This is a genomic window from Cryobacterium sandaracinum (assembly GCF_004403415.1).
GTDB classification, from domain to species: domain Bacteria; phylum Actinomycetota; class Actinomycetes; order Actinomycetales; family Microbacteriaceae; genus Cryobacterium; species Cryobacterium sandaracinum.
This window is the reverse complement of the sequence record NZ_SOGO01000021.1, coordinates 1-54576: the sequence shown is the minus strand read 5'-3', so window position 1 is coordinate 54576 and position 54576 is coordinate 1. Positions and strand designations below refer to the sequence as shown.

The following is a 54576-nucleotide window of genomic DNA, read 5'->3' as shown; positions in this document are numbered from 1 at the left end:
TGCCCTACCTGGGACCAATCGACCTGTGGCGGCTCTCCAACTACGGCGGCGGGCTCTTTCTGCCTGTGCGCGACGGTCTGGCCGGCAAGCCCGGCGGAACCTACGGCGGCGGTCGCTACCTGCTCGACACGGTCAAGGGCGCCGACCTGGGCGCCGGGGCTGACGACGACAGCATCATCCTCGACTTCAACTTCGCCTACAACCCGTCCTGCGCGTACGACCCGATGTGGGCCTGTCCGCTGCCCCAGGCCGGCAATACCGTGGCCGCGGAGGTGCCCGTCGGCGAGCTGACCCCCGGTGCGGAGCGCCACCCCACGGCTCCCGTCGGGCGGGCGTTCGACCCTAGGGCTTGACAGCATCCGCTACGATAGAAGCTTGCGGGTGCGTAGTTGCGCCCACTGCGTCGTAGAACGCCTCTTCTTATTGCGGCAGCCCACCAGGGCCGGCCCGATTTTTCGAATTAAACCTTCTTACGGCGAACGGATGTGCCCATCGGCACCTTCGCCATGTGAAACCTCTGAGGCTCCGAGTTGCCGCCCGTGCGGAACGGATGCCCGAGGAATCTGATGCCCGAAAGGCACCATTTTGTCTGAAACTTCCTTTTGCGCGCTCGGCGTGCCGGCCCCTCTCGTTGCCATCCTGACCGAGCAGGGCATCGACAGCCCGTTCCCGATCCAGGTGGACACGCTGCCCGACACCCTCAACGGCCGCGACGTGCTCGGCCGCGGCAAGACCGGCTCCGGCAAGACCCTCGCGTTCGCACTGCCCATGGTGTCGCGCCTCGGCGGCAAGCTCGCCGGCGGCCGCCGTCGTCCGGGCCGCCCGCTCGGTCTCATCCTCGCCCCGACCCGCGAGCTGGCCACGCAGATCACCAACGCGCTCACGCCGCTGGCCGAGGCGTACGGCCTCAACACAACCACGATCTTCGGTGGCGTCTCGCAGGGCCGCCAGGTCTCCGCACTCAAGGCCGGCGTCGACATCGTCGTGGCCTGCCCGGGTCGCCTCGAGGACCTCATGAAGCAGGGCTTCATCAGCCTGGACGCCGTCGAGATCACCGTACTCGACGAGGCCGACCACATGGCGGACCTGGGCTTCCTGCCCGTCGTCACGCGCATCATGGACAAGACGCCCAGCAGCGGCCAGCGCCTGCTGTTCTCGGCCACGCTCGACAACGGGGTGGACAAGATCGTGCGCCGTTTCCTGCACAACGAGGTCATGCACTCGGTCGACGAGGCCAACAGCCACGTCTCCGCGATGACGCACCACGTCTTCGAGATCGACGGCGTCGAATCGAAGAAGGCGCTCGTCGAGAAGCTCGCGAGCGGTTCCGGCCGCCGCATCCTCTTCATGCGCACCAAGCACCAGGCCAAGAAGCTCGCCAAGTCGCTCACCGATGCCGGGATCCCCTCCGTCGACCTGCACGGCAACCTTTCACAGGTGGCCCGTGACCGCAACCTCGCCGCGTTCAGCGCCGGCGACGTGAAGGTTCTCGTCGCCACGGATGTCGCCGCCCGCGGCGTGCACGTCGACGACATCGAACTCGTCATCCACGTCGACCCGCCGGCCGAGCACAAGGCGTACCTGCACCGCTCGGGCCGGACCGCCCGCGCCGGCAGCGCCGGCGACGTCGTGACTCTGGTTCTCCCCGAACAGCGCCGCGACACCGACGCGCTGCTGCGCAAGGCCGCCATCAAGGTGACCCCGCAGCGCGTGACCGCGTCCTCCCCCGCCGTGGACGCCCTCGTCGGCGACGTCGCAGCGTACGTCAAGCCGCTCCCCCGCGTGGAGCAGCCGCACGGCCAGTCCCAGGGCGGCCGCTCGCAGGGCGCCAACGCCCAGCGCAAGCGCGTCAACCGCGATGAGCGCGACTCCGGCTCCCGTGACTCCGGCGCCCGCGCCGGTGGAGCACGTGGCAACCGCGGACACCGCGGCAGCGACGCAGTGGCACCCGCCGGCGGAGCGCGCCAGGAGCGCTCGGGCCGCCCCGCGGCATCCGGTCGCAGCCAGGGATCGGGCAACGCCCAGAGCCGTCCGGCCCAGGGTGGTCGCTCCGGCGGCCTCCAGGTCGGAGGCCTCGTGCGCGGCGCCGGCGCCACCGGCGGCGCTCGTCGCTCGGCCCCGCGCCGCGCGCAGGGCTAGTCGCTCGGCAGCATCTGCACGTTAGTTCCACTGTGAACGGGCCGGCCTCTCCCGAGGCCGGCCCGTTCTGCTTTGTGGCCAACTCAGGAGAAACATGCCCGTGACGGATGCTCGGCCCCGGAATCACGTGGCGCCGCACCATGGCGCCACCGTATCTCAGGAGTTAGCCACTTGTTATCCGACTCATCGGCGGGGTCTGGAGCCGCCGTAGACCGGGAAGTCGCGGGTCGGACGGGAGCCGTCGGCGCAGTGACCACGGGCAGAACCCGGCAGCGTCAATCGGGTGCCTGCGGCTGAGCTAGTCTCGGGTCATGGCCACCACAGCAGTACTTCGTCCCGTCGCAGAAGCAGATGCCGACAGCCTCGGCCGCGTGCATGCCACCTGCTGGCACGAAACCTACGACCAGTTGCTCAGCGAGGCCGCCCTTGAGCAGCTGCAGCCCGCACGCCTGGCCGCCATGTGGCGCCGGTTCAGCGCCCAGGGACCGAACCACCGCCAGGTTGCGGCCCTCGTCGACGGCGAGATCGTCGGATTCGCCGGCAGCGGGCCGTCCCGCGACGCCGACAAACCGGCCCCGATGGAGCTCTACTTCATCTACCTGCTCGACGCCTACCACGGCACCGGCATCGGCCAGCAGCTCTTCGACGCCGTCGTCGACGAGGGCCCGTCCTACCTGTGGGTCGCCGAAAACAACCCCCGCGCGCACTCGTTCTACAAGCGCAACGGCTACGCCCCCGACGGCCACGAGCAGGATCAGGAAGTGCTCGGCGAACAGCTCCACGAAGTGCGCCTGGTGCGACCGCGCTCGCTCGCGCGTCGTCTGTCACTCGTAACGACCGAGTAGCTCGCAGCGGCGGCCCGCAGGATCGGGCCGCCATCAGGCGGCTTAGCGCAGCTCGCCGACCGAGGCGAGCGCCATGCGCAGCAGCGCCCCGCGCCCGCCCTCCATCTCGGCTGCCACCGCGTCGGAGGCAGCCTCCTTGGGGGTCATCCAGGTCAGTTCGAGGGCGTCCTGGCGCGGGTCGCAGGTGCCGGTGACGGGAACGACGTAGGCCATCGAAACGGCGTGCTGGCGGTCATCCGTGAACGCGGTGATGCCCGGCATCGGGAAGTATTCGGCCACCGTGAACGGCACCGGGCTCATCGGCAGCTGCGGGAAGGCCATCGGGCCGAGATCCTTCTCGAGATGCCGGAAGAGGGCGTCGCGCAGGGTCTCGCCGTAGAGCACGCGGCCGGACACGAGCATCCGGGTCATCTCGCCGGTCGACCGGGCGCGCAGGAGCACGCCGACCTCCACGACCTGGCCGAGGCCGTCGACTCGCACGGGCACCGCCTCGATGTAAAGGATCGGAAGTCGGCGCCGCACTTCGGCCAGCTCGACGTCGCTCAGCCAGCCCGGGTTGGTGTGGGGCGGCCCCGCGCCCTCGGGCCCAGGCGTCCAGTCCGGATCGGGGTCAGGTGTGCGCACGCTCATGAGGCTATTCTGTCTTACCCTGCGCCCGGATACGCCATGGGCACCCCGCCGCGGGTCGGACGGAACGGGCGCGGTCCGGCGCGCGTGCGGCGACGGTTTGCGCATGGTGAGGCAGAGAACTGCGGCGGCGCGCCACGACCGCGCGCTCGGCGCCTTCACCGGCTGGCCCTCGGCGATGCACTCGGGATGCCGACGCAGGACCTGTCCCGGGCTTAGATCGAGGCCGACTACGGCGCCAGTGAGGGGTTTCGGGACCCCGGACAGCACCAGCCGATCGCCGTCGGGATGCCCGCCGGGTCGATCACGGATGACACGGAGCAGGCCAGTCTGCTGGCCCGCTCCTGATCGATTGTCACGGCCAGGGCGACCCCGGCGTCTTCGCGAAGCAGCTTCTCGACTAAGTGAAACGGGCGCGGGCGCGCGGCTCCCTCGATCTGCTCGGACCCTCGACGACGACGCTTGAGCGCCTGCGATCCGGCGTGTCATCCCTCGAGTCCGGGCGCTTCGGCACGACCAACGGCGCGGCCATGCGCATCACCCAGTGGGGATCTCCTTCGGCCTCGCTCCCCTCGCCGCGTTCATCGACCGAGTGGCCCGGGCCGGCGCAGTCACCCACAACACCGGACTGGGGTTCGCCGGCCGTCTCTGGTGGGCGACGGGCCACCTCGCGGGCCTCACTCCGGCGGCGCGGCGCGAGGCGGCGGACCAGCTGATCGGGACATCCGTCGCCGGTCGAGCAGGTGGCAACGGATGCCCGGGCCGGCCAGGGCAGGCCAGGCGGGGCGAGTGAGGTGAGGCTGACTCAGGAGAAACGGGTGGCTGGCGCGGCCGCCCAGCGAAACGACGAGGTAACATGCGGAACTCTGCGGGGGCGCGCCCGCCGCTGCCGGAATCTCCTGAGTTGGCCACGGGGTGCCCGCGGTTGCCGCCGCCACGTGGGGAAGTGCCGGCCAGTGGTGCATGACCCCTGAAATTCGGCGGAGCGGTGGCACGGTTCCCGCAAATACGGGCATCTTTCCGGCTTCTCGCAGCGGATCGCCGGAGTTCTGCACGGGGACGACGGATGCCGACCGATTTTGCCGCGTCCCCGGGAGTGGAAAGATTGACCCGTCGGCGTTTCTCGGTGTCGACCTCGAACAGGAGGACCACCATGGGCCCGAACGACACCAATCCCGGCGGCGACGCCTCCACCGGGAGCGACGACACCACCGAGAGCAGCACCACCGGCGCCGCCGCGGCGTGCGCCGAGCCCATCGACCCGGATGGCGTGCTGTGGAGCGCGTCTGGCGCCGACCGCGCCGGGCGACCGCTTCTGCTGATTCTGCACGGCTACGGTTCGCACGAGGGGGATCTCTTCTCGCTGGCGCCGCACCTGCCGCTGCATCCGGTGATCGCCGCGCTGCGCGCCCCGCTCCCGGCCGGTCCGGGCTGGGCCTGGTTCCCGATCGGGGCCGCTGGCGCCAAGGTCAACCCGGGCTCGCCGAGCGCTGACGCACTGGATGCTGCCGCTGCCGGGGTGCTCGAATGGCTGGACGGCCTTCCCGAGCAGCCTGCGTCCGTCGGACTACTCGGCTTCTCGCAGGGCGGGGCTATGGCGCTGCAGCTGCTGCGTCAGGCACCCGACCGGTTCGCGTTCGCGGTGCAGCTGTCCGGTTTCGTGGGGCGCAGCAAGCACACCGGTGACGAGCGCCTGCGTGAGCGGCGCCTGCCGGTTTTCTGGGGTCGCGGCACGGCCGACCCGGTCATCCCGCAGGATGCCGTCGACCGCACCCGGGCTTGGCTTCCCGAACACTCCACACTTACCGAGCGCATCTACGAGGGCATGGGCCATTCCATTTCGCAAGCCGAACTGGGCGAGATCGTCACGTTCCTGCGCGCGCAGTACGACGCCTAGGAGGCCCGGCACCCCGACCCCTGATACACCCGATACACCCGATACCCTGACACCCGGCACCCCGCACCCGACACCCGACACCCGACACAGCAGCGTCTCCCGCCCCGAACGAATTCGACGGAGATTTTGGCCCGAGTTGGCCAAAAAGGCCGGAATCGACGTCCTACGGGCAAAATCTCCGTCGAATTGGTGAGACGACGCGGAGGGAGCGGCGTGCGCGCGGGACTGCGGCGCTAGCGGCCGCGACCGGCCTTCTCGTTCTGGGCTGCCTGGCGGGCGACGTGGGCGATCTTGCGGGCGCGCTCGGCGTCGCGGTCCTTGACCCGGATCTGCTCCTCGCGCACCTCATACTGGGTGGCACGCTCGGTCACGAGCCAGGCTGGCGGCTGCTGCAGCAGAGCCTGGATCTCGGCGGAGGTGAGCGGCTCCGTCACGGCGCCGCGCACGAGACCGGAGATCGAGACGCCAAGCTTGGCGGCGACGACCTGCTTGGGATGCGGGCCGTTCGCTCGCAGGTCGACCAGCCAGGCAGGCGGTTTCGCTTCGAGCGCGGCCAGCTCGGTGCGCGACACGGGCGCACTCTGGAATTCTTCCGGGGCTGCTTCGAGCAGAATCCCGAGCTTCTGGGCCGCCGTGGCGGGCTTCATGGTCTGGGTCTTCTTCTCGCTCATCAGTCAAGCGTATAGCCTGAGAGCACCCGCATAGCCTGAGAGACAGCCGCTCCCCACGGATCTACGATTAGTGCCATCACGAGAAAGGATGCCGGTGACCTTTTCCCTTGCCTTCGTCGCCGGTGTGACCCCCACCAAGTGGACCCGCACCTGGGCCGATCGACGCCCCGACCAGCCACTCGAGGTCTTCCGCACCGACCCGTCCGAACAGGACGCGGTGCTGCGTGACGGCCGCGCCCAGGTCAGCCTGGTGCGCCTGCCCGTCGATGAGACCGATCTCAGCCTGATCGCCCTCTACCGGGAGATCCCGGTGGTCGTCGCGGCCAAAGACCACTTCATCGCCGACGCCGACAGCGTGCTGGTGGCCGACCTGGCCGAAGAACACCTGCTGCAGGACCCCGACGACGTGCCCGAATGGCGCCTCGTGGCCACCGAGGTCAAGGACGGCACCCGCCGCCCGCTCCCGGCCATGCGCGACCTCGACGACGCGATGGCGCAGGTCGCAGCTGGGGTCGGAATTCTGATCGTCCCCCATTCGATCGCCCGACTGTACGGCCGAAAGGATGTCGTCTCGCGCCCGGTCGAGGATGTCGCCGAAAGCCAGGTGTCCCTGGCCTGGCTCTCCCGTGAGACCACGGTAGACGTCGAGGAGTTCATCGGCATCGTGCGCGGCCGCACGAAAGACAGCTCGCGGGTCGACTCACTGCCCGCCGGCACTGAAAAGGTCAAAAAAGAGAAGAAGACCGACAAGGCCAAAGCGGCGGCGAAGGCCGTACGGGTCGCGGCGGCGAAATCCAAGCCGGCCGTGGCGAAGAAGGCGACGAGCGCCCCGGGCCGCACCCGCAACACCCCCAGCCCCCGGGCGGGCAAGCGCCGCGGCGGCCGGTAGCCCTCCGTGCCGCAACTCCTGCGGTGGGTGCTGGTACCCCTGATGCGAGCCTGGTCGGCCGCCGTGACGCGCGACTACGACGACATCCCGCGGCCCCGGGACACTCCTCAGGCGCATTCCCCGGGAACCGACAGCGACCGCGTGCTCCTCTTCGGCAGCGGACCGGCCGTCGGCTGGGGTGTGCTCAGCCACAACGTGGCCCTGCCCGGATCTCTGGCGCGGGCGTTGTCGTCTCGCACCGGGCGTGGCACGGATGTCGACGTCATCCCGAACCCGCTGGTCACCATCCGCACATCGCAGGCCGAACTCGACGGGCTGGGACTCTGGCGCTATGACGCGGTCGTCGTGAGCCTCGGCACGACCGACGCCGTCACACTCCTGTCAGCCCTGGTCTGGCAGCGCGAGTTGTCCGCCCTGCTCGACCGGATCCGGCACGAGTCCTCGCTCAGCACCAGGATCTTCGTGCTCGGCATGCAGCCGATCCGGTCCATCGCGGCCTTCGACTCCGGGCTGGGCTCCGTGGCCGAGAAGCACGCCCGCAGCCTGAACGAGGCCAGCGCGGCGATCTGCGCGGGGCAGGAGCGGAGCTGCTTTGTGCCCATGGCCGCAACCCTCGCCTCAACGCCGGGGCGGGTGCGCACGGCCGCGCAGTACGTGCATTGGGCCAATCTCCTCGCCGACAAGATGGCGCCACCGCTCGATGCCGAGTACCTGGCTGCTGCCCGAGGAACTTCCCGAGGAACGGCCGAGGGCCGCGCGGAAACGTGGGGTGCCGAGCCGCTCTCGCCTGGCCCCCGCCGGGCGGTCGCCAGGCTGGGCATCCTCGCCGCCGACACCGAGGTGCGCTGCGACCACATCGTCGCCTTGGCCAGAAGCGCCTACGGCACCCGGTCGGCCGCCCTGACGCTCATCGACGGCGACCGGCTCTGGGACCTGGTGAGCGTGGGCTTCACTCCACGCGTCTACTCGTTGGCCGGGTCGATCACGGCCCTCGCTGTGAGCGGGGCCGGAGCGTTCGTGATTTCTGACATGCTCCTGGACGACCGGTTCACCGCCCGCCCGCCCCGTCTGGGCCAGGAGCAGACCCGCTTCTACGCGGGTTTCCCCATCGAGGCCGACTCCGGCGAGCGGATCGGCGTTCTGTGCGTGTTCGACTCGGAACCCCGGGGCGCCGCCGAGGTCGACCCCGTGCTGCTGCGGGAGTTCGCCCTCCTGATCCAGGCCGACCTCGGCCGGCGTCAGGAGTAGGCGCCGCCCGGCCGGCGCGGGTCAGACCGGCGCGACCGGCTGTCTCAGCACCGTCTTCAGCTTCGCGGGCGCGGCGCGGCGCGGGTCGCCGAGGTAGATCTCATGGTGCCGGCCGTTCACCCTCAGCCCGTAGCTTGCCAGGAACTCCCCGTGCAGACGGCCGAGGGCGGGTGCCTCGGCGGCGTAGGGCCCGACATGCAGCAGCTGCGCCGACAGCCCCTCGTCGAGCCTTTCCACCCGCACCCGGGCGAGCGCGGACAGCTTCTTCTTCGCGAGCACGCCGGTGATGGCCCCGGCGATGAAGGCATCCGTCACCCAGTCCGGCTGGCTCATCAGCAGCGTCCATTTCCACTCCGCCTTCGCGCCGGCGGTGAAGACGGAGGCATCGCCGGCGTACCAGAGGCCTTCGAGCGGTGCGATGACCATCTCGCGGCCGAGCGCACGCTTGGCCGCAAACTTGACCGCGAAGGCGATGGCGTAGAGGGCCTCGACGGCCTCGATGTAGGCCGGCGCCGTGTCCGGGTCGCCGACCCCGTCGAGGGCGACGAACCGCTGGGCCGGAACCTCGATCAGCTCCCAGTCCACGTTGGCAGGCCCGTAGAGCGACGGATGAACGCGCTTCACGTCCCAGGGGCCGGCCCCGCCGGGCGCGGTGTTGCGGGGCGCGCGCAACGCTCCGGTGCGCCGGTCAGTGCGGAATGGCACCGGGTCACTCATGGGCACTCTCCAGGGGATTCACTGACTCCTGCTAGCGGGAACTGATGGACGCGAACTTGCGCACGCAGAGCGGAACGAACACGACCAGCATGACCGTGGTGCCGATCAGCACCGTGGCAATCGGGTTCTGCATGGTCCAGATATCGGGCACCGGAGCTGTGCCCTCATTGCCGAACAGCTCCCGTGCCGCCTGCACCAGAGACGAAACCGGGTTCCACTCGGCGAAGACGCGCAGCGGGGTCGGCAAGGTGTCGCTGGGCACGAAGGCGTTCGAGATGAAGGTCAGCGGGAAGAGGATCAGGAAGGACGCGTTGTTGATGACCTCGGGAGTCTTCACGCTCATGCCGAGCAGCGCCATCACCCAGCTGAAAGAGTAGCTGAACAGCAGCAGCAGTCCCACGCCGGCGAGGAATTCCGGCACCGAAGAGTTCACCCGCCAGCCCACGAGCAGCCCGGTCAGCATCATGATCACCATGGAGATCGTGTTCAACGCCAGGTCACTATTGGTGCGTCCGATCAGCACGGCGGAGGAGGTCATGGGCAGGCTGCGGAAGCGGTCGATGATCCCTTCCTTGAGGTCCTGCGCCATCGCCGCGCCCGAGAAGGTCGACCCGAACACGACGGTTTGAGCGAAGATCCCCGCCATGAGGAACTGGACGTAGTCGGTGCCTTCCACGGAGATCGACCCGGCGTAAACCTGGCTGAACAGCAGCACGAACATGATCGGCTGGATCACCGCGAACACGAGCATGTCGGGCGAGCGCTTGATCTTGATCAGGTTGCGCTTGGTGACGGTCCAGCCGTCGGAGTACCAGAGCGAAAGCGGGTTCCAGGTGGGGAGGGTGGCAGCGGAGCTCATTTCGACTTCTCCAATTCCACGTCGTCCGCCTGGTCGGCGGTCTTGTCCGCCTTGTGGCCGGTGAGTTTCAGGAACACGTCGTCGAGCGTGGGCCGGCGCATGCCGGCGTCGTGCAGACGGATGTCCGCGTCACCCAGCGCCGCCAGCACCTGCTGCAGCGCCCGCGGCCCGTCGACCACCGCGACCTCGAGGCCGCGGCCGTCGCTGGTGATCGCCGGTTCTCCCGCGCCGTAACGGGCGAGGATATCCCGTGCCGCCACGCCGTCGCCGGCCTCTACCAGGGCCACCTCGAGGCGGTGGCCGCCGATCTGCGCCTTGAGGTGGTCGGACGTGCCCTCTGCAATCACCCGGCCGTCGTCGATGACGACGATGTCGTCCGCGAGCTGGTCGGCCTCCTCGAGGTACTGGGTGGTGAGGAGCACGGTGGTGCCGTCGGCGACCAGGCGCTTGATGACGGCCCAGAGCGCGATCCGGCTGCGCGGGTCCAGCCCTGTGGTGGGCTCGTCGAGGAACAGCACCTTCGGGTTGATCACCAGCGCGCCGGCCAGGTCGATCCGGCGGCGCATCCCGCCGGAGAAGCCCTTGACCGGGCGGTTGCCGGCCGCGGTCAGCTCGAAGAGGTCGATCAGCTCCTGGGCCCGGCGCCGGGACTCGGCGCCGCCCAGGTGGTACAGCCGACCGACCATCTCGAGGTTTTCGAACCCGGTCAGGTTCTCGTCGACGGCCGCGTACTGTCCCGAAACGCCGATAATGCGCCGTACGCCCTTGGGGTCGGCGACGACGTCGATGCCGTCGACGAACGCGGTGCCGGAGTCCGGCCGGATCAGGGTGGTCAGCATCTTGACGACGGTTGTCTTACCGGCGCCGTTCGGGCCGAGCAGCGCCTTGACGGTCCCGCGCGGCACGGACAGGTCCAGCCCGGCGAGCGCATGCACCGGCCCGGATTTGGAGTGGTACACCTTGGTCAGACCTCTGGCCTCAATGATGGTCATGGGACATCCCTGCCTGGTCGGGGGAAAAACGAGGGAAACGAGCGGGAACGAGCGGAGCCACGAAATCAACATTTTATGGACCTTGACCGGCTCGGACAAGCGCCACACCTGAACGCACGGATGCGCCCGGCCGACCAGGTCAGCGTGGAACTCCATGTCGACCGGTCCGGACTCGACCTCGGCCAGATGCAGAAGGGTGCCGTGCTCGTCGGTGCTATACCACACCGGCACTGCGGCGGCGCCCGGCACGACGGCTGTCTGTCCCAAAAAACCGGTCGGTTCGATCGCAGCCGAACGGCCGGCTAGCCGGCGGCGAGGATGTCGACGACGAAGACGATCGTGTCGGTACCCGAGATGCCGGCGTCGGGCTGGCCCTCGGCGCCGTAGCCGAGTTCCGGCGGAATCGCGATCATCACCTGGGAGCCGACGGTCTGGCCGACGAGACCCTGGGCGAAGCCGGGAACGACGGCGGCCAGGGAGATCGGGGTCGGACCGCTCTTGCCCCAGGTCTGGTCGAACACCTCACCGGTGGACCAGACGACGCCCGAGTAGTGCATGACCACGGTGTCCGCTTCGGCGACTGTGGCACCGTCACCCTTCTTGAGAACCGAGGTCTTCAACTCGGTCGGAGCGTCGGTTGCCGGGATCGTCACGGTCGGAGCGCCGTCCTCGGCCAGCTTGACAGTCGGGAAGCCGTCCTCCGGCTTCTGGTCCTCGCCGTTCGCGCGAGGGGGGATTTCACTTTTGACGTCGATGACGAAGATGATGTTGTCTTCGGCCCCGACCTTGAGCTCCTCGTTGCCGGTCTCGCCGAACGCGTCAGCCGGCGGGGCCACGACCGCGACGCGCGATCCGTAGTTCGCGCACGCGACACCCTTCATCAGCGCCGGGAATACACTCGAGTCCTTGGCCAGGGTGATGGGAGCGCCGAGGTCGTCACCGAAGCCGCCGGCGTTCATCTTCTCGCCAGTGTTCGCGTTGTAGACGGAGAACCCCAGTTCGACGATGTCGTCGGTCTTGACGGCGTCACCCTTGCCCTCGGTCACGACGGAGACCTCGGTGGCCTTCGTGGTCAGCGGCGACTCGAACTTCACTTTGGGCTCGGCGCCGGCCTTGCCGGAGACTTTAACGGCCTCCGACGCCGTGCCGGAATCGACGCAGGCGATTCCCGCCGCTCCGGTGTTGTCGGAGGGAGACCCGCTGCACCCGGCGAGGGCGAGCACGGCAACCGTGGCAATGGAGATGAGGGCAGGAAGTTTACGCACGCTGATCTTTCTCTTCGACAGTGATCTGTTCACAATGATCTTTTCGACCACTGATCTGTTCGGCAGGATTCGATGCACACACTGATTTGCGAGGCATCTGAGTCGATGGGCATCCGTTCGGGCCTTCGCCAGTATGCCCGACCGAGATCAGTGCCGCCTGAATCCCGGCTGGCACACTGTCAGCCGGGCAGGCTCAACACCGGGACGCCGCCGGGTCAGAGACCTTCGGCGATCGCGGCCGTGGCAACGAGCCACGCTTTACGGGTGCGCGGCGCGAGCGCGTCATAGTTCAGCGATCCCCCGGCCACGAGGGCGGAGTCATACGGCACGTCCACGACGGTGCGGGTCAGCTTGCTGAAGTGGTCGTGTAGCCGCACGGAGAGCTGACGATCGGCCGTCTTGGCCGGTGACGCCAGGATTGTGACCGCCTGCGCGACTTTGTCGGCGTGGCCCTTCTGACGCAGGCCGTCGAGCAGCGAGGCCGCGCCATACGCGGTGTCCTCTCGGATGGTGGAGACGACGACGAGTTGGTCGGCCGCGTCGACGGCCGCCTCCCAGTTGGACGCCCGCATATTGTTGCCGGTGTCGATGATCAGCACTCGGTAGAACCGGCTGAGCGCGGCATGCAGTTTGCCGAAGGCCACGTCGTCGATACTGGCTGCCCCGGCAGGGTCGAGGTCGGAGGCAAGCGCGTCGAACCGGGCGTCACCCTGGTTGCGCACGTAGTTGTCGAGGTCGCCGACCCGGGCGGAGCTTGAATAGGCGAAGTTGTCGAGGTCGCGGAGCAGGTCAACTGCGGTGTTGGTGTGGGCGGCGGTCTGCGCCCGCACGCCGAGGGTGCCCATGGTCTCGTTGTTGTCCCAGGCGAGGGTGTACCCGCCGCGATGGATGCCGAAGGTCGCGGCGATGAGCAAGGTCGCGGTGGTCTTGTGCGCGCCGCCCTTCGGGTTGAGCACGACGATCGTGCGCGGGCCGACCAGGCTGCGCTGCACGGACGCGACCGCCGCGCGGTGCGACATCTCGCCGGTTCCGGGGGCCGGGGAGACGAGTCCGCCGGTGATGCGCCGCACCGTGCCCTGCCAGCCCAGAAGGGCAGGCCCCGCCACGAGCGGCGGACGGGAATTCATGAAGTCCGCGAGGTTCGGACCACCACCGGCGAGCGCCGAGGGGGCGATCGAGGGGTCGTCGGCGGGCACCTCGGCGAACGTGCCGCCCTGCACCGGTGCCGGGCCGACGAGGTTCGTGGCTGCCCGGGGAGCGGAGAAGGGCGAGGCCGCGAGGTCCTGCTCCTGATCGTCCTCATCGTCGGTGTCGGCGTCGAGATCGAGCACGAGGCCATCGAACGCGGTAAGGGGTGGGACATGGGCCCGTGCCGACGGGGCCGGTTCGATCTGCTGGATGACCTCGGCATCGGCATCGCGCATGTCGGCATCGCGCTTGGCTTCCTTCAGCGTTGCCGTGTCAAGCGCAGCCGTGCCGAGCCCAGCGTCATCGAGCCCGGCGGCCTGGAGTTCGGTGGTGTCGAGACCCGATTTCTGCTGTTCCGCGGGCACGACCAGCGCGATCAGTTCGACGTCCTCGGTTTCGGAGACAGCGGCGGAGACAGCGGCGGAGACGGGAGCAGGCGCGGTCGACACCGGCTCCGATGCCGGTCCCGGTTCCAAGGAGGTCGGGATGAAGGCCCCATCGTCTTCTACGTCCCCGTTCGGGTGAACGATCAACGGCGACTTGCCCTGCTCGTCTTCCGCGGTCAGGCGCACCGCGCGATCGATCGCGCGCGCGGCATCCGTGACCCGGTTGATGATTTCCTCGCGCACGCCGGCCTCGTCGGCGGCGGTGATGCGCGAGCTGACACCGTCGATGACGAGCTCTCCCGTTCCGTCGCTTCGGATCATCGCGCGGATGCGGGGAAGTTCGGAAATGTTCTGCGTCATATTCGGCCTTTTTTCGTCGAGCTCAGCTCATCAAGCGTGAGCACGTCGAATTTCGGTCAAGCGTGCCCCGTTCAGCCTACGGGGTAGCGGCGTCCACCCCTCGTTTGGCCGGGCGACGCACTCAAAGGAGTGCGAGGATCGGGCACTCACCCCCTTCGCGGGCACCCTGCAGCAGCCTCCGGACGGGGAGGCTGTTCATCACAGGTTGAGCAGCGTCTCCGGCGGTGAATCAATTCGACGGAGATTCTGCTCTGAAACGACCTTTTCGGAGTTTCTGGCATTGATTCGGGAATAATCTCCGTCGAATTCGTTCGGGGCACGGGCGTGTGACAGGGCGGGCCGGGGTCAGGCGTGCTCGGCTAGGCCGCGTGTGGCTCCGGCACTGCCCAGCGGATGGCGCGCAGGCCGGACCTGGTGGCGTGCGTGTCGTCATGGCCGCTCTGCCGTCGGCATTCCACGAGGTCGTTCGTCGGGGTGATGTGCGGGTCGCGGCACGAGCTGGCGTAGCTGGTGTAATCCGTTTCGAGCAACAGCTGATCGTCGGTGAGGTGTTTGTCGGTCATCGATCTGCGTTCCTGGTTCAGGCGCACAGGCCGAGTTTCCCACGACGGTTGCGCGCAGTGCTGCCCGTGTTCTCTGGCACGTTCTGGTGCGGCCGGGCTGAGTGATTGCGTCATAGCGTACGTTGGCAGACGCCGAATGTCTCCACAATGTCGAGTTTTGGTCATTTCATCCACCTGACCGAAACCCGCCCGACCCGCGAGCGGCGACATCCGTCGACCACAGGTCGACCGAGTCCTGAGCCGAGCAATCGGGTCAGCGGAAGGCGCTGATCCCGGTGAGGTCCCGCCCGATCAGGAGCGACTGCACGCTTTCGGTGCCCTCGTAGGTGTGCAGCGACTCGATGTCGGCGAGGTGCTGGATGACGTGGTTTTCGAGCAGGATGCCGTTGCCACCGAGCATGTCACGGGCCATCGACGCAATCTCCCGCGCCGCCCTGGTGTTGTGATACTTCGCCAGCGACGCCTGGATCGGGCGCAGCGTTCCGGTGCCGTCGAGCTCAGCCAGACGCAAGCAGTGCAGCTGCATCGACGTGAGCCGGGACAGCATCATGGTCAGGCGCTCCTGCACGAGCTGGAAACCGGCGAGCGGCTTACCGAACTGGATGCGCTGGGTCGAGTAGTTCAGAGCCGCCTCGAACACCGCCGTGGCGTGGCCGAGGGCCGACCAGGCCACTCCGAGCCGGGTCGCGAAGAGCACCGTGGAGGCGTCCTTGAACGTGTGGGTGCCCGGCAGCACGGCGTCCAGCGGGATCCGCACATCCGTGAGGGTGATCCGAGCCTGGTGGATGGCGCGCAGGGACCCCTTCCCGGTGATCGTCTCTCCGTGATACCCGGGGGTGTCCTGTTCCACCAGGAAGCCGCGCACATTGCCGTCGTCGTCGCGAGCCCAGACCACCGTCACGTCGCCGACCGAGCCGTTTCCGATCCACTTCTTCTCGCCGTTGAGCACCCATTCGTCGCCGTCGCGCTGTGCGGTGGTCTCCAGACCGACCGAGTCGGAGCCGTGGTCCGGTTCGGTCAGGGCGAAGGCGCCGAGTTTCTCGGCGCGGGCCAGCGGCACCAGCCAGCGTTCCTGCTGCTCCGGGCTGCCGAACAAGGCGATACTGCGCAGGGCCAGCCCGCCCTGCACGGCGACCACGGTACCCATCGAGCCATCGCCGCGGGAGATCTCCATGTTGACGAGCCCGGCCGCGAGCGGCGACATGGGACTCAGTCCGGGGCCGACGACACCGTCGGTGAGAAGGTCGAGCTCGCCGAGTCTACGGGCAAGGTGCAGCGGGTACTCGGCTTTGTCCCACGCAGTCGTCAACTCGTCCAGCGACTCGGTGGCAAAACTGCGGGCGCGGTCCCAGAAGGCCCGGTCAGTTTGAGGCACGTCGGCGAATACGCCGTAGTAGTCGGTGTCGAGGGGCGTGGATACGTCGTAGTCGGGCACGGTTTCCCTTTCGTGGAGGACAGCGAAGTCGGGCAGGCCTGATCGGCCGATGTCGTCCGGCACCAGGGAATGAATGCCCTCGTGCGCCGGTCAGAAAACACCCAGGTACAAGTTCTATCTGACACTCAGTCTCAGGTCAAGTGATACTGAGTCTCAGCGGGAGCGCGTCTGGGCGCGCAGCCGCTCCTCGATGGCGCGAGCCAGTTCGGTGGGATCCGTGGCGGCCGGGAAGACGGCGACGACCACGTCGCCCGCGGGTCGCGCCTCGGGACCTTGCGCCGCGGCATCCAGGTGGAAAAGCCGTCGCACCTCGGTGAGTTCGGCGGCCAGCGAATACGGGCCGACGTTGTCCGTCGCCCGGATCAAGCGCCGCAGCACGAAGTTGTGGGTGGCCGTCACAGCGGCCGCGAAGCGGATGGCAGTCAGGGGCGGCACACCCGGCACGGTGCTGCGCAGGTAGCTGGCGAACATCCGTTCATACCGGATCGCCATAATGGTCTCCCGGTCCCGCAGCACGGGGGTCTCTCGCAGGACCCGGTCCCGGATGCGCACGATCTCCAGTCGCTCGCGGAACCGCTCGAAGACCATGGCGGCGGCCTCACACACGGCCAGCCAGGGATCCGAATGCGTCGCAGCGAAGTGCTCGTCGATACGGGCGACCAGCTCGTCGTGGTCGGCGAAGATCACGTCGTCCTTGGACCGGAACTGCCGGAAGAAGGTGCTGCGCGAGACCCCGGCCGCCTCGGCGATGTCCACGGTGCTCGTGGCCTCATAGCCGTGCTCCTGGAACAGGCGAACCGCGATGTCGGCAACCTCGACCCGCGAGAGAGGTCTCTGCGGCCCGAGCGGCTCGGCAGCCCGGGAGGATTCGGCAGGCAGGTCTGACATGGTCAGGTGAAATTATCATGGAATGCGCACGAACGGATGCCCTGACAGGCCACCCCCGCTTGCCCGGTGCGGCACGGACGGGCAAGCTGACGGCGGCGAAGGAGTGACCACGGCCGCTGCAGGCCGGCACCCAGGCAGAGCAGGCGCCGCGCGGGGCGCCGCGCCCTCACGGCCTTCTGGATTTCCGTGGCCTTCCTGCCGGTGTTTCTTGTCGACGCCGCACTCCTGGGTGATGCCCTGCTGAGCTGCCGGGATACGAGCGCGGCGGCGAGGAGCCGGTCCCGCTGGGGGCAACAGCATTGGCCGGCCTCCCGAGCCGTTCTTGTGCTGCTCGCTCCAAGCATTGAGGCGATGGTGTTCGGCTTCAAGGCACGACGCCTCGGCGCATAGCACCCGCAAAAGTGGCTCCGCCACCTCAGCTCTGGTCGCACACGCCGAATCGGAGTAACGTCACCGGCACGGTCAACACAGACGGCAAACTGCCGCGCCGAGAGAGAGCGCTCCATACATGGACTTCAATCCCCAGTGCCAGCAGGCCGCGTGCGCCGGACTCATGCGAACCCGAGCCGTGGCAACCGACACCCTGGCGGATGAAGAGATCTGGTTCCTGTGCGACGAGTGCGGCTCAGAGAAGCACTGGACGAATCTTGCCGACCAGGACGCTCCGCGGCACCACACGAGAGGGTCCTGATCGATCGGTCGCGTAGCTCCCGGAGGGGCCAGAGCTGACTACACCCCGGGGATGCCTGTCGGCACAGGCGGAGCGCCGGGTCAGCTGTCGAACCAATTCGACGGAGATTTTCCTGAAAAACAGCTGTTCAGCAATGTCTAGGGCCATTTTGGCGCAAATCTCCGTCGAATTCGTTCAGCGGCGTTGCCGCACGGCCTCGGACTCGGAGCAGGACGTTCGGGCACACTGCGTTCGGCACGCACGGTGATCCCGCGTAGCGGTCCACTGCTCGTCCACGTCGGCACCAGGAACGACCGCCCCGAAACCCTCAATTCCCGATCCATCATCGCCCACAACCGTCAGGATTCGCTCATCGAGGCGTACCGGTCGAATTGAACATAGATTTCGAATAACACTTATCCACAATAGGAAAGACCATCGTTTCTTTGTTCTAATTTTGGTAACCTTTTGTTTGTGATCAACCTCTGGGAAAGCTTCGAAGCGGTTGCCGTGCCCGGCCCGTCCGCGGCGGCCCGGGCGGTCGCTGAGTGGCAGACCCTCGCGGTGGGGCGTGGGGAGTCTCTGCGGTGTTCGGCGGTGCGCGGCTTCGACGACGACGACGACGACCTGCTGCAGGTGACCGCGGCGGTCGGGGTCCACGGGAGACGGGTGGACGCGGTGCGGGTGGCGGCAGCGGCCGAGGTCGCCGACCGGTCCACGCCCGACGCGCTCGCCGTCAGAGATCTGATCAGCAACGGCGGCCAACAGAAGGCCGTGATCAACGATGGCGGACGCATCATCGCCCGGGGCGCACCGGAGCATGCTTTACCCGCGCGGAGCGACGGGCCATCCGCATGCTGCGCGGAGCCGCACAGATCATGGCACCACCCCGGCTCGAAACCGGGCCCCACACAGGGCGAAACACGACCAAATCCCGCACCCGCACCCACACCCACACCCACACCGACACCCGCACCCGCACCCGCACCCGCACCCGCATGACGAACACCATCGAACGGAAGAACGCAACCCGGGACGACGAGTAAGGGGGTACTGGGCCCTGGGCTCGACCGGTTCGACCAACGTCACGGGGTCCCTGGCCGGGTTGGGTCTCCAGGGTCTCGCACGCTCGACCACCGAGGGGAAGCCGCCGGAAGGACAGCCTGAAGGACAGCCTGAAGGACAGCCGGAATTGCCCTGGCCCACCGGGTGCCGTAACTTCTGAATCGGTGCTGTTCGCTGCCGCGCCGAGTCGAACCGGAGTTGAACATGACCACAATCGAGCTGCTCGTCTACGCCGACCGCCTGGGCGGCACCATCCACAATCTGCAGACGCTGCTCGACGGCCCGCTGAGGGCCTTCGGCAGCGTGCACGTGCTGCCGTTCTACGTTCCCTTCGACGGCGCGGATGCCGGCTTCGACCCGATCGACCACGCCGCGGTCGATGCCCGACTGGGCACCTGGGACGACATGCGCAGCCTCGCCGGCACGCGCGGGCTCACCGCGGACCTCATCGTCAACCACGTCTCCTCCTCGTCGGTCGAGTTCATCGACTGGCTGGCCCGTGGCACCGCCTCCACCTCCGAGGGCATGTTCCTCACCTTCGACACCGTGTTCCCGAACGGCGGCACCGAGAAGGACATCACGGCGTTCTACCGGCCGCGACCCGGACTCCCCTTCACCGCCTACCAGGGCGCCGACGGCAGCCGTCACCTCGTCTGGACGACCTTCATGCCCACCCAGGTCGACCTGGACGTGAACCACCCCGCGGCCCTCGCCTATCTGCGCCGGGTGTTGCAGACGCTGGCCGCCGGCGGCGTCACAACGGTGCGGCTCGACGCTGTCGGCTACGCCGTGAAGACCCCCGGAACCGACAGCTTCATGACCGAGCAGACCCTCGAGTTCGCCCGCACGGTCGTGGCCATGGCCCACGAGGAGAGCCTCGAGGTGCTGGTCGAGGTGCACGCGCACTACAGCCAGCAGCTCGCGATCGCCCCGCTGGTCGACCGCGTCTACGACTTCGCGCTGGCGCCTCTGCTTCTACATTCGCTCGGCACCGGAACCGTTGACCGCCTCGCGGACTGGCTCAAAATCCGCCCCGCGAACGCCATCACCGTGCTCGACACTCACGACGGTATCGGCGTCATCGACGCGGGCCCGATCGGCGACAAGCCGGGCCTGCTGACCCAGGCCGAGATGATCGACATCTTCGCGCGGGCGGAGCGTGCCACACACGGCCACTCCTCCATCGCATCCGTCGTGCCCGAGTGGTTCACGCTGCCGCACCAGATCAACGCGACGTTCTACAGCGTCCTCGGCGGCGAGGAAGTGCCCTATCTTCTGGCCCGCGCCGTGCAGCACTTCCTGCCCGGCCGACCGCAGGTGTACTACGTGGGACTGCTCGGCGGCCTCGACGACACCGAACTCTTCGAGCGCACCGGCAATGGCCGCGACGTCAACCGCCACGTTTACACGGCGGAGGAGGTCGAACGTGCCCTCGCGACCGACGTGACCCGGGCCCAGCTCGGCCTGACCCGCATCCGCAGCACGCACCCGGCCTTCGACGGCGACTTCTCCTGGACGGCCATCGGCGACGACCGACTCGAACTCCTCTGGACCGGTACGGACGCCGTCGCGCGACTCACCGTGGCCATGACGCTGGACTCACCGAGCCTCCGCATCGAGCTGACGGATGCCGGACGCACGCAGGTGCTCGACACCGTCACATCCGTCGCCGCCTGGGAGCCCCCCGCGCGCTGACCTATTCGATCGGTCGAGATCGGGCTTGACTGGAGTGTGCCCACACCCCGTACCCGCTGCTACCGCGACGGCTCTCTCGTCGACGAGGATTTCCCGCTCGCCGAAGTGTCTGAGCACCTCGCCCTGTCCGGCGCCGTCGTCTGGGTGGACCTCGCCGATCCCGGCGAAGAGGATCTCGTCAGCCTCGCGGGCGAACTGGGCCTGCACGAGCTGGCGGTCGAAGACGCCCTGACGCTGCGGCAGAGGCCCAAGCTCGACCGCTACCCCGACCACCTGTTCCTGTCCGCGTACTCGGCCGAATTCGGCGTGGCGACCGCTCAGGTCACCACGCACGAGATCGCGGTGTTCATCACCGACCGGGCCTTGGTGACCGTGCACACTGAAGGCTTCGACCTGGAGGCCGTCGTGGCCCGCTGGGATTCGGCCTCCGATCTGGCCCGGAACGGAGTGGCCTTCCTCCTGCACGGGCTGCTCGACCACCTCGTCGACGGCTATTTCGACGCCGTTGAAGCACTGGACGAACAAGTCGAAGAACTCGAGGACCAACTCTTCCTGCCTGGTACCAAGCAGGAAGCGGTGCAGCGGGCCTCCTTCGAACTGCGCAAGAGTCTCGTGACGATACGCCGGGTCATCCTTCCTATGCGCGAGGTCGTGAACACGCTGCTGCGGCGCGATCTGCACCTGCTGCGGGACGAAATGGGTCCCTATTTCCAGGACGTATACGACCATGTGCTTCGCGTCATGGAATGGACGGAGAGCCTGCGTGACCAGGCCACCGCCATCCTTGAGGCGAATCTGGCGATTCAAGGCAACCGGCTCAACGTGATCACGAAGAAGGTGACTGGTTACGCGGCCATCATCGCCGTGCCCACAGCCATCACGGGCTTCTACGGGCAGAACGTGCCCTACCCCGGCTTCGCCCAGCCGTTGGGCTATTACAGCTCGGCCGCGCTGATCGTGGGGCTCTCGGCACTGCTCTACGTGCTGTTCAAGCGCAACGACTGGATCTGACGCTCCATGCGTGAAGAACTTAGTGCTTGAAAGCGTCCTTGACGTTTTCGCCGGCCTTCTTCACACTCGCCGAAGACTGCTCCGCCTTGCCGTCGGCAACCTTGGAATCATCCTTGGTGACCTTGCCCACGGCCTCAGTGGCCTTGCCCTTGAGGTCCTGGGCGGCGTTTTCGATCTTGTCGGATGCACTCATAGCATCTTCCCTTTCTAGTGGTGTTGCGTCGGTGGCAGCCAGGCGCGCGTGCCCCAGACGTATGCGGTCGCAGCCGTCGAGTCCCCGGCGTCATCATCATCATCGGTCGGACCGACGAGCAACGAATCGAACGTGGGCATGACGGCACCGGCGGATATGCTGTCGTCGACGGCGGGTGAGTGGAACATCGGGAATCCTTCCGTTCTGCGGCTGACAAAGGCTGTCAGTAATACGACGTGTGTTGTGGCATATTTGTCACACGGATTTGTCAAGTAATTTTTGGACACGGCGGGTGAGAGGGTGGAGAAATGATGCCAACGACCCCAATCCGGGCACCGCTCGCATCTCCGTTTGAGTCATTCACCGACCAGACCCTGGCCGACCGCGCCGCCGACGGGGACATTCGGGCGTTCGAGGCGCTCGTGCGTCGCTACGGCCCGCTGATGCGGGTGTATGCCAGCCGGGTCCTGGGATCAAATGACGAGATGGACGACGTCGTTCAGGAGTCCTTCATCACCGCCTGGCAGCAGCTGCCCACCCTCGACAACGGCGCCGCCGTCAGAAGCTGGTTGATGCGGATCGTGAGCCGGAAAAGCGTCGACCGGCTACGTGCCCGGCGTCCGCACCTCAACGTCGATCTCACCGACGCCCCGGCACCGGAGAGCCACTCCCCCCATAGACTGGCGGAGGTGGAGTCTCAAACCGAAGCTCTGACGCGTGTCCTCGGCGATCTGCCGGAGGACCAGCGCCGTTGCTGGATGCTGCGAGAACTCGCGGAATGCAGCTACGGCGAGATCGCGGAGGAACTGGAACTTCCCGTTTCAACGGTTCGTGGGCTTCTCGCCCGAGCTCGGAAGACTCTGCTCCAAGAGATGGAGGAATGGCGATGATGAACCCCTCCGATGAGCTCGCGGGCCACACCTTCGAAGAACTGAGCGACTACCTCGACCGGGACCGCACCCCCGCAGACCCGAGCATCGACGGCTTCCCCGAGTGCGAGATCGCCCTGCGCGGCATGCAGCGGCTCCGGCGCACGCAGCGCGCCCTGCTCCGGAAAGACGTGGAGCGCGAATCCGAGCGCGAGGACAGCTGGGTCAACTCGATTCTGCACCACATCAATCTGGAGGCGCGCGCGGGCCGGGACATCCCGATCAGCCACCCCTCCCCCACCGCTCGCCTGAGCGTGACCGAAGGTGCGGTGCGCGGCATTCTGCGTGCCGCCGGTGACGGCGTGCCGAACATCATCGTCGGCCGGTGCCGCCTCGACGGCGAGGTCAGCGAGCCCGGCGCACCCGTCACCGTGCGCGTGGATGCCACGGTTCTGGAGGGCAAGAACATTCCACCGCTCGCCGAGCAGCTCCGGGAGGCTCTTTACACCGCACTTAGCCAGCACACGGAACTCGCCGTCGAGGCCGTCGACATCACCATCCGCGACCTGTACCAACCCGTACCCCCGCCGGCGAAAGCGAAAGCGAGCAGCGATGAGTGACGCCCTTGCACCTGGAGCGCCGCCGCCCGACCCCGGGACGCCGGCCCAGCTGACCGCTCAACTCGAGGGGGCGGTGCTGGCAGTCCCCGGCGTGGAGGCGCTGTATTCGGCAGCCCCGCTCGTGGCAACCGTGGTCGCCTCGGTGATCGCAACCACCGTCGAAGCCGTGACCGGCAAGCCGCGGTCGACCAGCTCCGTCTCCGTCTCCGTCTCCGAGAGGGAGGGCGGCCTGAAGATCGCGGTCAAGATCGGCGTCGCCGCACCCTTCGCGGCCCCCGACGTGAGCCGCCGCGTGCACGATGCGATCACAGATCAGCTCGACCAGAACGGTAACCCGGTCGTGACCGAGATCGCGGTCACCGTGGCCCGGATCGACTGACCGGGTTCGCGGTCACTCCGGTTGGCCACCGGTCCTCACGGCGGCGTCACACCCCGGGTGTGTAGCGTGAATACCCACACGACCTAAGGAGTCACCAGTGAGTCAGATAATCGACATCGGTATCCCGGATCAGCAGCTCGAGAAGATCGTTCACGGCCTGTCCCGGGTGCTGGCGGACTCGTACACCCTGTACCTCAAGACTCACAGCTACCACTGGAACGTCGTTGGCCCCATGTTCCACTCTCTGCACACCATGTTCATGGACGAGTACACCGAGCTGGCCCTGGCCGTCGACGACATCGCCGAGCGCATCCGTGCACTGGGCACCCCGGCGCCGGGCACCTACCGTGAGTTCACCGAGCTCGCCGTCGTGCGCGAGGACACCGACCTGCCGGATGCCCCGGAGATGCTCCGTCGTCTGGTCGCCGCCCATGAGGCCACGGCCCGCACCATCCGGGAGGTGCTGCCCCTCGCCGAGGGTGCGCCCGACCAGGTCTCCACCGATCTGCTCGTGCGTCGCCTCGACGTGCACGAGAAGACGGCGTGGATGCTGCGCAGCATGCTGGCCTGAGCCTGCCAACTGCATTCAGTCGCCCAGAGCACGGCCGATCCGATCGATCACCTGGCCGACGAGCGCCTGCTGTTCTCCAACGCTGAATTCGACCCACCAGAACGGGGCCGCATCAGCCGCCGCCGACAAGGCGTGTGCCGCCATCGGACCTAGACGTGACGTGACGTGACGTGACGAAACAGGGTGCGCCGGCTGGCCCTGGCGGCGGATGCGACGTCCGCCCCGCTGCAGGCATCGAATTCGCGCTTCCGAAAGAGCCGCAAGGCGATCAGCGCCAGCTCGTTCGGATTCCATGGCACCCGCATTCGCCCCGTACCGTTTGCAGGGCCAGACGGCCATCGTGACCGGTGCGGGGTCCGGGCTCGGCCGGGCCCCGGCCATCCGTTTCGCCAGCGAGGGTGCCCGGGTCATCGCGAGCGATGTGTCCCCGAACGGATGAACCAGTTGGCCGTCCTGCCGGCCGACGGCGGCCAGGCCGCGATCTGAGGCGAGCACGCCCGGACTCGTGCGCTATGCCCCGCGTCGGGCCGCCGCAACCGCGCTTCCAGCCATCGGGTCCCAGGTCGCGCTCGGGCGGCCCAACAGGTAGCCCTGGGCAAGCACGGCGCCGCTGGTGCGGAGACTGTCGAGCTGTTCCGTGGTCTCCACCCCCTCGGCGATCACCTCCACGTCGAGCTTCGACGCCAGCGCCAGGATTCCCTGCACGAGGGAGACGGAGGAGGCGTTGGGAAGGTCCTGAATGAAGCTGCGGTCGATCTTGATCTGGTCGACGGGAAGGGTGTTGAGCCAGGCCAGGGTCGAGAAGCCGGTGCCGAAATCGTCCAGGGAAATGCGGATGCCGAGGCGGCGCAGTTCCACGAGGCGCTCGACGATGCCGGGGAGGTCGACCAGTGATCTGCTCTCCACCACCTCGAGGGTGAGTCGCTCCGGTGCGAGGTCGTTGCGGTTGAGAGCCGTGCGAACCGTCGACACGAGTCGGCAGTCCAGAAGGGTGGCGGCGTCGAGGTTGACCGCGACGCCTAGAGGCCGAGCGCCTAACTGCGGCCACTCAACCACGTCCCGGCACGCGGTCGCGATCACCCACAGATCCATCTCGGTGATGAGGCCGCGTTCCTGCGCCAGCGGCAAGAAGGCGCCCGGGGCCAAAACGCCCAGTCGCGGGTGCGCCCAGCGGATGAGGGCTTCCGCACCCACCACCGTCTCCTCGCCGAAACGGGAGATGTCCACGACAGGTTGGTAGTAGAGCCTCATCTCGTTCGCCTCGACGGCACGGGCCAGCTCGACCAGCAGTGACGTGTCGGTGTCCCCCGGTGATTCCGGGTTCGATGATGCACTGCCCGGCACCTCGGTGCGGGCGACGGCGATCTGATTCCGTCCCGTTCTCTTTGCGTCGTACATCCCGGCGTCGGCCGCGTCGAGGAGCTGCTCGCCGCGACCCCCCTGTCCACTGTGCGAGGCAACACCCACACTGGCGGAGATGCGCACGTGCTGGCCGGCCAGGTGGAAAGGGGGATTCAGGCAGCCGACCACTCGGTGGGCCAGCTCGATGGCCGAATCTTCGCCGTCGAGATCGGTGACAAGCACCGCGAACTCGTCGCCGCCGAGGCGGCCGATAGTGTCATTGGTTCGAACCTCGGCGCGCAGGCGAGCCGCGACCTGCCGCAGCAGCTCGTCCCCGGCGCGATGGCCCAGCCGGTCATTGACGCGTTTGAAGTTGTCGAGGTCGCAGAACAGCACCGCCGTTCGGCTGTGAGGCTGGCACTCTGCCAGGGCGGTGTCGAGCAGCAGCGCGAACAGCGCTCGGTTGGGCAAGCCTGTCAAGGCATCGTGCTGGGATTGGTGCCTCACGGTCTCGAGCAGCCGGGCCCTTTGCATGGCCGTTTCTCCCTGGTGGCTGACACCTTCGATCAGGGTGATGGCCTCCGCCAGGACCTCGGCCGCGACGGGGGCAACCCAGCAGGCCGTTGCGACGCCCATCAACATATCCCCGGCGAGAAGGGGAACGGCGACCACGTTGTGTGAACCGATGGCACGGAGCAGCTCCGCCAGGGCCGGGCTGGCGTCGTCAGCTGTGATCAGAACGCGTTCCTGCCGTCTGAGAACGCCGAGAAGCTCCGGCGTCTGCTCCACAGTCAGCGTCGTACGCATGAAGAATTCGCGATCGGCAGGCTCGAAACCGACGGCTGAGGCAGGGCGAAGCTCACCAAGGTCGGCGTCCCAGAGGAGAACGGATGCCGCGTCACTGCCGACGATCGCCGCCAGTGCCGACGCGATGACTTCCGCGATCGCCTCGACGCTGTCGCTGATCGCCAGTTGGTGGGCGAGGTTGAGCAGTGCGGTCGTGCGAACTCCCTCCCGGCGGGATTCCTCGAGAGCCGTGAACAGGTCCAGGGCCGCGGCCGCGTGTCCGGCGTAGGCCTCGAGCAGGGCCCGATCTCCTAGCATCGCGGTGTGTCCCTCCGTGAACACGGCGGCCAGATGCCCGTGGATCCTGCGATTGGAGGCGATGTCGACGACCAGCGCGCGCTCGCCCAGTTGCTCTCCGCGCAGCATCCGTGCCACGAGATCGGCGCCACGTTCGTCGCCAAGCCCTCGGTGGCGGACCAACGGCGCGCCGCCCCCGGCAGGTTCGACGATGAGGAGGTACGACGGCGCGAGCACGGCGGAGGCGGCGCGATCGACGATTCGGGCGAGCACCTCGTCGACATCGTCGCTGCTAACGAGGTCAGCCGCGGCCAGTTGCACCTCCCGCACCTTGTCGCGCAGTACGCCGAGGGATGCGTCGACCCAGCGACTCCGCGTGCGCCAGGACCACCAACGCACCCGCGTTGACCAGGTCAGCACGTATTCGCACGCCGGGTAGCCGTCCGATTGGCACTGCGGGTGGCTGATGTGGGCAAGGGCGAGTCCGAAAATGGCCGGCACGGACGAAAACAGTCCCTGGGCGTATTGGCAGTCGAGTCGGGACGGACGATAGCCGTCGTGGAGGCGGTAGCGCACGGTCGCGCTGGTCTGTCCGACCCGGACTGCATCCATCGTCGACGTTGTGGTGAACTTCGGCACCATGCGCGGCAGCTGGCGAAAAATTGCTCCAGGTGAGGCGAACACACTCAGGAGCTGCACCAGCACGGGCTGGACGTCACCGCGGACCGCACCGGTACCCACGGTGAACATGGTGTTCGGGTCACCGAGCACCGCGGTTGCGGCCTCGAACAGCCGGATTCGGGTGGCGTAGCTGACCCACGCGGACGTGTTCTGGAGAGTCTTTGCATCCTGCTGTACGCCCGCCCGGGCGAGCACCTCGATGACGGCTCCCTCCCCACCGCGCTCACGCACGTGGCGCAGGAGTAGGCTGATGGTCGTGTTTGCGGTCTCGCGCGGCTCTGTGTCCATCGTCTTGCACCTCTCAACTCTTTATCGACGGGTTTCGGCGTGGGGTAAGCGCGGAAATCGGTTCAGGACCGTCATCCGCTTGTCGAACGCCTCCAATCGTGCCACCAAGACTTCCTGTCGTGACACGTGACGCGCGAATGAAGACGCGATGAGCGAGCGCTACCCCGTCATTTATGTGCGAGGCTTTGCAGACAGCAGAACGCCCTGATCAATGCCTATCCCGGAACGCTGGAACCGGACTCCGTTTGGATCCACCAATTCCACGACGTCGCATGGGCACATTCGGGGTCAAGCCGCAATCGTACGACATCGGCCGCGCGGCCCGGGGTCTCGTCGATTTCATCGATCTGGTGCGTGCCAAGACTCGCGGCGGACCACCCGTCTACCTCGTGGCCCACTCCATGGGTGGGCTGATCTGCCGCACCGTCCCGCAGCGCGAACTGGCCGACCCCGCCGAAGCGGTGTCGAAACTCTGCACGATCGGGACCCCGCATGGAGGAATCTCCCCCGAGCTCGGCGGGCCGATCGGGGGCTGGCTCATGGACCGGTTCGGGCCGCTGGGCAGCGATATCTTCTCCCCCGGCACATGCAGGAGTACATGCTGTCGGCCACCCACGACCCTGCCCGGGAAACCGACCCGAAAACGGTCTGGTGGGACCCCCGGCGCATGGTGGGCTCCTTCCCTCCCTCCCTCCCGCATCCTCAGCATCGTCGGCACGAATTCACGCGACTATTCCGTGGCCGCCGGGCTGTCATCCGCGGTCATGGGCGTGCAGAGCGATGGTCTCGTCGCGATCCGCAACGCTTACGTTTACGGGGGCGCGCGGGCCTACATCCATCGCTCCCACTCGGGTCGATACGGCTTGGTCAACTCCGAGGAAACGTACCAGAACCTTTCCCGCTTCCTGTTCGGCGGGTTGCGGGTGGAGGTCGCCCCGCACGGGGTGGAGCTCGATCGCAACGACCGCATCTGGCAGGGCGAGGCGAGGCTGGCCATCCGTGGCGTGCCTGCGCTTATTCATGAGCAGACGGCCGATCATTATTGCCCGATCGATCTGAACGCCACGGAGAAGGGTATCGCCGGGCCCCTGTCACCGGTCCCGTCGATGACAATCTTCCTGCAGCCGAAGAACGTGCGTAAGTGCCGCTACGCCCTCGACCTCAAGATCATCTCACTCAAGGAGACGGGCGGCATCCTCGGTTTCGGGGGACACCTCGAGCAGATCGCGGACTGGCAGGACACGCTCATCGTCGACGTCGAGGTGAACGACAAGGGCGCGGCCAGAAGCGTGATCTGGGAGTGGAACAGCACCCTCGCCGTTCGAATCGCCGAACAAGCAGAGCTGCCCAACCAGCTCGACTGGGCACCGGGCAAGTCCAGCGACGGGCAATGGCAGCTGCCGGTTCCCATCGTCCCGATGGGGCAGGCGGTGCTCGGCAGCCACGCGCGCCTCCAGCTCAGCATCGGCCTCTGGGCCTGAGCGGCCGCCTCGCGCGATCGACCCGATCCTGATCACGCATCACCGCCCGGACACCCCACCGGGACGTAGGCGCCCCTGTGCGCCATCCACCCTGGCCCCTTCTCGACCGCGGACCGAGGGCGACAGTCCAGCCCGACGCCGAACGAATTCGACGGAGATTTTACTCTAGACCGCCCGTTCTCGGTGGGAATGGCCGGATTTTGGCAGAATCTCCGTCGAATTGGTTGGGGGCGCACGGCAGCCAGTCGGGGCGGCTCCGCCCCGAGGCAGGTAGCACCGGCGCACGTCAGGCCGTGGGCCGTCAGGCCGTGGGCCGTCAGGCCGTGGGCCGGTAGCGCCGTGGGGCGGAGGCCTGGGCGACCAGGGCGCGCAAGCTGTCGAGGCTTCCGGTCACAAGACCTTGGGCACTGGCCTGCACGAGCACGTTCCCGATCGCGGTGGCCTCGACGGGGCCGGCCAGCACGGTCAGCCCCGTTCGGTTCGCGGTGAGCTGGCAGAGAAGGTCGTTCTGCGACCCACCGCCGACGATATGCACCGCGCGGATGCTCCTTCCCGACAGCTCGCTCGCGACCCGGACGGTCTCGGCATAGGCAGCCGCCAGGCTCTCGACGATGCTGCGCATGAGTTCGACCGGGGTGCCCGGCACCGGCAAGCCGTGCTCGGCGCAGTAGAAACGGATGCGCGCCGGCATGTCCCCGGGGTGCCAGAAAACGGGGGTCGTCCACGGCGAAGGTCACGTCTGCGAAGAGGCCGGCGCGGCCGAGCCCCTTCACGGAGAGCACGGTGTCGCCCACCGGGGCGACCTCCCGCATCACGGTGATGCGGTCGCAGAGGGCGAACACCTCGTCGAAGTGGTGCGAGCTGAAGAGGATGCTCGCGCCCTGGGCCCGCAGGTTGCGGGCAACCTGGAACAGGCGCTCCACCTCGATGTCCGACAGCGCGGCGGTCGGCTCATCCATGACGAGCACCGCGGCGCCCTGGGAGATGGCCTTGGCGATCTCGATGATCCGCTGGTCGGCGATCGACAGTCCCTCGGCCGCTCGGTTGGGATCGATGCGCACGCCGAGCTGGTCGAACAGGTCGCGGCGGCCGTGCGCATGGCGGCCCGGCTGATCAGGCCCAGCCGGCCTTTCGGCTGGCGCCCAATGAAGATGTTCTCGGCCAGTGTGAGGTCGGGAAACAGGGTGGGTTCCTGATAGATCGCGGAGATGCCGGGGGCCTTGCTGTCGGCCACGGTGCGGAACGACACCGGCTGCCCGTCGACCTGGTACTCGCCGGCGTCGAGGCGGTAGAGCCCGGCCAGGATTTTCGCGAGGGTGGACTTGCCGGACCCATTCTCGCCGACCAGGGCATGGATCTCACCGGGGAGGATTTCGATGTTCCCGTCTGCGAGGGCGACGACCGGTCCGAATGGCTCAACGGCACCGACAAGGGTGAATCGTTTCAGAGAACGTGTATTCAGCGAATATAAGGAGAGGTTGGGGCACCCGTCAACAGCAGAAAAAGTGCAATCCTCCAAAAGAGATTCAACCGAGACTTCGAATGGGTCTCGTGTATTGATTCGTTTCAATCTGCGGCGCGGTGCTCTACACGTCACCTAGAGGCAGCAAAGCGCAAGGCGAAAGGGTGACGATGGCAACGGTGAGTGTGCGCGAAGTCGCGGCTCGCGCCGGGGTGTCGGTCGGCACCGTCTCCAATGTGCTCAACCGGCCGGGCAAGGTTTCCCCGGCAACCGTGGAGCGGGTGCAGACGGCAATCTCCGACCTCGGCTTCGTGCGCTACGACGCTGCCCGGCAACTGCGGGCCGGCCGCAGCCGCAGCATCGGGCTCGTCGTGCTCGACGGCGCCAACCCATTCTTCACGGATGTCGCGCGCAGCGCCGAGGACCGAGCCGCCGAAGAGGGCCTCACCCTGCTCCTCGGCAACAGCGACGAGAACATCGACCGAGAGAGTGCCTACCTCGACCTGTTCGAAGAGCAGCGTGTGCACGGCGTCTTGATCTCCCCGCTCGGCGAGGTCGGGGACCGGCTCATGCGGCCGCGCGCCCGCGGCACCCCCACCGTTCCCGTCGACCGGCAGACGGCCGTCCACAGCTTCTCCTCCGTGGCCGTCGACGACGTGGCCGGCGGGCACCTCGCCGCGGAGCACCTGGCCTCGATTGGGCGCACCCGGATCGCGTTCGTGGGTGGGCTGCAGAGCATCCGTCAGGTTGCCGACCGGCTGGAGGGCGCGCGGCAGGCCGTGCGGGAGCATCCGAACGTGTCGCTCGAGGTGATCAGCACGGAGTCCCTCTCGGTGCTGCAGGGGCGTTTCGTGGGCGAGCAGTTGCGCGCCCGCGACCCGGTCGACCGGCCGGACGCCGTGTTCGCGGCGAACGACCTGCTCGCCATCGGCGTGCTGCAGGCCCTGAGCATGCTGGGCGATGTGCGGGTCCGCGAAGACGTGGCGCTCATCGGCTACGACGACATCGCTTTCGCGGCGGCAGCCATCGTGCCGCTCTCCTCGATCCACCAGCCGAGCGCCCTGATCGGCCACACGGCCGTCGACCTGCTGCTGCGCGAAGCCGCCGGCGGCGACGATTTCGTGCACGAGCAGATCGAGTTCCAACCGGAGCTGATCGTGCGGGAGTCCACCGCCGGCTGACTGGGTCCCGCTCCTTCCGCCCGGGCTTCCGCTGGCGGTTCCGCTCCTAAACTTGACCGCATGACACTGCAGCCCCTGCTCAACAAAGACACCCGCCTGTGCATCTCCCTGGCCGCCCGGCCCAGCAATTTCGGCACGCGTTTCCACAATTTCCTGTACGCCGAGCTGGGGCTCGATTTCATCTACAAGGCGTTCACCACGACGAATCTTGCCGCCGCGATCGGCGGCGTGCGTGCGTTGGGCATCCGTGGCTGCTCCGTGTCGATGCCCTTCAAGGAAGATGTCATCGCCCTGGTCGACGAGTTGGATGACTCGGCGAGCGCCATCGCGTCGATCAATACGATCGTCAACGACAACGGTTGCCTGCGGGCCTCGAACACGGATTACATCGCCGCCGCCGATCTGATCCGCGCGCGCGCCCTCGACCCGACCACTCCGTTCCTGCTCCGCGGCAGCGGCGGAATGGCGAAGGCCGTCGCCGCGGCCTTCCGCGATTCCGGGTTCGAGCATGGCACCCTGATCGCCCGGAACGAGGCCCGAGGCCGGACTCTCGCCACCGAGCTCGGCTACCGCTGGGCGGCCGAGCCGACCGGCCTCACCGCACCGCTGCTCGTGAACGCCACCCCGATCGGCATGACCGGCGGTGCCGAGGCGAACGACCTGTCCTATTCCGCCGAGGTGATCGCCGGCGCGACCTGCGTGTTCGACGTGGTGGCGTTGCCCGCGGAGACTCCGCTCATCCTGGCCGCGCGCGCGGCAGGCAAGACCGTGATCACGGGGGCCGAGGTCATCGCTCTGCAGGCAGCGGAGCAGTTCGAGCGCTACACCGGGGTGCGGCCGGGGCCGGAGCAGGTCGCCGCGGCATCCGCCTTCGCCCGCACTCACGCACGGTAGCGCGCGCCTGAACCAAGTCGACGCCGAAGCAGGTTGCTTCAGTCGGCGTTCACGTGACTTGACCGGGGCCCTCGTTGCCTCCAGGGGATCCTCGTCAGGAAACGCCTCCCCACGAGGACAATCCACCCCGGTAACGACGAATGGCCGCCGAAATCTCGGAGGCCATTCGTTTTAAGACCTGTTCTAAGACCAGAATCAACCAGTTCTGAGCACGACCCTGTGGCGGGTTGATCCTATAACTCACAGGACGCTAAATCACTGGGCAGTTATTTGGTACTTTCGCGTACATCCTCTGCGCTCTGTCAAATAATCCTCTACCGGCCGAGCAACGTGGCCAACTCGTCGAGCGACTCCCCCGTAATCGTGAACTACTGGGTGACACCCTCGAGTAGGATCGCGAGCTCGTCGAGTTCGACGTCCCAGCCCTCTCGGTTCTGCTCAAGACGTTCGCGACGGTAGCGGGTGCCGCCGGGGAGTGTGTCGAAGCCCGATTCGATCACCGTGACATCCGTCCCGGTACCAGCATCGGCGATGGTGAAGCGCACGTGCGTCGAGTACTCGTCGAGCTCTTCGGCGGGGATTCCCGACCAACGGAAGCCGAACGAGCCGTCGGACACCACCTCGGTGATTTCGATCGGGAAGCTGCCGTAGTCGTCCCAGTCGATGCTGCCGGTAGCACCGGGCTCAAGCGTACCCATGATTGCGTATCTGTTCACGGGCGGGAGAACTCCGTGAACGCGAGTGGCAACGCATTAGTGGTTGGTCTAAGTTCCCTGCGGACCGTGCCACGCAGGCAACGCAAGGCAACCCGACTGCCCAAACGGGCATGGGGCCGGTATGTTCAACGACTCGACGTCGGGACCGCGATGTCCACTCCAACTACAAGGCCAACTGGCCACTCAAGGTGCTACCCGGCGCCGCAGACGGCGCGGAACTCGACCCGCCGCTTCGAACATAACCGCGCGCACCCACTCGCCACTCATCACTCCATCGCACGAGCAGGACAATTCGCAGCGCCGAAAAGCGGCCGTTCGAGCATCCCTGGCCGTGCATCGTCATTTAATCCGCAGCCGCCAGCCCGCACGAGTTTCCTCTGCCCTCTGCCTCGCTTCCACTGGAAGTGTTGACCCGTTTTTGCTGGATAAGAGACATTTGTGTCAGAAGTGCCCGCCAGAATGAGCTTGTCTACGTCACATCACGGAAAGATGGCATCATGCCCCAACCGCTTTAAATCATGCTGCTCATTTCGGCGCCCCTCGTCCTTGGCGGAACCACCGGAAGCGGAGTTGCCGCCTTGGCCGCGCTTGCACTGGTTCTGATCGCCAGCCCGATCATCTGGAAGGTCCGCAAGGATCGCTATTTCAGTTCCGACCAGTTCCGACCAGTTCCAAACATTGCGATCCGAGATCGCCGTCGTTGTCGCCGAGCACAACGAGGTCGTGAACTACGTGGCCGAGATCCGCTCACAGGGCTCATTTGAGCTGGGAGCGTCCTCAGCGGGTCAGTATGCGCACCTGGCCACGTTTGAGAACAACTCGGCGTGGAACAATCGGCGCGACCGCAACGTCTCCGACTACGCGCCGCAAGTGCACAACACATCTCTCCAGGTCGTCCGCAATGCCAGCGTCGAGCCGATCAAGTACGTCATGAAGTACTTCTCCATCAAGGCCGACCAGGAGACCCTGGCTGACGTTCAGCGTGTCGCCGAGGACATCTCGCGGCTGGAGGAGGCGGTCTCCAACGTCAAGGGTCGCGAGGCAGAGATCACCGCGAGAATCAATCCGCCGAAGTTCATCCTCAAGCGTCACGCCGACGAGTTCTGGAACCAGATCGGTGCCCACCTGTCGCCCATCGAGGTGCCGTACCCGGTTTACAAATTCCAGTACACCTCCGCAGGAGGCAACAGCGGTCAGGCATCGACCATCGCACTCGACACTCCCACCCTTGATGCACTGTCCGCGACGCTCGTCCAGAAGATCCGCTGGACGAAGTCGGCCGCTGGGCAGCGCACGCTGATGACGGTGCGACTCCGAGGCGAGATCAAGCAGCGCGACCGCTACGCCTGCTTGCAATGCAGCGTCTCGGTGGCTGCCAAGCCGCACCTTTTGCTCGAGGTCGACCACATCATGCCGGTGTCCAAAGGCGGTCTCAGCACGCCCGAAAACCTCCAGACGCTCTGCTGGCGGTGCAACCGAACGAAGGGCTCAAAGGTCCTCGCGTAGCTCAGCGCGGCCAGAGCCGCCATGTTGTTCCTTTCGTGTGCGCCGATGGGCGTTCACTTATCGGGATTCGTCTATCTCCCGACGATGTCCGAGGCGGAGGATGATCACAATTAACTGGTCGTCGTGAAGGCTGTCCTGTCGTAACCGTGGGTTAAACCCTGCTCGGGAGTACCGGTTTATGGCCGCCGAGGCTGAGCATGGTGAGGGCGATCAGGCGTCGGGGATGTGAAGCCGAAAGCGATGCGGGTGATGAGTCGGATCTTGGTGTTCATGGATTCGACCCGGCCGTTGGCTGATCCGACTAAGCCGTGGCGTGCGCGGCGAGCAGTTCTCGGGTGAACGGATGCTGCGGCGCAAGAAATAGCGCCGCAGCCGGTCCCTGCTCCACGACAACGCCATCCTTCATCACGAGGATGTCGTGGCTGAGCGCGCGTACCACTGCGAGGTCGTGCGAGATGAACACCATCGCCAGCCCCGTCGTCTCCTGCAAGGATGCCAGCAGCTTGAGCACCTGGGCCTGAATAGACGCGTCCAGCGCCGACACCGGCTCGTCGCAGACCAAGATACTCGGCTGCCGGGCCAGCGCCCTGGCGATCGCCACGCGCTGGCGCTGCCCGCCGGAGAGCTGGTGCGCCCGCCGCCCCAGCAGGGAATCGTTCAGTGCCACCAGCTCGAGTAGCTCGATCGCCCGCGCCCGGCGTTCGCGCCGTCGACGCCGCCCGAGCCGGGTGCCATCCAGAGCGATTGCCTCCGACAGGATCTGCAGTACTGTCGCCCGCGGGTCGAAGGCACTCAGGGAGTCCTGGTGGATGATCTGGATGCCGCCGCGTCGGGCCCGCCGCGTCGATTCCGGCACTCGGCTCCAGGGCTCACCGTGCATCAGAACATCGCCGCGGTCCGGGGTTTCCGTGCCCAGCAGCATCCGTGCCACCGTGCTCTTGCCCGACCCCGACTCGCCCACGATGCCCACGGTGTGGCCGGCACGCAGCTCGAACGAGACCCCGTTCACAGCGTGTAGCTGCGCGGCCGCCTGGCCGTAGGTCTTGGCGAGGTCCCGCGCGGCGAGCACCACGGGGCCGGTGTTCGGCGGGGCCGGCGGTCGGCTCTGCGACGCCGCCGCCAGAAGCTCGCGAGTATACGGATGCTGCGGCGCGGCGAACAGGTCGGCCGCAGGCTGCAACTCGACGAACCGCCCGTCTTTCATCACGGCGATGTCGTCGGCGAGCTGGCGGATAATCGTAAGGTCGTGGCTGATCAGCAGCAGCGCGAGGCCCGACTCCTTCAGCTGGCGCAGCAGGACCACAATCTGGGCCTGAACGGTCACGTCGAGGGCCGTAGTGGGTTCGTCAGCGATCAGCACGGCCGGCGAAGCCGCGAGGGCCGAGGCGATGAGTGCGCGCTGGCGCAGGCCACCGGAAAGTTCGTGCGGGTAGTGACGCACGCGCATGGCGGGCTCTGGCATGGCCACCTGATCGAGCAGCTGCAGCACCCGGCCGGCACGGTCGGCGCGGCCGAGTGTGGGTTCGTGCACCTCGAGGGGTTCGGCCACCTCGGCGCCCACCCGGCGCAGCGGGTCAAGGGAGACGAGGGCGTCCTGGCTCACGAGGCCAACGCGGGCACCGCGCAGGCGTCGCCAAGCCGGCTCGGTCAGGTCTCGAGCGTCAACTCCGGCCACGGTCAGTTCCTCGGCGGTGACCCGTGCGCCCTCCGGGGTGAGTCCGATCAGGCTGCGGCCGGTCACCGTCTTACCGGCACCGGACTCCCCCACTATGCCGAGGCATTGCCCGGCGGCAATGCTGAACGAGACGCCGTCGACCACGGCGGTCGCCGAGCCCGGCAGAACCACGCGCAGGTTGCGCACCGTGATGACGCTCATCGCTGCCGTCGCGCGCTTCGGGCCTGCAGGTGTCGGCCTAGAATGCTTGTCGACACCACGGTGGCGGTGATCACGAGCCCGGGGAACACGGCGATCCACCAGGCGCTGGCGAGAAAATTGCGGCCTTCCGAGAGGATGAGTCCCCACTCCGGCGTTGGCGGCTTCGGCCCGAGGCCGAGGAAGCTCAGGCCGGCCGCGGCAGTGATAGCGGTGCCGACTCCCATGGTGGCCATGACCAGCAGCGGGCCGAGGGTGTTGGGTAGCACGTGGCGCAGCACGGTCACCGCGGGCGACACACCGAGCGTGCGCGCGGCCTCCACGTAGCCGGCGCGCTTGACCACGAGGGTTTGCACCCGGGCGACGCGCGCGTAGGAGGGGATCACCGCGAGGGCCACGGCCACGAGCAGGCTCGCCTCCCCCGGGCCGATGATTGCGATCACGATCAGGGCCAGCAGAAACTCCGGGAAGGCCATCACGATCTCGATGGCGCGGCTCAGCACACCGTCGCCGAGGCTGCGCATAAGCCCAGCGAATGAGCCGATCACGAGCCCCACGACCAGAGCGATCAGCGTGGCACCGAAGCCAATGGCGAGCGAGTACCGCGAACCGTAGATCACCCGTGCGAACACGTCGCGGCCAGTCTGGTCCGTTCCAAACGGATGCCCGGGGCCGGGCGCCAGCAGCGCCTCACCGATGTCGGTGCGCAGGGGGTCAGCGGCGGTGAACACCCCGGGCAGAAGGGCCGACACCACGAGGAGCACGAGGAACCCGGCGGCGGCCCAGAGTGCCGGGGCGGGCATCCGCTTGACTCGACGTGACCGGACGGCGACGAGGACGCTCATGCGTAGGCCTGCTTAGTCTCCAGGCGCGGGTCGATGCGGTCGGCGACAAGGTCGACGAGCAGGTTGATCACGGAGAAGGCCACCGCGGCGAGCACGATAATGCCGAGCACCACGGGTACGTCCCGGTCAACGATGGCGTTGAGGGCTACGCGGCCAAGCCCTGGGCGGGCAAAGACGGTCTCGACCAGCACCGACCCGCCGAGCAGCGAGCCGACCATATACCCAGTGAGCGTGATGGTGCTGGCGGCGGCGTGGCGCAGGGTGTGGCGCACGACGAGCCGGGTGTGGCTGGCACCACGGGCACGCACGGTGTCGACGAAGGGCAGCGCTGCTGCGTCATCGAGGCCCTGCCGCAGCACCTGGCTGATGATGCCGGCCACCGGGATGGCGAGGGTCGCTGCTGGCAGGAGGAGAGCGCCGAACCCCACCGTGGCGACGACCGGAAACCAGCCAAGCCCGAAGCCGAAGACGCTAATCAGCACGAGACCGATCCAAAACGTGGGCGACGACACGGCAACGAGTTCGAGCAGGCCGGCCAGCGGTGCTGTGCGCCGGCCGCGCCCGAGCAATGCCGACCCGAGCGCGAGCAGGAGCGCGAACACAACGGCGAGGGCCATCAGCTGCACGGTGGGCACGAGTTGCTGGCCGATCACGTCGGCGACGGGTTGCTGCCTGCGGTACGACGTTCCGAGGTCGCCCTGCACGAGGCGGCCGAGGTAGCCGAGGTATTGCACGAGAAGCGGGTCGGCGAGGCCCCAGTCTTCGCGGATCTGGTCGCGTACCTGTGTCGAGACGTTGCCGAGCCCGATGAGCACGTTCACCGGGTCGCCCGGGATCAGCCGCAATGCGAAGAATCCCAGCGTGGCGGCGCCCCACACCACGAGCACCATGCCGCCGAGCCGACCGAGTAGGCGAGCGCCCGGTCGGGCAGCGCCGCGTGCGTGCCCGTGGCGTTCGATCACGGAGCGGTCGTGAGGGACGCCTCGTAAAAGAGCGGCTGCCCGTACAGGTCGAAGCTCAGGTTCTCGATGGTCTTGCTGTATGCGGTGATCGCGGTGGGCACGGTGATCGGAACCATGGCGACGTGGGTAGCGTTCCACTGCTGTAGCTGCTGGTAAAGGGCCTCGCGTTCGGCCGGGTCGCTCGTGGCGATGGCGTTGTCGAGAAGCGTGTCAACGACCGGATCGGCGGTGGATGAGCCGTTCTTGTAGCCGCCGCTGTGCAGGTGGGCGCGCAACACGTCGGCGTCGACACTGGGAAAACTCCAGTCTGATAGGTCGTAATTACGCTGGTCGAATGCTTCGTAGTACTGGGCGATTTCACGGTTGTCGCGCACAATTTCAAAGCCGAGTTCGCGCAGGTCAGACTGCACGACGTCTCCGAAGCTCGCGTTGGCATCGGAGACAGGGTTGTAGGCGAGCCACTGCGCGCTGAGTCGGGCTCCGTCTTTCATGCGGTAGCCCTCGGAGTCGCGCTCGGTCCAGCCGGCCGCGTTGAGCAGGGCATTGGCCTGATCGGGGTCGAAGGCCCAGCTGTCTTCGAGGCTCGGATCGTAGGAGTTCGGGGTGGCCGGGGAGAGGATACTCCACGCGCGTTCCGCCTGCCCCTGGTAGATGCTCTCCACGGCCGGACCGATGTCGACTCCGAGGGCAAAGGCGCGGCGCACATTCTCGTCGGCGAAGACGCCGTGCGCCTCGTTGAGGAACAGGGTGTACGGCAGGCCCGGCATGGTCACGTTTTCGATAGTGAACTCGTCACCGATCTGTCCCACGGCGTTCGGGGTGATGTCGCTGGCGATCTGTGCTTCACCGCTCGTGAGTGCGCCGGTGCGAACCGACGATTCGGGCAGGATGCGGAACTCGAGCGTGTCGATGGCCGGCGCGCCCCGGTGGGTGCTGCCATCCGGTGCCCAGTTATAGTTTTCGTTCGCGGTGAAGACGATGCTCTGGTCTGGCGTGTACTCGCTCAGCACGTACGGGCCGGTGCCCACCGAGATGCCGGGGCCGCCGGCGGGCAGCTGGGCTGCGTTCTCACGCAGCGCCGCGGGCGAGTAGAAGCCGAGCTTGGCGGTGCTCACGGCCTGCAAGAACGGGGCGTAGGGCTGGCTGAAGTCGACCCGCACGGTGTACTCGTCAACGACCTCGGTGCCCGCGTAGAAGCCACCGGTTTCGGCGTACCCGATGAGGCTGGCGGCATCCGCTGACGCCGTTTCGGGAGCGACCACGTGCTCGAAGTTGGCCTTGACGGCCTCGGCGTTGAAAGGCTCGCCATCGTGGAAGGTGACGTCATCGCGCAGGTTGAAGGTGTACTGCAGGCCGTCGTCGGAGATCTGCCACGACGTGGCGAGCCACGGCACGAAGGAGCCGTCGGCCTTCTGATAGACGAGCGAATCGAAGGAATTGCGCATCACGAGGGCGGTGGCTTGGAAGGCCGATGAGTGAATGTCCATCTTGCCGCCGCTGAGCGTGCCACCGTTGATGGCGTAGGTCAGGGTAGTGGAGTCGGCCGCGGTGTTCTGGGCGGTGGCACTGCACCCCGTAACCACAGCGACGGTGGCGATAATGGCAGCTGCGGCGCGCAGCCAGGATGTTGTATGGGCGCGGGAGCGCATAAATGGGGTCTCTTTCTCAGGTGCGGATCAAACTAGCAACTAATTGACTCCGCCCATCAAACGTACCTTGCCCGTGGAGCAGGCCGGCCGGAACGAGTGACCGCGTAAACCGCCTTGCGCGAACCCGCGACCAGTCCGAGGTGGAGAAAGTCCTCTGGATGATCGCCGTCGTATTCGCGCCTCTACTCGGCGCACTCGTTTGGTATTTAGCCGGGCCACACCCATTCGGCCTTCGACTCACACGCCAGGTTCGATAGACCTCGACCTCCATTTCCCTTTGCGGAAGGGGTTCCTTGGCTGGCCTATCGCTGGCTCTCCCCCGTTTTGATTCCGTCCCGTGATTGCTCGGCCCCTCATGACATCAATTGCACTCCGTGACGTGGGGATAAAGTGGGAACCACCGATGGTCGCCTGGTTTCACGCCCACGTGTGCACGGTCGAGGGCGTGGGAGGTAACCGATGGGCACCTTCCTCAGCACGTTTCTCTCCGATTCCGCGGAACTTCCGGAGCTAGCCGATCGTGTTCGTTTGTCCGGGCCGGTGCCGCTTTCGTCGCCTTTGCCTGTCGGGGATCTTGCCGCGGACAGCATCGCGGCCACCAAGCTGATGGCCTCGTTACTGCACCTTGTCCGTTCGGAAGTGCGGGATCCGAAGGCGGACGAAGTTCCGCGGGTGGGCTCTGCGCCGCAACTGGTCGCCGGCGCCTTCCGGAGTGACCAACTATTTCGGTGGAACGGGGACCCCGCGCCAGCGTGGGCGCCCCTGTCCGGATTCTTCGCCTCGAGCGACGGTTGGGTTCGCACTCACGCCAACTATCCCCATCACGAAGCGGCTTTGCGCTCACTTCTGAGATTGGATGGCTCCGCCACCACCGAGGCTGTCGCTCGCGCAATTTCGCGCCGCAGCGCTCTCGATCTGGAGGATGAAGCATCAGATTCTGGTGCGGTGATCAGCGCGGTTCGCAGCCCGAGCAGTTGGAGAGGACATCCTCAAGCCCAATCCCTGAAAGCAGCTCCCTTCATCAGCCTGGTGCAGCAGGCAGGAGACTCGGGCCTCCATAGCCTGGGGTCGGCCGACAGACACGCGCCCCTGGAGGGCGTTCGGGTGCTCGACTTGACCCGCGTCATAGCCGGGCCGGTGGCCACTCGCAGCCTCGCGTTCTTCGGGGCAGATGTCCTTCGCATCGACAATCCTGGCATGCCGGAACTCCCCTGGCAGTACCTCGACACCGGGCAAGGGAAGCGTTCCGCGCTCCTCGATCTCGGCTACAAACCGGATCGAGACCGCCTCGAACAGCTACTGACGGACGCCGACGTTGTTGTCTCGGGATACAGGCCGAACAGCCTCAACCAATTCGGCCTCTCGCCGGTCGAACTCCACAACCGCCATCCAGGGCTCGTTATCGGCCGGGTGAGCGCGTGGGGGCAAAGCGGACCTTGGGCCGAGCGCCGAGGATTCGACAGCATTGTCCAAGCAGCCAGCGGCATCGCCCAGATTCACGCAGACGGCACCGGCAGGCCAGGAGCTTTGCCGGCCCAAGCACTGGATCACTCCGCCGGGTACCTACTTGCCGCCGGGATCATGTCAGCACTTCGACGTCGCCACCTCGACGGGCACGGGTGGACCGTCGACATTTCATTGGCCCGGGTCGCTCACGAGCTACTCGCCCAGCCTCATTCCCCGCAGACCGAAGCCGGCCCATATGAGATCCAAACCGTGAACGCGGAAACGTTAGAAGGGACCGTCACCTGTGCCGCACCCGCGATCAGCATTAGCGGCGGTCCGAATCGCTACAGGTGGATCGGCAGCCAGTGGGGAGCGGACCAGCCGGAATGGGCCGAGTCACGATCCGCCAGCGGCGAGCGATAAGTCCCACCCGGAAGGCGCGCCATCGGCAAGTGCAGCATGGCGAAAGCCGCCCGCTGAAGGTTAGTGTCGCGCCATCCCTGTGCAGCGCACCTGTTGGCTGCTGTGGTGCCGGCCATTCCGGCACCGATCACGAACAGGTCGTATTCCTTACTTATGCCGCTCAAGCTGTAGTGATCGCATCGCGCAGTTGCTCCAGTGTTGGGGCGCCGGCTAGTCCCGTGGGGGTCTTGTAGATGCGGCAGGCCAGCCCGACCGACGCCGACGGGTCGGGAAAAAGGTCTGTTCCGTCCACCAGCATGCTCGGAGATCCCCGAAAACCGATTGTCTCTGCGTCTTCCAGATTCTCGACCAACCGCCGGGTCACAACGATGCCGGGGCATGCAGCCGCGATCAACGCCAGCCGCTCAGCAGCGATTTTCCAGTTCGGGCACCCATCGAAGTACTGCAACGTAATATCCATGCCTTCACCGTAAACGTTGCACCGCAGTGCAAGGTCAAGTGGTGAAATGGGAATATGCAGATTAGAGACCTGGCCATTGCGAGCGGCGTAACCGCACAGACGATCCGGTTTTATGAGCGGCGCAGCCTGTTGGATCACGCCGAACGTGGGGGGAACGGTTACCGCCGCTACAACGAAGCGGCCCTATCGCGCCTGCGGTTCATTCGGTCTGCCCAGACGGCTGGTCTGACATTGGCCGAAATTGGCGGCATCATCACTGTTAGAGAAGCTGGCGAGGTGCCGTGCGAACACGTCTCCAACCTCCTTTTGAAAAGACTTGCGGATGTGCACCGCCGCCAACAAGAACTCGTACTTCTTGAAACAGAGCTGCAACACATCATCGACGCGAGCCAGCATCTCGACCCAGGCGATTGCGAAGCGGGCGGTGTCTGCCACGTCATCACCCACGCTCACCAGTAGCGCGCAACGTTCACCCATGCCATGAAGCGATGCGAATTCACCGCCATCTAGCGCTGCCATTCACACAAAAGAACCGAATCTGTCACCTATGCGGTCACTGATTCCAATTCCCGCAGAGACTGCCGCTCCTTCGAACCCTCATCGGCGGATGACCGCAGGACGACGTGCCTCAGGGCACGCGCCCACCTGGCGCAGCGGGATTTGTGGAAGTACCTACCGATCCTCCGTGACGGATCGAAGCACGAATGGCTAGCGGAAGTGTGCGCTGGGCCGGCCCGCCCGGTGGGGCATCTGCTCCTGTCCCGAGTTGCAGGATTGCCAGGGATGAAACGTGAGCGTTGAAGGCAAGACCGCATGGGGACGGCCGAGCCACACCAGTACCTGACCGCGCGCATCGCCGCTGCTGTCGGCACCGAACTGAGCATCCATGGGCGCCACACTCTGCCCACGGTAACGATTGGCATCGCATTGTTTACGGACCACTCGACAATAGCCAGCCTGGTGCGCGACACCGATTTCGACCTGTTCCACGCCAAGCGATCCGGTCGCGGTCATTGGCAGCTCTACAACGACACGATGCGCTCCGAGAGCGGCCCGGTCAAGACTGGGCTTTCGCCCCTACGTCGATGGAGACCTCGGCGATCCGCTTGATCGCTGCGAGGGTTTTCGGTATGCCACCGAGGGCCTGCTGGGTGCGGTCGGTGATCTGAGCGTGCGCCTTTTCGCCGAACTTCTCCTCGAACATGGCGATCCCGTCCGGCAGGAACTCCCAGGACTCGGTGAGCATCGTCCCGGTCTCCGCGGCGGTGAAGCTGAAGCCCCAGCGCACGAAGCTGCCGCCCACCACCCAAGCGAACTCACGTCCGTGCTCTGCCGTCACCACCTCGGACCGGGTCTGCCAGGTCCGGTGTGGGAGCTCGTTGTGCCCGGTGAACCAGGCACCGACCCGACCGGCCTCGGCCTCGTCATCCCACCAGCATGACGTACAGACCGGGCTCCATTCTCCGGTGCGGGTGATGTCGGAGAGTAGGTCATAGAGAAACGCGGCCGACGCCTCGACGATGATGGACTCCTGGTGGCTGAGGGTGCTCGTCTCATTCATGCATTTACCCTAATGGAGGGGGTCATTTCTGCTGCCGCCGGCTGCCGCCGTGCCAGTCTTCTTGCTTTCCGACCGTGTCCGCGTCGACTCCGAACGCGGCCAGCTGTGGCTGCTCGCGCAGGCTGCGCTTGAGTTCGGCAAAACCCGGGAAGCGGGCCAGCCCGACCACGTGGTCCCACAACTCGACCGCCGAGTCCTCGTGTGGCAGCCGGCTGATCACCGGCCCGAAGAAGGCCGCACCGGCGGGCGGCTCGAAGTGGATGATGGGCGTGCCCACGTCTTTTCCCGTCAGCGAGAGTGCCTCGTCCGTCTCCTGCTGGATCTCGATGTCCCATGACTCGTCGTCGAGAGCTTCCGCCAGCTCGGGCGGTAGGCCCGCCTCGGCGAGGATCGGCTCCGCAAACTCACGCGTCCCGCGGAGCTCACGCACCTCACCCTCGGTCCGATGGTTGTCCGGGCCGGGGGCTGTGTCGAAGATGTGGGTCCCGAAGGCGGCGTATAGCGGCGCCATCGCCTCGCGGCCGTGCTCCGCTCGCGCGCGGGCGGCTACCCGCAGGAGCCTGAGTCCGGCGGTGTGTCCAGCTTCGTACTCGGGAGGGAAGTGCGTGTCGTAGTCGACCTGGGCATTGATCAGGCGTAACGAGATGAACCGCCAGTCCACGGTGTAGTTGCGTTGCTCCTGCACCTGCCGCACCCACTTGCTCGTCATCCAGGCGAAGGGGCAGACCGGGTCGAAGTAGAAGTTGATGTCAGCGTCCATGCGTCCACCCTAGGTCAGTGCCGCAAGCACGACCGAGATCGATTTGGCGAGGTGGACTCGATGGGTGCCTCGGGATGACGTATCGCTCAGAGTCGCATTCATTACCTTGGTGCTTACACGGTAAGTGACACGCGCTCCTCCACTTCTGGGCATGTCGTGCGAACGATCGCTGCCGAACGCCACAAACACTTAGCGTCGGGTATTTGAATAGGCCACAAGCCACCCTCGGTTCTCCACCGTTCCGAGCTGTGACTCTGGGGCGGATCCTGGGGCTGCACACTGGCCCTCACCTATGCCGAGTGCTACCCGCAGCACGTGCGCACCCTAGTCCTGGTCTCCGTCACCATGACCCAGCGCAGCGACGTGCGCTGGCTCCGCCACGAGACCGGCCGCTACCTGCCCGAGAAATGACAGCGCTTCCACGAGGGAGTCCCCGCCTCCGAGCGCGACGGTGACCGCGTCGCCGCCTACGACCGCCTACTCAACCACAGCGACGACGCCACAGTGATACGCAGCGCAGCGCTGGTGCGACTGGGGAGACGCCGCCGTCTCGCTCGAACCCGGCTCGGCACCCAGCCCTCGCTTCACCGACCCACATTCCAGCTACAGTTCGCCCGCATCGTGACGCACTACTTCACGCACGGGGCCCGGCTCGAGGAAGACCAACTGCTGCGTAATGATGACCGTCTCGCCGGAATCCCCGGCGTCTTGCTCCACGGCCAGCTCGACCTCGGCGGGCCCGTCGACGTGCCCAGGTGCTGGCACAGGCCGGACCAGATGTAACCCTCCACGTGATCCGTGCAAGTGGACACCAGTGCAACAACGAGACGACCGAGCGTTACGGAGATCCCATGCACCGCAGGATATGAGGCCGGAACACTAAGCGGGCGGTCTTGAAGCGGTTCGCATCCAAGGTCGCTCTGATCGCTGGATATTTTCACTTAGGAGTGAACCACTCCTGCGCGATTTAGTGTGTCACTTAACCTAGGCGCCTCATATCGGGCGGATTCAAGTGGTGTCTGCAACACCGGTTTGATTGGTTGGATTCGAGGTTAGCGTGGCGAGGACCTCTGCGGGCGTTCGGTAGCCGTGGCGTTTGCGGGGCCGGCGGTTGAGTTCCGCAGCGACGTTCTCGAGGATCCCGGGCCCGTGAAAGGACAGGTCTGTGCCTTTTGGAAAGTACTCGCGCAAGAGCCCGTTGGTGTTCTCGTTGCTGCCACGCTGCCAGGGCGAGTGCGGAGCGCAGAAATAGATCGGCATCCCGGTCGCCATCGTGATTTCCTGGTGTCGAGACATCTCCGCTCACTGATCCCAGGTGGTCGAACGGCGCAGCTGTTTGGGGAGGGCATTCATTGCCACGATCATCGCGTCGGCCACGGTGCGAGCGGTGTGATCCCCGGGCAAATGCAGCAGCATCACGTATCCCGTAGTCCGTTCGAGAAGGGTTCCGATCGCGGACTTCGACGAGGTCGAGCCGATGATCAGGTCGCCCTCCCAATGCCCGGGAACGGCGCAGTCCTCGATCTCCGGCGGCCGGTCGGAGATCATCACCATCTCCCGGAATCTCTGCGGCCGCGGACCCTCCGGCCGCTGCGGCCGCCGTGTGACGCGCCCTGACCGCAACGCGGTGGCAACTTCCAGGCGCAACGATCCGCGGCCCTGCACGTAGAGGGCCTGGTGGATCGTCTCGTGTGACACCTGCATCTCCGGATTCTCCGGATGCTTGACTTTCAGTCGGCCCGCGACCTGTTCCGGGCTGAACCGATCGGTGAGCATCGTGGCGACTTGTTCCCGTAACGCTAACCCGTCCAGCTTTCGGGCTCTTGGCCGCGATGTGGTCCTGGAGTTCACCGACCGGCCGGTGGTTCTCGCCAGCGCTGGAATCGGCGTCACGCCCATGGCGGGCATGCTCTCCCACCTTGTGAAGACCGGTAGCCAACGAAAGATGGCTTTTCTCCACGCCGACAACTCAGCAAACACCTTTGCCTTGCGTAACCAAATCAGGGAAGACTTGGCAAAAATGCCCGACGCATCCCTGATCACCTGGTATGTGGAACCCACGAAATCCACGCAGACTATCGACGGCGAACTCGCCGGATTCATGGACGTCAGCACCATCGAACTGCCCACGGACGCCGAATACTACCTGTGCGGCCCGCTGGTCTTCATGCAATCCGTCCGCAGCGCGCTAATCGCCCGCGGCGTACCCGCAAAAGACATCCAATACGAAGTCTTCGGCCCCGACCTGTGGCTAGCCGACTTCCAATCGTAAGTTGTTCCAACCTGTCGGTCAGTGCGTGGGATGTCAGATGGATTGCCGATAGCCGAAGAACTCATGGTCGTTGTCGTACCCACCCAGACCACCGCCGACCTCGGAGAAGTCTTCGACGAATTCGATGCCCTTAATCCACTTGACCAGCTTGAAACCGAGCTGCACCTCGTTGCGCAACCGCAGCGGAGCACCGTGACCGAACGACAGCGTTTCATCATTCATGTCATAGGCCAGCATGGTCAGTTTGTAACTCATCTGCTCGATCGGTTGAGCGTCGTAGTAAATCCCACCATCAGAACCGACCGCAAAGGAGTAAAAAATCACCCACTTCGCTTCCGGCTTCGGCTTCGCGATGTCAAGAATGGTCTGCATTGAGACGCCGCCCCACTTCGCAACACCCGACCAGCCCTGAATGCAAAAGTGCTGCGTGATTTGCTCGTGGTGTGACAGCGCCCGTAATTGCTCAAGGTCCAACTCCACCGGATTATCAACGAGCCCACCGATTTGCAGCTTGTAATCCGTGAAGGTGCCAGCTTGGAGCTTCTTGTACTCCTCCGATTCCGGGAACTTACCGTTATGCCAGAAATAGGGAGAGATATCTTTCTCCGCGTACTGACCCGGCTTCGAATCGATGTGCTCGAACAACCGCTGCGCGGGACCGATCAGCGCATACCCCACCTTCTGCACCACACGCGGATGCCGGTACGTGAACGGTGTCGCCGCCACCCAGCCGACGATGATGACCACCATCGAGGCGGCGAAGATCAAAAACCCGACCCAGGAGCTGTCGTCCCGTGACGCGTACATGTGGTTGAGGTTGCGGAGGGCGCCGGTGGTCAGCACGAGGGTCACGTGGATGATGATGAACATGACGAACCAGGCGAGCACCAAGAAATGGAGTGATCGTGCGACCTGGATACTGAAGACCGAACTGATGGTCCGGAATTTGGTCGACAACGCCGGTGACATCCCGAGCCCGGTGATGAGAGCGGCCGGAGCGGCGATGAACACGGTGATGAAGTAGGCGATCAGTTGCAGACCGTTGTAGTTGACCCAGCCGTTTTCCGTCGGCCAGTCCAGCGACAGATATTGGATTGCGACCGAAATGGAATGCGGGATGACGTCCCAACTCATGGGGACCAAGCGCATCCACTGGCCGGTGACGAAGATCAGAACGTAGAACACGATTCCGTTGAGTAACCACAACGTGTCAACGCCGAGGTGCCACCAGCGGGCGAGCCCGATGGAGTGACGACGCCCTGGCAAGCCGACGCCGTCCGGCAAGGTGATCGAATCCTGCTTCGACGTATACAGCGGATCACTCGGCACCGGCTTCTGCATACGCAACCAGTCTTTACCCGGTGTGGAGTGTCTGGACCAGTACAAACGCGGGTGATCGGCGATGATTGTGACGCCGGAGCGGATGATGAAGATCATCAGAAAAGCATTCAGGAAGTGCTGCCAGCCCAGCCATGCAGGGAAACCCACCGGCGCGTTCTCCGGAAGCTCAGACTCGCCCGGATACTGTTGAATGAAATCCTGCACGGCAGGGAGCTCGCGTATCCCCTTCGCTACCGCGATGCCGATGACCAGGAGCACCAAGCCGATCGGAATCAACCACAACAGGTTGAACCACTTGCTCTTACCAATTCGCACCCGCGGAGCGACACCGTACTGTGCTGGGAGACCGCCTGCCCAGTGTTCGTCGACCGCGGTGTAGTGCGTGCTGTCAAGCTCCGAACGGAAGCTTCGCATCCCCCCCGGCCCACGATCGGGGGCGGGAACATTCTGATCTTCCAGTCCGGACATCATGTCGTGAGCTTAGCAACCGCTAAAATGCCAGCACCAGATTGACGGGATCTCGCAACCGAGTCACTTTGTGCTCGGACGGCAACGACCGCAGCAATGGCGATTTCCGTCGCGAAACCTCGCCCCCACGTCGCCGGGGAGAGACGGTACCCGAGGTTCCAGACGGGCGCTGGAGTCATGTTCACTCCACCCGTACCGACGAACGTGCCAGCTCTCAGCGCATCATCCGATCCCCGGTCGCCCACACGAACCACCCATTGACCAATGCCATGTTCTCGCCGGCTCTTGATGGCGTCGTCGACGATCCTTCTGGACTGCTCTCGAGTGTTGTGACGACCCACGGGCAAGTGCCGCCACGTGTCGGGATCGCTGAAGACGCCAAAAACTGATTCGAGATCGTCAGGAGTCAGAGGTGAGAATGCAAGGCGAACATCTGGCGCTAAATCTAAATTCGTCATCAAGACCATTGTTCCCAATCGCGGCGACACTGAGCTGCGGGCTGTCCGCAGGCCGGACCTCGACGGACGCAGATTCGGCGCCACGTCACCGAGGTCCTGAAGTTTTGGGGGAGTGGCGGTTCGGAACGACCTAGGCTAGCGAGCATGACGGTCGAACAGGTTGAGCAAGGACCGCGCCAAGTCGCGCGCACTGTCGAGGTGCCGGCTTCGGCCGACGACGTCTTCGCGTTGGTGGCTGATCCGCACCGTCACGGTGAGCTGGACGGCTCGGGCACCGTCCGCAACACAGTGTCGGGTCCGCGGCGGCTCAGCCAGGGCGCACAATTCTCGGTAGCGATGAAGCAGCACGGACTCCGGTATCGCATCACCAGCACGGTGACGCGCTTCGAGGACGGTCGGCTTGTGGAATGGAGTAGCCCAGCGGGCCACCGGTGGCGCTGGGAACTCACGCCGCTCACGCCCACGTCGACGCGCGTCACTGAGACGTTCGACTACAGCACCGTCCCAGCCGTGCAGGGCAAGGTCTTTGAGTTGCTCGGCTTTCCTCGGCAGAACGCCGTCGGTATCGAAGCCACCCTGCGCCAACTTGCGCTGCGCTACGCCCGCGCTTGACGTGACGGTGCTCGCGTCCTGACTGGACGCCAAGGCCCCCGTGTGCACGGGCGTACGCCTCGCCAGATGCTGCCAGCGGTGCGGTCGGGAGGGCGCAGCGACAGGGCCGCTGGGGAGACAGCAGCACACGACGAGCTACTCCCGCCCGCTGGAGTACGCAAACGAGCCGCCAGAGCCACGACGCCTTCCTTCCACGTGGCACCTTCGGCACTCGTCGTTGCGGTGATCGTTGGTGTTGCGAGACGTTGATCCACAGCGAGAGGGCTTGGAGGCACGCGGGTTCACTGTCGTCGGCCGATCTTGGAGTGCCCGGCTTGAACTGGCGGATCCGCCAAATCTGTCGAACTTCCGCCTGGCGCTCTCGCGAGTTCAGGCTGCCGGACTCAGCGTTTTCGAATTGACTGTGACCTCCTCGGCCGATCTGTATGAGCTGGAAAAGACAAACAACGCCGACTACCCATTCACGCCAGCCACCCCGCACGAGCTGTTGGATGCCGATGCCACTCAAGACCTCTGGAACCGGGGCTTTCGCGTGTTTGGCGCGTACGACCGCGACGAACTGGTCTGGGCGACCCTCAACGCACATCGCGATCGCCACGTTGAGACGGAATGCACGTCGGTGTTGGCCAGTCATCGAGGCCGCGGAAGCCCTAGCTATGGCGTTGGCTATCCACTTACGTGCGGGCTCCGGCGTGCAGGGCGATCGAGTCGCCGGCGCCCACGGTAGCGGTGAAGGTTCCGTCAGCGGCGACGAAGTAGCTTGGGCCCGAGCAGGAGCCGCCCGCGCCGGGGTCGCCGTGCTGGACGTCGCAGTAGCTTCCTGCGGGCAGGGAGGTCTTGAACGTCTGGCTGATCGCACCACCCTCGTGGTTGATCACGACGAAGCCCCCACTCCCCCGACCGAAGGCGATCGCGTTGTTGCCGTTAGACCACCAGTTCGTCACCGAGGTGCCCGTCACGGTATTGCGGAAGGCGACCATGTTCGCGATCTGCCGCCAGGCGTGCTGGCACTTCCAGCCGTCGCTGTAGCAGGCGTTGACCGTGCCGCCAGTCGGCGGGCCGGCATCCGTGTTGGTGAATTCATAGCCCGAGTACACGTTCGGCGAGCCGTAGGGCCAGGCGAGCATGAAGATGTTCGCGAGCGTGTAAGTGTTGCCGTCCTTGTAGCTGAGGGTCGAGCCGTTGCGCTCGGTGTCCCAGTTGTCCACGAAGACCCGCGCCTTGTTGCTCGCGAGGTAGCCCCAGGACTCGCCCCATGTGTTCAGGTAGGCGATCTTGTCGCTGGTGAACATGCGTTTGAGGTCGAAGGCCCCACGGAATTCGTCGACATCGCCGGTCGAGGTGTATTCGCCCGGCTGGACCGCCTCGTTCCCGCCGGCGATGACCTCCTGCGCCCAGTAGACGCTCGAGTTGGTCAGTTTTGCCTTGATGGCGGAGAGGTCGGCCGCGGCCATGTGCTTGGCGCCGTCGATCCGGAAACCGTCGACGCCGAGGGCGCTGAGGTGGTTGAGGTACGCCGCGATGGTGGACTGCACGTAGGTGCTCGCCGTGTTGAGATCGGCGAGGCCGACGAGCTCGCAGTTCTGTACGTTGGAGCGGTCGCTGTAGTTGGTGATCGGGGTCCGGCAGGAGTGGAAGTCCTGGTTCTGGTAGTAACCCGGGTAGTCGTACTTGCTGTAGACAGTGCCCCCCGTGCCCGTGCCGGAACCCGCACTCATATGGTTGATCACCGCGTCGGCCACGACCTTGACACCGGCGGTGTGGCAGGTGCTGACCATGCTCGAAAAGGCGGCCTCGTTGCCGAGTCGCCCGGCGATCTTGTAGCTGACCGGCTGGTAGGAGGTCCACCACTGCGAGCCCTGGATGTGTTCCTGGGCCGGCGAGACCTCAACGAATCCATACCCCTTGGGACCGAGGGTATCCGTGCAGGCCCGGGCGACCGATGCGAAGGACCACTCGAAAAGCGTCGCCGTGACGTCCTTGGCACCCGGCGGACTCGCATCCGCCCGGGGCGTTGTCACTCCTACATCGAGGCTCAGGGTCAGGACTAGGGCCAGGCCGGCCACCGCTGCAAACAACGGACGGGTTGATCTGCGCACGATGAAACTCCTTGTCGCGCGCGCCAGCGAACCACGCCGACGCGCTCCATTGGGAACGGGCGATTGCGAGCGGGCCGCGGAAGCGGAACTCGGTAAACGAGGTACTACACCCTCGGGTCACGCTACTGCAAGCGCTTGCAATAGTGCAAGCGCATGCCGAGGAATTGTGCGCCAGCCCCCTAATACTCGCCCGAGGGCTGGTGGAATCCTTCCGGAACGCCGGCGAGGGGTGCTCTCACCCTCGTCGGAAGTCGCCCGAAAGACGAGTCCGGAGGCGATGAAGCCGAAAAGCCGACCAGACAAGGACGGATTCCAGCGCTTCATCTATCCCACACCCGGCACCTACATGGCCATTGACCGCGCCAACGGGAAGCGAGTGAAACCCCAGACCCCAGCGAGCATCACCATTCCGCAGGATGCTGGAGCACCCGCCGCGAGGAATCAGGGCCCGCGATTGGAGCTGAAGCACCTCCAGAAATTCGCGTTCAAGTCTCCTGAACACCGGAAGTACTTCGGCATGCGCAGCCTCGTCGAGTCCGCGTACAAGACACTGAAGTCGAAGAACTTCGAAGACCTCGCCAACGTGAGCAAACGCTCCGGCCACGGGTACGCCTTCAACTACCTCGCTGCCACCCTCGCCGCGGTCTCATCGAACCTCCGGAAGATATTCGACTTCTTCGTCGAGACTGCCGAACGGGACTCCGGGGAAAACCTCTCCCGAGAACGCAGGCGCAAGGAAGCCGCAGGAACACCATTGACCAGGCACATTGCTCTCCCGGCGCTGGCGCCGCCGCAGTAGCGGTCGCCGTCCCCTTTCTGCTCAATGTGCACCCGGCGAAGCGACGCTGGCGACAGCGGTCGCCCGATCCAGGCATAGTAACCTGACCGGGAAACCTCAAGGAGACGGACCATGCGGGTGATGGTGAAGTTGATCTTCTCCGCCAGCATCAGTTCGAACGCAAGACGCTCGTATCCGATGCTTCCTGGGCGAAGAAGATGGACGCTTTTTTCAAGAACGCCCTGTCCATCTTCAGGTCCGCATTTTCCTTCCGAAGCCGCAGCAGCTCGGCCCTTTTAGACTCCGTCACCTCGGTCTGCCCGGTCTCGTTGCGAGCCATGAACGCGCTCACCCACCGGCCCAGTGTGGCCTCGTTGACACCGAGCTCGCGGGCGACGGTCGCGACCGCTCTGCCGGTGGTGATGACCAGCTTCACGGCCTCGTCTTTGCACTCAGGGGTGAAGTCCCGACGTGATCTTGCCATAGTGAGCATTCTCTCTTGTGAGGTGTCCACTCGACGGGGTCAGGGCCACCGAGAGCACCAGGTGCACCTGCGACTCCAGCCAGTCAGTGGCGGCGAAGCTCTCCGCGTCCGTCACCGCTAGGTGGAGATCTAGATCGCTCCAGTCATCTGCCAAACCGCACGCGAGCGAGCCTTCTAGCCAGAGTGACCGGATGCGTTCGTCATCGGCACTTCTAGTCAGCAGCATTCGAAGCGTTGGCCTGAGCCGAGCCGGATCGTCCGCAAATGTTGAATCCATAACCGAGTATTTCATCCGGACGATGACCTCAGAACCTGCGATCAAACAAACATGCCGACAACAACTTTCATGGTGCGTTCGTTTATTGCGTCGTTCGTTTGGCCATGAGAGCCACCGTCGCGTAACCCAGGCGTTTCGATACACCTAGGTTACGAAGCATCCGGGGTCTCGAAATTTATGCGGTAGAAGTCAGCGAAGGGCGAATTCAACAATGGTCATTGCGCAATGTGCATTGCGCAATGACTGTTGTTCTTATAGGGTCAGCGGTATGTCCCCCCGCGACGCTTCACGCACCACGCTCAGCTCGGCTGCATCCATGCGGGTCCTCGCGCATCCGACCCGGTTGCGTCTGCTCGGCCTGCTTCGCGAACGCGGCCCGTTGACCGCAGCCCAGCTGGGCGACGTCGTTGATGAGGCTCCCGGTACCATCAGCTACCATCTCGGCAAGCTTGCCTCCATCGCCCTGATCGAGCCCGCCGAGGCTCAGAGCACCGACCACCGCGAACGCTGGTGGAAGGCCACGACCCTACTGACCAGCTGGGAGCCCGCCGATCTGCTCGACGACCCCGACAAGCTCGCGGCGTCTTCTGTTCTGCAGAAGTCCATTGCTCAGGCCTACGCCGCCCGGTTCACCGACTACATCGACGCGACACCTGCCCTGCCTCGTGAGTGGGTCGCGGCAGGCGCGAGCGGGGATCGCAGCCTGCGTCTAACGGTCGAGGAACTGGGCACTATGCGGGCCGAGCTCGAAGCCCTGGTCACCCGGTGGGTCGACGCGAGCGCCGCCCACGACCCGGCGACGGCCGACGGCGCCGAGCCTGTGGTGCTCGTCTACCAGGCCAATCGCCGTCCCTGAGTCAGACCGCCGATGAGCAAGAACATGAACGAGGCGCTGCCTCGCGACCGCCGCGCAACCGGCGCCCTCTCGGCCCTGCTGGCTGCCCACGCGATCTCGCAAACGGGCAACGTGATCACAGCGTTCGCCATCCCCTTCTACGTCCTCGGCCTCGGCGGGTCGGGCGTCGAGGTGGGAATCGCGGCATTCTTCGCTACCGCCCCGGTTGTGGTCGGCGGGGCGCTCGGCGGGGTTGTCGTGGACCGGGTGGGTCACCGCCGAGCGGCGATCGTTGCGG

At 66.0% G+C, this 54576-nt stretch carries 58 protein-coding genes and 5 pseudogenes (1 of these 63 only partly in view); 30 read left to right on the top strand and 33 right to left on the bottom strand.

The features are described from left to right. The 3 genes from E3T25_RS06755 to E3T25_RS06745 all read left to right on the top strand — a co-directional run. A protein-coding gene (locus tag E3T25_RS06755; protein WP_198412905.1) for a DUF1684 domain-containing protein crosses the window boundary here: on the top strand, positions 1–353 show its 3' portion. 328 nt of this gene lie to the left of the window's left edge; the window shows 353 of its 681 coding nt (coding positions 329–681); the start codon falls outside the window, past its left edge; the stop codon is at positions 351–353. A gap of 232 nt (positions 354–585) precedes the next feature. Next, positions 586–2139: a DEAD/DEAH box helicase gene (locus tag E3T25_RS06750; RefSeq protein ID WP_134373262.1), complete on the top strand. Its 1554-nt coding sequence runs from the start codon at positions 586–588 to the stop codon at positions 2137–2139. Positions 2140–2450: 311 nt separating this feature from the next. Then, a complete protein-coding gene (locus E3T25_RS06745; protein WP_104101003.1) occupies positions 2451–2984 on the top strand; it encodes a GNAT family N-acetyltransferase in 534 nt (177 codons plus the stop codon). 42 nt (positions 2985–3026) lie between these two features. Here E3T25_RS06745 and E3T25_RS06740 read toward each other — a convergent pair whose 3' ends face one another. Beyond that, positions 3027–3614, bottom strand: coding sequence for an NUDIX hydrolase family protein (locus tag E3T25_RS06740; protein WP_104101004.1), 588 nt, complete (start codon positions 3612–3614; stop codon positions 3027–3029). 541 nt (positions 3615–4155) lie between these two features. Here E3T25_RS06740 and E3T25_RS06735 point away from each other — a divergent pair. Together E3T25_RS06735 and E3T25_RS06730 are read left to right on the top strand one after the other, a co-directional pair. Beyond that, positions 4156–4404 (top strand): hypothetical protein, encoded by a 249-nt coding sequence (locus tag E3T25_RS06735; RefSeq protein ID WP_134373260.1) that lies wholly within the window; start codon positions 4156–4158, stop codon positions 4402–4404. 360 nt (positions 4405–4764) lie between these two features. Then, positions 4765–5508 (top strand): alpha/beta hydrolase, encoded by a 744-nt coding sequence (locus tag E3T25_RS06730; protein ID WP_134373258.1) that lies wholly within the window; start codon positions 4765–4767, stop codon positions 5506–5508. Positions 5509–5741: 233 nt separating this feature from the next. Here the strand turns inward: E3T25_RS06730 and E3T25_RS06725 are convergent, their stop codons facing one another. Then, complete coding sequence (locus E3T25_RS06725) at positions 5742–6179, bottom strand: DUF5997 family protein (protein WP_174843012.1); 438 nt, start codon at positions 6177–6179, stop codon at positions 5742–5744. A gap of 94 nt (positions 6180–6273) precedes the next feature. Between E3T25_RS06725 and E3T25_RS06720 the strand changes: the two genes are divergently transcribed. Further along, the gene (locus E3T25_RS06720; protein WP_198411560.1) at positions 6274–7068 is read left to right on the top strand and encodes a LysR substrate-binding domain-containing protein; all 795 of its coding nucleotides are present in this window, start codon (positions 6274–6276) and stop codon (positions 7066–7068) included. A gap of 6 nt (positions 7069–7074) precedes the next feature. Continuing rightward, positions 7075–8316 carry a GAF domain-containing protein gene (locus E3T25_RS06715; RefSeq protein WP_134373256.1) on the top strand — a complete coding sequence of 414 codons (1242 nt, stop codon included), beginning with the start codon at positions 7075–7077 and terminating at the stop codon, positions 8314–8316. A 21-nt stretch (positions 8317–8337) separates the two neighbouring features. Here E3T25_RS06715 and E3T25_RS06710 read toward each other — a convergent pair whose 3' ends face one another. Genes E3T25_RS06710 through E3T25_RS06700 form a run of 3 tightly spaced genes read right to left on the bottom strand, consistent with a single transcriptional unit; the run spans position 8338 to position 10884 of the window. Beyond that, a complete protein-coding gene (locus tag E3T25_RS06710) occupies positions 8338–9033 on the bottom strand; it encodes a GyrI-like domain-containing protein (RefSeq protein WP_134373254.1) in 696 nt (231 codons plus the stop codon). 31 nt (positions 9034–9064) lie between these two features. Then, entirely contained in the window at positions 9065–9892 is an 828-nt protein-coding gene (locus tag E3T25_RS06705; RefSeq protein WP_134341753.1) for an ABC transporter permease, read from the bottom strand. After that, positions 9889–10884 carry an ATP-binding cassette domain-containing protein gene (locus E3T25_RS06700; protein ID WP_134373251.1) on the bottom strand — a complete coding sequence of 332 codons (996 nt, stop codon included), beginning with the start codon at positions 10882–10884 and terminating at the stop codon, positions 9889–9891. The genes E3T25_RS06705 and E3T25_RS06700 overlap by 4 nt, the downstream gene beginning before the upstream one ends. Positions 10885–10959: 75 nt before the next feature. Between E3T25_RS06700 and E3T25_RS06695 the strand changes: the two genes are divergently transcribed. Beyond that, positions 10960–11190: a hypothetical protein gene (locus E3T25_RS06695; protein ID WP_134373249.1), complete on the top strand. Its 231-nt coding sequence runs from the start codon at positions 10960–10962 to the stop codon at positions 11188–11190. On the opposite strand, the gene E3T25_RS06690 is transcribed toward E3T25_RS06695, so the two are convergent. The 5 genes from E3T25_RS06690 to E3T25_RS06670 all read right to left on the bottom strand — a co-directional run bounded on the left by E3T25_RS06690 (position 11187) and on the right by E3T25_RS06670 (position 16969). Further along, a complete protein-coding gene (locus tag E3T25_RS06690) occupies positions 11187–12149 on the bottom strand; it encodes an FKBP-type peptidyl-prolyl cis-trans isomerase (RefSeq protein WP_134373247.1) in 963 nt (320 codons plus the stop codon). The genes E3T25_RS06695 and E3T25_RS06690 overlap by 4 nt on opposite strands. Before the next feature lie 215 nt (positions 12150–12364). After that, complete coding sequence (locus tag E3T25_RS06685) at positions 12365–14083, bottom strand: MinD/ParA family ATP-binding protein (RefSeq protein ID WP_134373245.1); 1719 nt, start codon at positions 14081–14083, stop codon at positions 12365–12367. Positions 14084–14442: 359 nt separating this feature from the next. Further along, a complete protein-coding gene (locus tag E3T25_RS06680; RefSeq protein ID WP_104171714.1) occupies positions 14443–14646 on the bottom strand; it encodes a hypothetical protein in 204 nt (67 codons plus the stop codon). Between the two features lie 253 nt (positions 14647–14899). Then, entirely contained in the window at positions 14900–16117 is a 1218-nt protein-coding gene (locus E3T25_RS06675; RefSeq protein ID WP_420898234.1) for an acyl-CoA dehydrogenase family protein, read from the bottom strand. A 117-nt stretch (positions 16118–16234) separates the two neighbouring features. Then, the gene (locus tag E3T25_RS06670) at positions 16235–16969 is read right to left on the bottom strand and encodes a TetR/AcrR family transcriptional regulator (protein WP_134373241.1); all 735 of its coding nucleotides are present in this window, start codon (positions 16967–16969) and stop codon (positions 16235–16237) included. A 186-nt stretch (positions 16970–17155) separates the two neighbouring features. Between E3T25_RS06670 and E3T25_RS06665 the strand changes: the two genes are divergently transcribed. The 4 genes from E3T25_RS06665 to E3T25_RS06650 all read left to right on the top strand — a co-directional run bounded on the left by E3T25_RS06665 (position 17156) and on the right by E3T25_RS06650 (position 21410). Next, on the top strand, positions 17156–17359 hold the full coding sequence (locus tag E3T25_RS06665; protein WP_134373238.1) for a hypothetical protein: 204 nt from the start codon (positions 17156–17158) through the stop codon (positions 17357–17359). A gap of 754 nt (positions 17360–18113) precedes the next feature. Then, positions 18114–18641, top strand: a complete 528-nt coding sequence (locus E3T25_RS16710) for a hypothetical protein (RefSeq protein ID WP_166785962.1) — start codon at positions 18114–18116, stop codon at positions 18639–18641. 267 nt (positions 18642–18908) lie between these two features. After that, positions 18909–20399 carry a sucrose phosphorylase gene (gene gtfA / locus E3T25_RS06655; RefSeq protein WP_134373236.1) on the top strand — a complete coding sequence of 497 codons (1491 nt, stop codon included), beginning with the start codon at positions 18909–18911 and terminating at the stop codon, positions 20397–20399. A gap of 36 nt (positions 20400–20435) precedes the next feature. Further along, positions 20436–21410 (top strand): magnesium transporter CorA family protein, encoded by a 975-nt coding sequence (locus tag E3T25_RS06650; RefSeq protein ID WP_134343430.1) that lies wholly within the window; start codon positions 20436–20438, stop codon positions 21408–21410. A gap of 19 nt (positions 21411–21429) precedes the next feature. Here E3T25_RS06650 and E3T25_RS06645 read toward each other — a convergent pair whose 3' ends face one another. Both E3T25_RS06645 and E3T25_RS16705 read right to left on the bottom strand, forming a co-directional pair. Continuing rightward, a complete protein-coding gene (locus E3T25_RS06645; protein WP_104102246.1) occupies positions 21430–21603 on the bottom strand; it encodes a CsbD family protein in 174 nt (57 codons plus the stop codon). 14 nt (positions 21604–21617) lie between these two features. Beyond that, positions 21618–21791 (bottom strand): hypothetical protein, encoded by a 174-nt coding sequence (locus tag E3T25_RS16705; RefSeq protein WP_166785968.1) that lies wholly within the window; start codon positions 21789–21791, stop codon positions 21618–21620. Positions 21792–21914: 123 nt separating this feature from the next. Between E3T25_RS16705 and E3T25_RS06640 the strand changes: the two genes are divergently transcribed. The 4 genes from E3T25_RS06640 (at position 21915) to E3T25_RS06625 (ending at position 24042) form a co-directional block, all read left to right on the top strand. Then, positions 21915–22493: an RNA polymerase sigma factor gene (locus E3T25_RS06640; protein ID WP_104102253.1), complete on the top strand. Its 579-nt coding sequence runs from the start codon at positions 21915–21917 to the stop codon at positions 22491–22493. Further along, complete coding sequence (locus tag E3T25_RS06635; protein ID WP_134373234.1) at positions 22490–23092, top strand: Asp23/Gls24 family envelope stress response protein; 603 nt, start codon at positions 22490–22492, stop codon at positions 23090–23092. The genes E3T25_RS06640 and E3T25_RS06635 overlap by 4 nt, the downstream gene beginning before the upstream one ends. After that, positions 23085–23471: a hypothetical protein gene (locus E3T25_RS06630; RefSeq protein WP_134373232.1), complete on the top strand. Its 387-nt coding sequence runs from the start codon at positions 23085–23087 to the stop codon at positions 23469–23471. The genes E3T25_RS06635 and E3T25_RS06630 overlap by 8 nt, the downstream gene beginning before the upstream one ends. A gap of 97 nt (positions 23472–23568) precedes the next feature. Beyond that, a complete protein-coding gene (locus E3T25_RS06625) occupies positions 23569–24042 on the top strand; it encodes a Dps family protein (RefSeq protein ID WP_104102258.1) in 474 nt (157 codons plus the stop codon). A 15-nt stretch (positions 24043–24057) separates the two neighbouring features. Here E3T25_RS06625 and E3T25_RS17685 read toward each other — a convergent pair whose 3' ends face one another. Continuing rightward, the gene (locus E3T25_RS17685; protein ID WP_255453057.1) at positions 24058–24186 is read right to left on the bottom strand and encodes a hypothetical protein; all 129 of its coding nucleotides are present in this window, start codon (positions 24184–24186) and stop codon (positions 24058–24060) included. Between the two features lie 148 nt (positions 24187–24334). Here E3T25_RS17685 and E3T25_RS06615 point away from each other — a divergent pair, with 148 nt between their 5' ends. Next, the gene (locus E3T25_RS06615; RefSeq protein WP_369827985.1) at positions 24335–24481 is read left to right on the top strand and encodes an SDR family NAD(P)-dependent oxidoreductase; all 147 of its coding nucleotides are present in this window, start codon (positions 24335–24337) and stop codon (positions 24479–24481) included. Positions 24482–24552: 71 nt separating this feature from the next. Here the strand turns inward: E3T25_RS06615 and E3T25_RS06610 are convergent, their stop codons facing one another. Beyond that, positions 24553–27435, bottom strand: a complete 2883-nt coding sequence (locus E3T25_RS06610) for a putative bifunctional diguanylate cyclase/phosphodiesterase (RefSeq protein WP_104102263.1) — start codon at positions 27433–27435, stop codon at positions 24553–24555. Between the two features lie 272 nt (positions 27436–27707). Here E3T25_RS06610 and E3T25_RS06605 point away from each other — a divergent pair, with 272 nt between their 5' ends. Then, on the top strand, positions 27708–28916 hold the full coding sequence (locus E3T25_RS06605) for an esterase/lipase family protein (protein WP_134373228.1): 1209 nt from the start codon (positions 27708–27710) through the stop codon (positions 28914–28916). A 316-nt stretch (positions 28917–29232) separates the two neighbouring features. On the opposite strand, the gene E3T25_RS17915 is transcribed toward E3T25_RS06605, so the two are convergent. Together E3T25_RS17915 and E3T25_RS17910 are read right to left on the bottom strand one after the other, a co-directional pair. Then, on the bottom strand, positions 29233–29607 hold the full coding sequence (locus E3T25_RS17915; protein ID WP_134373225.1) for an FGGY-family carbohydrate kinase: 375 nt from the start codon (positions 29605–29607) through the stop codon (positions 29233–29235). A gap of 120 nt (positions 29608–29727) precedes the next feature. After that, positions 29728–30513 carry an ATP-binding cassette domain-containing protein gene (locus tag E3T25_RS17910; protein ID WP_420898232.1) on the bottom strand — a complete coding sequence of 262 codons (786 nt, stop codon included), beginning with the start codon at positions 30511–30513 and terminating at the stop codon, positions 29728–29730. Positions 30514–30548: 35 nt separating this feature from the next. Here E3T25_RS17910 and E3T25_RS06590 point away from each other — a divergent pair, with 35 nt between their 5' ends. After that, on the top strand, positions 30549–31559 hold the full coding sequence (locus tag E3T25_RS06590; protein ID WP_134373359.1) for a LacI family DNA-binding transcriptional regulator: 1011 nt from the start codon (positions 30549–30551) through the stop codon (positions 31557–31559). A gap of 60 nt (positions 31560–31619) precedes the next feature. Beyond that, entirely contained in the window at positions 31620–32453 is an 834-nt protein-coding gene (locus E3T25_RS06585) for a shikimate 5-dehydrogenase (RefSeq protein WP_134373223.1), read from the top strand. A 368-nt stretch (positions 32454–32821) separates the two neighbouring features. On the opposite strand, the gene E3T25_RS06580 is transcribed toward E3T25_RS06585, so the two are convergent. Next, positions 32822–33169 carry an SRPBCC domain-containing protein gene (locus tag E3T25_RS06580; protein WP_134373221.1) on the bottom strand — a complete coding sequence of 116 codons (348 nt, stop codon included), beginning with the start codon at positions 33167–33169 and terminating at the stop codon, positions 32822–32824. A 723-nt stretch (positions 33170–33892) separates the two neighbouring features. On the opposite strand from E3T25_RS06580, the gene E3T25_RS06575 reads away from it, so the two are divergent. Beyond that, positions 33893–34675 carry an HNH endonuclease gene (locus tag E3T25_RS06575; RefSeq protein ID WP_198415648.1) on the top strand — a complete coding sequence of 261 codons (783 nt, stop codon included), beginning with the start codon at positions 33893–33895 and terminating at the stop codon, positions 34673–34675. A gap of 151 nt (positions 34676–34826) precedes the next feature. On the opposite strand, the pseudogene E3T25_RS06570 reads toward E3T25_RS06575, so the two are convergent. The 5 genes and pseudogenes from E3T25_RS06570 to E3T25_RS06550 form a co-directional block, all read right to left on the bottom strand. After that, positions 34827–34974: pseudogene (locus tag E3T25_RS06570) on the bottom strand (transposase); the annotation flags it as partial. 2 nt (positions 34975–34976) lie between these two features. Beyond that, entirely contained in the window at positions 34977–36551 is a 1575-nt protein-coding gene (locus tag E3T25_RS06565; RefSeq protein ID WP_134373219.1) for a dipeptide ABC transporter ATP-binding protein, read from the bottom strand. Beyond that, positions 36548–37351: an ABC transporter permease gene (locus E3T25_RS06560; protein WP_104102694.1), complete on the bottom strand. Its 804-nt coding sequence runs from the start codon at positions 37349–37351 to the stop codon at positions 36548–36550. The genes E3T25_RS06565 and E3T25_RS06560 overlap by 4 nt, the downstream gene beginning before the upstream one ends. Before the next feature lie 38 nt (positions 37352–37389). Next, positions 37390–38355 (bottom strand): ABC transporter permease, encoded by a 966-nt coding sequence (locus tag E3T25_RS06555; protein ID WP_241976853.1) that lies wholly within the window; start codon positions 38353–38355, stop codon positions 37390–37392. Further along, the gene (locus E3T25_RS06550) at positions 38352–40004 is read right to left on the bottom strand and encodes an ABC transporter substrate-binding protein (RefSeq protein WP_134373217.1); all 1653 of its coding nucleotides are present in this window, start codon (positions 40002–40004) and stop codon (positions 38352–38354) included. The genes E3T25_RS06555 and E3T25_RS06550 overlap by 4 nt, the downstream gene beginning before the upstream one ends. 128 nt (positions 40005–40132) lie before the next feature. Between E3T25_RS06550 and E3T25_RS17905 the strand changes: the two are divergent. Together E3T25_RS17905 and E3T25_RS06540 are read left to right on the top strand one after the other, a co-directional pair. Further along, positions 40133–40261, top strand: a pseudogene (locus E3T25_RS17905) (PLDc N-terminal domain-containing protein); the annotation flags it as partial. A 202-nt stretch (positions 40262–40463) separates the two neighbouring features. After that, positions 40464–41873 (top strand): CoA transferase, encoded by a 1410-nt coding sequence (locus E3T25_RS06540; protein WP_134373215.1) that lies wholly within the window; start codon positions 40464–40466, stop codon positions 41871–41873. A gap of 160 nt (positions 41874–42033) precedes the next feature. On the opposite strand, the gene E3T25_RS06530 is transcribed toward E3T25_RS06540, so the two are convergent. Further along, positions 42034–42471, bottom strand: a complete 438-nt coding sequence (locus E3T25_RS06530) for a hypothetical protein (RefSeq protein ID WP_338145471.1) — start codon at positions 42469–42471, stop codon at positions 42034–42036. Here E3T25_RS06530 and E3T25_RS06525 point away from each other — a divergent pair. Then, positions 42388–42792 carry a heavy metal-responsive transcriptional regulator gene (locus tag E3T25_RS06525; protein ID WP_134373208.1) on the top strand — a complete coding sequence of 135 codons (405 nt, stop codon included), beginning with the start codon at positions 42388–42390 and terminating at the stop codon, positions 42790–42792. The genes E3T25_RS06530 and E3T25_RS06525 overlap by 84 nt on opposite strands. Before the next feature lie 249 nt (positions 42793–43041). Here the strand turns inward: E3T25_RS06525 and E3T25_RS06520 are convergent, their stop codons facing one another. From E3T25_RS06520 to E3T25_RS06510, 3 genes are read right to left on the bottom strand one after another with little or no spacing between them, the layout of a single operon-like run. Beyond that, positions 43042–43347, bottom strand: a complete 306-nt coding sequence (locus tag E3T25_RS06520; RefSeq protein ID WP_134373206.1) for a hypothetical protein — start codon at positions 43345–43347, stop codon at positions 43042–43044. 43 nt (positions 43348–43390) lie between these two features. Next, positions 43391–43894, bottom strand: coding sequence for an SRPBCC family protein (locus E3T25_RS06515; protein ID WP_104102295.1), 504 nt, complete (start codon positions 43892–43894; stop codon positions 43391–43393). Positions 43895–43916: 22 nt separating this feature from the next. Then, the gene (locus E3T25_RS06510) at positions 43917–44654 is read right to left on the bottom strand and encodes a mycothiol-dependent nitroreductase Rv2466c family protein (RefSeq protein ID WP_134373204.1); all 738 of its coding nucleotides are present in this window, start codon (positions 44652–44654) and stop codon (positions 43917–43919) included. 264 nt (positions 44655–44918) lie between these two features. Here E3T25_RS06510 and E3T25_RS17680 point away from each other — a divergent pair. Beyond that, a pseudogene (locus tag E3T25_RS17680) lies at positions 44919–45065 on the top strand (prolyl aminopeptidase); the annotation flags it as partial. A 192-nt stretch (positions 45066–45257) separates the two neighbouring features. On the opposite strand, the gene E3T25_RS16700 reads toward E3T25_RS17680, so the two are convergent. Together E3T25_RS16700 and E3T25_RS17375 are read right to left on the bottom strand one after the other, a co-directional pair. After that, positions 45258–45419, bottom strand: a complete 162-nt coding sequence (locus E3T25_RS16700; RefSeq protein WP_158250296.1) for a hypothetical protein — start codon at positions 45417–45419, stop codon at positions 45258–45260. A gap of 243 nt (positions 45420–45662) precedes the next feature. Beyond that, a pseudogene (locus E3T25_RS17375) lies at positions 45663–46487 on the bottom strand (IS30 family transposase); the annotation flags it as partial. A 64-nt stretch (positions 46488–46551) separates the two neighbouring features. Here E3T25_RS17375 and E3T25_RS06490 point away from each other — a divergent pair. Beyond that, a complete protein-coding gene (locus E3T25_RS06490) occupies positions 46552–46926 on the top strand; it encodes a ferredoxin reductase domain-containing protein (RefSeq protein WP_134373197.1) in 375 nt (124 codons plus the stop codon). A gap of 33 nt (positions 46927–46959) precedes the next feature. Here E3T25_RS06490 and E3T25_RS06485 read toward each other — a convergent pair whose 3' ends face one another. Continuing rightward, positions 46960–48738, bottom strand: coding sequence for a molybdopterin-dependent oxidoreductase (locus E3T25_RS06485; protein WP_198415647.1), 1779 nt, complete (start codon positions 48736–48738; stop codon positions 46960–46962). Next, the gene (locus tag E3T25_RS06480; RefSeq protein WP_166785059.1) at positions 48735–49193 is read right to left on the bottom strand and encodes a GNAT family N-acetyltransferase; all 459 of its coding nucleotides are present in this window, start codon (positions 49191–49193) and stop codon (positions 48735–48737) included. The genes E3T25_RS06485 and E3T25_RS06480 overlap by 4 nt, the downstream gene beginning before the upstream one ends. A 144-nt stretch (positions 49194–49337) precedes the next feature. Between E3T25_RS06480 and E3T25_RS06475 the strand changes: the two genes are divergently transcribed. Next, positions 49338–49805, top strand: coding sequence for an SRPBCC family protein (locus tag E3T25_RS06475; protein WP_134373193.1), 468 nt, complete (start codon positions 49338–49340; stop codon positions 49803–49805). Positions 49806–50479: 674 nt separating this feature from the next. On the opposite strand, the gene E3T25_RS06470 is transcribed toward E3T25_RS06475, so the two are convergent. Continuing rightward, complete coding sequence (locus tag E3T25_RS06470) at positions 50480–51904, bottom strand: alpha-amylase (protein ID WP_233199096.1); 1425 nt, start codon at positions 51902–51904, stop codon at positions 50480–50482. 277 nt (positions 51905–52181) lie between these two features. On the opposite strand from E3T25_RS06470, the gene E3T25_RS06465 reads away from it, so the two are divergent. Continuing rightward, entirely contained in the window at positions 52182–52703 is a 522-nt protein-coding gene (locus E3T25_RS06465) for a hypothetical protein (protein WP_134373191.1), read from the top strand. 148 nt (positions 52704–52851) lie between these two features. Here E3T25_RS06465 and E3T25_RS06460 read toward each other — a convergent pair whose 3' ends face one another. After that, positions 52852–53166: a transposase gene (locus tag E3T25_RS06460; RefSeq protein WP_166785964.1), complete on the bottom strand. Its 315-nt coding sequence runs from the start codon at positions 53164–53166 to the stop codon at positions 52852–52854. Continuing rightward, positions 53135–53392, bottom strand: coding sequence for an aminoglycoside 6-adenylyltransferase (locus E3T25_RS17900; protein ID WP_420898233.1), 258 nt, complete (start codon positions 53390–53392; stop codon positions 53135–53137). Before E3T25_RS17900 ends, E3T25_RS06460 begins: the two co-directional genes overlap by 32 nt. A 319-nt stretch (positions 53393–53711) precedes the next feature. On the opposite strand from E3T25_RS17900, the gene E3T25_RS06450 reads away from it, so the two are divergent. Beyond that, positions 53712–54299, top strand: coding sequence for a helix-turn-helix domain-containing protein (locus E3T25_RS06450; protein WP_166785963.1), 588 nt, complete (start codon positions 53712–53714; stop codon positions 54297–54299). Positions 54300–54311: 12 nt separating this feature from the next. Beyond that, positions 54312–54576, top strand: a pseudogene (locus E3T25_RS06445) (MFS transporter); the annotation flags it as partial.

Excerpts from the sequence above, each read along its gene's own strand:
- E3T25_RS06740 (WP_104101004.1), bottom strand. The coding sequence starts at position 3,614 with ATGAGCGTGCGCACACCTGACCCCGATCCGGACTGGACGCCTGGGCCC.
- E3T25_RS17915 (WP_134373225.1), bottom strand. The coding sequence starts at position 29,607 with ATGCCGGCGCGCATCCGTTTCTACTGCGCCGAGCACGGCTTGCCGGTG.
- E3T25_RS16705 (WP_166785968.1), bottom strand. The coding sequence starts at position 21,791 with ATGTTCCACTCACCCGCCGTCGACGACAGCATATCCGCCGGTGCCGTC.
- E3T25_RS06510 (WP_134373204.1), bottom strand. The coding sequence starts at position 44,654 with ATGGACGCTGACATCAACTTCTACTTCGACCCGGTCTGCCCCTTCGCC.
- E3T25_RS06565 (WP_134373219.1), bottom strand. The coding sequence starts at position 36,551 with ATGAGCGTCATCACGGTGCGCAACCTGCGCGTGGTTCTGCCGGGCTCG.
- E3T25_RS06695 (WP_134373249.1), top strand. The coding sequence starts at position 10,960 with ATGGACCTTGACCGGCTCGGACAAGCGCCACACCTGAACGCACGGATG.
- E3T25_RS06450 (WP_166785963.1), top strand. The coding sequence starts at position 53,712 with ATGTCCCCCCGCGACGCTTCACGCACCACGCTCAGCTCGGCTGCATCC.
- E3T25_RS06515 (WP_104102295.1), bottom strand. The coding sequence starts at position 43,894 with ATGAATGAGACGAGCACCCTCAGCCACCAGGAGTCCATCATCGTCGAG.
- E3T25_RS17900 (WP_420898233.1), bottom strand. The coding sequence starts at position 53,392 with ATGCTGCTGACTAGAAGTGCCGATGACGAACGCATCCGGTCACTCTGG.
- E3T25_RS06730 (WP_134373258.1), top strand. The coding sequence starts at position 4,765 with ATGGGCCCGAACGACACCAATCCCGGCGGCGACGCCTCCACCGGGAGC.
- E3T25_RS06680 (WP_104171714.1), bottom strand. The coding sequence starts at position 14,646 with ATGACCGACAAACACCTCACCGACGATCAGCTGTTGCTCGAAACGGAT.
- E3T25_RS06670 (WP_134373241.1), bottom strand. The coding sequence starts at position 16,969 with ATGTCAGACCTGCCTGCCGAATCCTCCCGGGCTGCCGAGCCGCTCGGG.
- E3T25_RS06645 (WP_104102246.1), bottom strand. The coding sequence starts at position 21,603 with ATGAGTGCATCCGACAAGATCGAAAACGCCGCCCAGGACCTCAAGGGC.
- E3T25_RS06485 (WP_198415647.1), bottom strand. The coding sequence starts at position 48,738 with ATGATGTCCGGACTGGAAGATCAGAATGTTCCCGCCCCCGATCGTGGG.
- E3T25_RS06700 (WP_134373251.1), bottom strand. The coding sequence starts at position 10,884 with ATGACCATCATTGAGGCCAGAGGTCTGACCAAGGTGTACCACTCCAAA.
- E3T25_RS06640 (WP_104102253.1), top strand. The coding sequence starts at position 21,915 with ATGCCAACGACCCCAATCCGGGCACCGCTCGCATCTCCGTTTGAGTCA.
- E3T25_RS06490 (WP_134373197.1), top strand. The coding sequence starts at position 46,552 with ATGGCGGGCATGCTCTCCCACCTTGTGAAGACCGGTAGCCAACGAAAG.
- E3T25_RS06710 (WP_134373254.1), bottom strand. The coding sequence starts at position 9,033 with ATGAGTGACCCGGTGCCATTCCGCACTGACCGGCGCACCGGAGCGTTG.
- E3T25_RS06540 (WP_134373215.1), top strand. The coding sequence starts at position 40,464 with ATGGGCACCTTCCTCAGCACGTTTCTCTCCGATTCCGCGGAACTTCCG.
- E3T25_RS17685 (WP_255453057.1), bottom strand. The coding sequence starts at position 24,186 with ATGGCGGCACACGCCTTGTCGGCGGCGGCTGATGCGGCCCCGTTCTGG.
- E3T25_RS06635 (WP_134373234.1), top strand. The coding sequence starts at position 22,490 with ATGATGAACCCCTCCGATGAGCTCGCGGGCCACACCTTCGAAGAACTG.
- E3T25_RS06615 (WP_369827985.1), top strand. The coding sequence starts at position 24,335 with ATGGCACCCGCATTCGCCCCGTACCGTTTGCAGGGCCAGACGGCCATC.
- E3T25_RS06585 (WP_134373223.1), top strand. The coding sequence starts at position 31,620 with ATGACACTGCAGCCCCTGCTCAACAAAGACACCCGCCTGTGCATCTCC.
- E3T25_RS06610 (WP_104102263.1), bottom strand. The coding sequence starts at position 27,435 with ATGGACACAGAGCCGCGCGAGACCGCAAACACGACCATCAGCCTACTC.
- E3T25_RS06525 (WP_134373208.1), top strand. The coding sequence starts at position 42,388 with ATGCAGATTAGAGACCTGGCCATTGCGAGCGGCGTAACCGCACAGACG.
- E3T25_RS06725 (WP_174843012.1), bottom strand. The coding sequence starts at position 6,179 with ATGAGCGAGAAGAAGACCCAGACCATGAAGCCCGCCACGGCGGCCCAG.
- E3T25_RS06475 (WP_134373193.1), top strand. The coding sequence starts at position 49,338 with ATGACGGTCGAACAGGTTGAGCAAGGACCGCGCCAAGTCGCGCGCACT.
- E3T25_RS06460 (WP_166785964.1), bottom strand. The coding sequence starts at position 53,166 with ATGGCAAGATCACGTCGGGACTTCACCCCTGAGTGCAAAGACGAGGCC.
- E3T25_RS06520 (WP_134373206.1), bottom strand. The coding sequence starts at position 43,347 with ATGACCGCGACCGGATCGCTTGGCGTGGAACAGGTCGAAATCGGTGTC.
- E3T25_RS06465 (WP_134373191.1), top strand. The coding sequence starts at position 52,182 with ATGAAGCCGAAAAGCCGACCAGACAAGGACGGATTCCAGCGCTTCATC.
- E3T25_RS06685 (WP_134373245.1), bottom strand. The coding sequence starts at position 14,083 with ATGACGCAGAACATTTCCGAACTTCCCCGCATCCGCGCGATGATCCGA.
- E3T25_RS06705 (WP_134341753.1), bottom strand. The coding sequence starts at position 9,892 with ATGAGCTCCGCTGCCACCCTCCCCACCTGGAACCCGCTTTCGCTCTGG.
- E3T25_RS06550 (WP_134373217.1), bottom strand. The coding sequence starts at position 40,004 with ATGCGCTCCCGCGCCCATACAACATCCTGGCTGCGCGCCGCAGCTGCC.
- gtfA (WP_134373236.1), top strand. The coding sequence starts at position 18,909 with ATGACCACAATCGAGCTGCTCGTCTACGCCGACCGCCTGGGCGGCACC.
- E3T25_RS06745 (WP_104101003.1), top strand. The coding sequence starts at position 2,451 with ATGGCCACCACAGCAGTACTTCGTCCCGTCGCAGAAGCAGATGCCGAC.
- E3T25_RS06590 (WP_134373359.1), top strand. The coding sequence starts at position 30,549 with ATGGCAACGGTGAGTGTGCGCGAAGTCGCGGCTCGCGCCGGGGTGTCG.
- E3T25_RS06560 (WP_104102694.1), bottom strand. The coding sequence starts at position 37,351 with ATGCCCGCCCCGGCACTCTGGGCCGCCGCCGGGTTCCTCGTGCTCCTC.
- E3T25_RS06605 (WP_134373228.1), top strand. The coding sequence starts at position 27,708 with ATGGGCACATTCGGGGTCAAGCCGCAATCGTACGACATCGGCCGCGCG.
- E3T25_RS06480 (WP_166785059.1), bottom strand. The coding sequence starts at position 49,193 with ATGACGAATTTAGATTTAGCGCCAGATGTTCGCCTTGCATTCTCACCT.
- E3T25_RS06630 (WP_134373232.1), top strand. The coding sequence starts at position 23,085 with ATGAGTGACGCCCTTGCACCTGGAGCGCCGCCGCCCGACCCCGGGACG.